Consider the following 56,946-nt stretch of genomic DNA (forward strand, 5'->3'; position numbering starts at 1 on the left):
GAGCCCTACACCGTGGACGCTGCCATGGCCAAGCTGTTTGCCGCTGAGACCGCCAGCGACGTGACCCGCCGCTGCGTGCAGCTGTTCGGCGGCTACGGCTACACCCGTGAGTACCCCGTGGAGCGCATGATGCGCGACGCCAAGATCACCGAGATCTACGAGGGCACCAGCGAGGTCCAGCGGATGGTCATTTCTGCCAACCTGGGCGTGAACTAAAGGAACTGGAGGGAAAATTACGATATGAAATGCATCGTTTGTGTCAAGCAGGTACCTGATACCTCCGGTGTGGTGGCGGTGAAGGAAGACGGCACCATGGACCGTGCCGCCATGGCCACCATCACCAACCACGACGACCTGGCTGCTGTTGAGGCCGCCCTGCGCATCAAGGACGCTACCGGCTGCAAGGTGGTTGTGGTCTCCATGGGCCCCCCGCCCGCCGAGGGTATGCTCCGCGAGCTGCTGGCCATGGGCTGCGACGAGGCCGTTCTGGTCTCCGCCCGTGAGTTTGGTGGCAGCGATACTTACGCCACTTCTCAGATCCTGGCCGCTGCCATCAAGAAGATCGGCGTGGAGGAAGGCGATATCGTGTTCTGCGGCCGTCAGGCCATCGACGGCGATACCGCCCAGGTTGGTCCCCAGATCGCTGAGAAGCTGAACCTGCCCCAGGTCTCCTATGTTGCTGAGATCGCTGTGGAGGGTAAGGACGTCACTGTCAAGCGTCTGCTGGAGGACGGCTACATGACCATCAAGGTCCAGACCCCCTGCCTGCTGACCTGCGTGAAGGAGCTCAACGACGCCCGCTACATGAGCGTGGGCGGCATCATGGAGTGCTACCAGAAGCCTCTGGAAGTCTACAACTATGAGACTCTGAAGGACGATCCCCTGATTGATGTTACTACCATCGGCCTGAAGGGCTCTCCCACGAATGTGTACAAGTCCTTCTCTCCCCCGGTGAAGGGCGCCGGTATGATGATGGAGGGCGCCGACAAGGCGACCGTTGACAAGCTGGTCTCCATCCTCAACGACAAGCACATTATCTGATTGAAAGGAGAGCAATAGAATGGCTTTCAATAGTAGCGATACCGCCGCCTTCAAGGGCGTATGGGTTTTCTGCGAGCAGCGCGAGGGCGTTATCATGTCCACCAGCTATCAGCTCCTCTCCGAGGGCCGTAAGCTGGCCAACGACCTGGGCGTTGAGCTGTGCGGCGTGGTCCTGGGCAAGGACATCAAGGAAGAGTACCTGAAGGCTCTGGGCGGCTATGGCGCCGACAAGGTGTACTACTGCAACCACGAGCTGCTGGACGTTTACACCACCGACGCCTACACCAAGGTCATCTGCGACCTGGTGGAGGACAAGAAGCCCGAGATCTTCCTCATCGGCGCCACCAACATCGGCCGTGACCTGGGCCCCCGCTGCGCTGCCCGGCTGCACACCGGTCTGACCGCCGACTGTACCCACCTGGATGTGGACGTGGCCAAGTACAAGGAGTTCCTGAAGACCACCTCCACCATCGACGTGGACAACACCGTGTTCGAGGAGAACACCAACCTGAAGATGACCCGTCCTGCTTTCGGCGGTCACCTGATGGCCACCATTATCTGCCCCCGCTTCCGTCCCCAGATGTCCACCGTCCGTCCCGGCGTGATGCAGACCCAGCCCTACGACGAGGCCGGTGCTGCCAAGACCGTCATCGAGAACGTGGACGTCAAGCTGGACAAGTCCGACATCCATGTTGAGGTGCTGGAGGTCAAGAAGGCCGCCAAGAAGCTGGTGGACCTGATCGGCGCTGACGTGGTGGTCTCCGTGGGCCGCGGCATCAGCAAGGACGTTGAGGGCGGCATCAAGCTGGCTGAGGAGCTGGCTTCCGTCCTGGGCGGCGTTGTGGGCTCCTCCCGTGCCTGCGTGGACGCTGGCTGGATCACCGCCGACCACCAGGTCGGTCAGACCGGCAAGACCGTTCATCCCCGCATCTATGTTGCTCTGGGTATCTCCGGCGCCATCCAGCACCTGGCTGGTATGCAGGACTCCGAGTGCATCATCGCTGTGAACAAGAACGATTCCGCTCCTATCTTCGACGTGGCTTCTTACGGCATCGTGGGCGACCTGTACAAGGTTACTCCCATGCTCATCGAGGCCATCCGGGCTGCCAAGGCTTCCAAGTAAGATTTCTTACATCCAAAATCACCGGCTGGATTCCAGCCGGTGATTTTTTATGCGGAGCATGATTGCGGAAGAAGGCAGAATGGGATATACTGATAAGCCGTGAGGAGGTGAGAAAAATGCTGGAACGCCATCCCAACAGTGTACTGCTGCTGGGCGTGCTGGGGATTTCTATCTCCGCTATCCTGGTGCGCTATTCCCTGGCCCCTTCGGTCATTACCGCGGTTTACCGCCTGGGCTGGACGGTGCTGCTGTTGCTGCCGGCGGTGCTTACCAAATTCCGGCAAGAACTAAAGCGAGTGCGGGGTAAGGATGTACTACTGTGTACGATCAGCGGGGTCTGTTTGGCCCTTCATTTCCTCACCTGGTTTGAGTCCCTGAAGTGGACCGGCGTGGCGGTGTCCACCGTGCTGGTAAGTACAGAGGTAATTTTTACGGCCCTGGGCTTTGCCCTGTTCCTGAAAGGGAAAATTCCACCCTTGGGGGTAGTCTCCATCCTGCTGGCTTTTGGCGGCAGCGCGGTACTGGCTCTGGCAGGAGGCGGCCAGGACAGCGTTTTATACGGCAATATCCTGGCGCTGACGGCTGCATTCTTTGTCGCTCTGTATACTTTGATTGGAAGAATACAAAGAGGATACCTTTCTACCACGATTTATACCTTTTTGACCTACCTGGCCTGCTTCCTTACCCTATTGGTCATGGCCATTGTCAGCGGTACGCCCTTGGTGGGTTATGGAGGCCGGGAGTGGCTCATTGGCCTGGGACTGGCTGTGCTGTGCACACTCATGGGCCACAGTCTGTTCAGCTGGTGTCTGAAATATTTGTCCCCCGCCTATGTATCGGCGGTCAAGCTGTGCGAGCCGGTGTTCTCCGGCGCCATGGCAGTTCCCCTGTTTGGAGAGATCCCCACCCCTGCGCAGCTGTTGGGTGCGGCCATTATTCTGGGTGCGGTGCTCCTTTATACTTGGGCAGAGCGAAAGCTGGCCTGACCACCATAAGGCGATTTCTGACGAAAAAATACGAACGGTAAAACTTTACAATTTATGGTAAAGTTGTATAATTGAGTCATAGAAACGCACAAAGGGGGAGCGCGCTATGCGAGAGCTGCTGCTGGAGAGCCCGCAGGGCTGTGGATACCGCTATGCTATTTTGGTGGATGAGATGGCGGTAGGAGGGCTGTGCTGCGAGAGCTACGGCATCAAGGTGACTGGACCGGATGGTGACAGTCAGACGGTACCCAACATCACGGTGAGCGCCGGGCGCATTGATGAATTGGCCGAGCTGGTCTGCCGCAATCAGGTGTCGCCGGTGACGCTGCGGGACGTAGTAGAGGATTGGCTGTAAGAAAAATGGATAATAATGCAGATCAATGTAGCGCTTTGCATTGACAGAGCTGATAAAATCGGCTATGATAATGTCTGCTGAATCAACTGCTTTACGCACCGTTTTCACAGGCGTTTAAAGGAAAAAGGACAAAATGTACTGTTTGAACGGAAAAGCAGCTTGTTTCCCGCGGTGAGGACCGCGGGAATTCTCTTTGTGGAGGGCGGTTCCTTCCGAGAGAACAGCGGGGCCGGCTCTCTGGCAGAACCGGCTCAGAAGGCCGCCGCCGGGTGGCCAAGCCAAGGAGGAAAAATTGTGAAAGAGAGAGAGACCTTTGCGTCCCGGCTGGGCTTCGTGCTTATTTCCGCCGGATGCGCCATCGGCCTGGGCAACGTCTGGCGTTTCCCCTACATCGTGGGACAGTATGGCGGCGCCGCCTTTGTGCTGATTTATCTGGTGTTTCTGGTGGCCATGGGCCTGCCCATCATGGCGATGGAGTTTGCCGTGGGCCGGGCCAGCCGGAAAAGCATTATTGTGTCCTTCCAGGAGTTGGAGCCCAAGGGCACCAAGTGGCATTGGTATGGCTGGTTCGGTATGGCGGGCAACTATCTGCTGATGATGTTCTACACCACCATTGCCGGCTGGCTGCTGATGTACTTCTTCAAAATCGCTGCCGGTCAGTTTGAGGGCCTGGATAAGGCGGGCGTGGAGCAGACCTTTGGCGGCATGGTGGCTGAGCCTGGGATGCAGCTGCTCTTTATGGCTATCGTAATCGTGCTGGGCATGGTGATCTGCAGCCGGGGTCTGCGCAACGGTGTGGAGAAGGCCAACAAATTTATGATGCTCTGCCTGCTCTGTCTGCTGGTGATCCTGGCGATCCGGGCCATCACTCTGCCAGGCGCCATCAAGGGCCTGGAGTTCTACCTGGTACCCAACTTTGACAACCTGATGTACGACGCCAACGGCAACTTCCGGTTGGCTGAGGCCATCTACGCCGCCATGGGACAGGCCTTCTTTACCCTGAGCCTGGGCATTGGCGCCATGGCTATCTTCGGCAGCTACATCGGCAAGGACCGCCGCCTCTTCGGCGAGACCATCAGCGTGGGCATCCTGGATACCTGCGTGGCTTTTGTGTCCGGCCTGATCATCTTCCCCTCTGCCTTTGCCTTCGGCGTTAATCCAGACGCCGGTTCCAAGCTGATTTTTGTGACCCTGCCCAACGTGTTTAACGCCATGCCCGGCGGACGGCTGTGGGGCGCTCTGTTCTTTGTGTTCCTGTTTTTTGCCGCCCTGTCCACCATCACCGCTGTGTTTGAGAACATTCTTGCCTGCTGGATGGACAAGTGGGGGGTGTCCCGTGGTAAGGCGGTGGCCATCAACCTGGTGCTCATCTTCCTGCTCAGCCTGCCCTGCCTGCTGGGCAACAACCTGTGGAGCTCCATTCAGATCCTGGGTATGGGAATCATGGACTTTGAGGATTTCCTGGTGAGCAACAACCTGCTGCCCATTGGTTCTGTGATCTATCTGCTCTTCTGCTGCCTGTCCAAAAAGGTTGCCTGGGGCTTCGACGGCTTCCTGGCCGAGGCCGATCAGGGCAGGGGCGTGCGATTTCCCGCCAGGCTGCGGCTGTATTTCACCGTGGTGGTGCCCATCATCGTTCTCATCATCTTTGTCATGGGCTATATTGAGAAATTCGCATAAAGCTGCAAAAAGGACCTGCCGTGAGGCAGGTCCTTTTCTGTTCAAGGATAGGCGCTCCGATATACCTGGCCGGGCTTCAGCGAGAATCCCCGGACGGCAAAGAGCTGGTCAATGGTGCAGAAGTAGTAGCCCTGAGCGTGGAGTTTATCCACAATTTGCAGCGCGGCGTCCACCGATTCTGGATAGATGTCGTGGAGCAGGATGATGCCGCCGTCACGGGCCTGGGACACAACTTCTTTTACCACCCGGTCGGTGTTTTTGTCGTCCCAGTCTTCCGGGTCAATGGACCACAGGATGATGGGACAGCCTGCCCGCTTTTTTACGCCCTCGTCCCATTTGCCGTAGGGCGGACGGAGGAGAAAATCGTTGTGACCTAACAGGTCCTTCAGCAGGGTGCGGGTGGACGCCACCTGGGCGTCAAAATCTGTCTGGTTCAGGTCTGTGAGCTGCACATGATCAAAAGTATGGATGCCGATCTGGTGGCCCTCCCGGTCCATCCGTTCCACCACGTCAGCATTATCAGTAATCTGGCGGCCAATGAGGAAAAAGGTGGCCTTTACGCCTCGCTCCGCCAGTCCGTCCAGCAGACGGGTGGTGGTGGAGCGGCGGGGCCCGTCATCAAAGGTAAGTGCGATGAGTTTTTGCTGAGGCAGCTGAGTGGGGGCGTCAACAGATAACGCGTTCTGACGGGCCTGCATGGAGAAGGTCAGACAGACCAGAGACACTGCCAGAAGGACTACCATCCACCGCTTTTGACGCTGACTCACGCCCCTCGCCCCCATTTCACCGTTGTGTGGTTAGTATGTGCGGGGCGATGGGGAAGTTTTCACACAAAATCTGTTAATCAGGCCTGGCGGGGATCGGGATCGCCGCTGAGGGAAAGGATATACTGGTAATAGGGCAGCAGGAATTCGTAGCTGTCCACCAGGACATCGGCCAGTTCATGACTCCACAGCAGCTCCTGATGAGGGGCGCTGTGGGAGAGAGCAAAGCTCTTTTTGCTGTACCAAGGCTGGAGCAGAGGGGAGGGAGCGGTCTTGGGGCGCTTGTAGTCCGTGCCTTCCAGAATAAACCGGTCCTGTTTATTGAGACGGCGGGCCAGCTGTTCCATGGGCTTGGGGTCCCGGTCCATCCGGGCCCGGAATTTGGCCATAGTCACCGCGGGAGCCATCCAGAAGCCCATGCCGCAGGACCAGCCCTCCGGTTCCAGTTCAAACCAGAACACCGGCTCGGAGCCGGGCTCCACATGGGGGCGGACCAGACTCATCCACAGGTGGTCCTTGTAGGGGCCCCGGCCAAAGAGCCGCCGGGCATCCCGGTAGATGCGGGAGACCTTGCACACCAGATCCAGGTCGGGGTGCTTGTCCAGAAAACGGGCGTAGACCTCATTGGCCAGTTCCTTCATGGGGCGCTGGAAGTGGGTGAGGTACTCCTCCTTGTGGGCCTCAAACCAGGACTTTTCATTGTTAAAGCGGATGCCCCACATAAAGTCCACGGTGGACCCAGAAAATCCTTCAAACATAGTGATTCCTTTCTCATTTCGTATTTGGGCAAGCAAGGCCCCCCGCCGGGCGGGGGGCCTTGCAGAAGGGTACGGTCAGGCCGCGGGGGACTCTGATACGGGCGGCACACTCTCTTCAGGCGGCATACCGGGGCCGGTGGTAGGTGTGGGCTCCGGTGTGGGAATGGCACTGGGCGCCGGGCTGGGCGTTGCCGACGGCGTAGCGGTAGGCGTGGCCGTGGGAGTAGCCGACGGGGTTGCACTGGGCGTTGCGGAGGGTGTGGCGCTGGGTGTGGCCGACGGCGTGGCGGTAGGCGTGGGTTCCACCGGAGTCAGCGTTTTCAGACCGGTGGAAGGATCAATGCCCCAGCGGGCCGCGTCGGCGGGGTTATAATAGTACACCGCGTCGGAGGACTTATAGCTGTTGCGGTAGAGGAAAATGGTATCTACCGTGTTGCCGTTCTTATCTACCAGCTTCTGATACACATCCACCGTCACGCCGTTGTAGCGGGAGTAATTGGGGTCGCGCTTGGGTTCGGCGCCAGCGGGGTGGTTGGGATCAGGTTTATAGGTGTTTTTATAGGGGATGGTGGAAACGGTGACAGAATAGGGCTCTCCATGGATGCCGGTGCTGTCGGTGCCGTAGATGGTGACGTGGAGCTTGTGGTTCCTATCCTGATAGGTCTCGATCTTAATGGGATAATCGGTGCTGTTTTTGAATTTGAAGTCGATCTGGTTGCTCCAGACGGTGGCGTCGGTGCCGATTACCGGCATATAGCCGCCGTTAAAGGCGTGCTTGGATCGCTCCACGGTCTCCAAATTGGCTTTCAGGGTGACCCAGTAAATGGTGGAGGAGAGCTGGCAGATGCCGCCGGCGGTGGCGTCGATGCTCTGGCCGTTCTGGTAGGTGCCCGCGTCCCTGTAGCCGCTGGATTTGGTATAGGGGCCGGCCAGGTCGTTGTAGGAGAATACCTCGCCGGGCAGCAGGATGGTGCCGTTGACCCGGCTGGCAGCCAGGTCGATGTTGTACCAGCGGTTGGAAGGACCGGCGCAGCTGGTGGTGCCGGTGCCCAGCACATCTTTAAAGAGGTTGGCCTCCAGGTTGGCGGTGGTCATTTTGGGCTCTGTCTTGGTCAGGGGCACGGAGACGTCGGAGCCCTCCGCCGCACTGTCCAAAGCGGACTTGGCAGCGGCACTATCCAGGCTGACGCCGGTGACAGAGGGCACGATCTGCTTGGTGCTCTTGTCTAAGTAGGCGTCGGCTGCCTCCACGGTGACCTCCTCCTGAATGGCATCAAAATCCGGGTCCAGGGGAGGGGCGGTAGTGACCTGGGTCTCCAGAGGAGCGTTTTCCGCATTGCTGTCGTTGAGCAGCTGGGTGAAGCGCTCCGCGGCGGCGTCGGTGAGCGCGTTTACATCAATGGTGCGGCCGGTGACGCCCTTGTGGAACACCAACTGATCACCCGATACCTCCCAGGTGGTCTGGGCCTCAGGATCAGCATATTTTTCCACCGCCTCAGTCACAACGGCGGGGGTGTCTCTCAGGATCACGGGAACAGAATATTGGGCCCCACCGGTGATGGACCCAAGATACTGGGCTCCCCGGGTGAAGAAGTTGCCCGACTGATGGTCCAGGGCCTCCTGGAGGGCGGATTCTACAGCCTGGTCATCCACTGCGGCGTCGCTGCCCGGGATGGTGAATTCCTGTCCCTCGCACACAAAGGGCACGGAAAGCTGAGAGAGCCGGTCAGGCAGTTGGGTCTTGAGGGTGTCCAGTGCCTGCTCATGGGTCTGACCGCCAACGGGGATTCCGGCGATGGTAGTATTGGGCAGGAAGGTACTGCTGCCAGCCACGGCGCACAGAATCAGGTAGCCGCCGATCAGAACGACGACCACCGCCAGCGCCACGATGAGGGCGATCTTACCGCCCTTGGGCTTTTCGGCCTGAGCGGTCCGCTTGCCCGCTGTTTGTGCCATATTCGATCACTCCAACTCGTATGATTGCCCGGCCCATGGCCTGGGCAGAACATCCGGCAGATGGTTACCAGAAAGACGGTAGAAACTGCCGGGCTGCATCAAAAATGATTCAGTAACCCATATTATAGGTGTTTCCTATGAGAAAAGCAATTACAGATTGGTTACATGGTCCGACGGCGGAAATCGCTTTACAGAAAAGACGATTCAGTGTATGATTATATGCACCTGGGCGGCGGATCATATCGGCGGTTGTCCGCCATTACAGCATGGCCCATCCATCAGATCATATCCAGCGAAACTTTGACACTTTTGTGATGGAATGACAATGTTTTTTGACTTTAGACTGCAAAAAAGGGGCGGTATCTATGGCATATAACCGATACGGCCGTCAGGACGGGAACGGAGATCTGGGTTCCTGGATCGTGACGCTGATCCTGCTGGTCAGTCCACTGTGGTTTGTGGGGCTGATCCTGCTCTTCCGCAAGCTGAATGCCTTGGGACGCAGACCGCAATTTCCTTATCTGGGGCCCAGCCCCGGAACCCAGGGATTTCGTACCCCACCCGCAGGGGCGGCGGGCAGAGGATTGGGCTTTGGCAGAGGCAAGGCCATGACCATCGGCGGCGCCGCTATGGCCATTATCTTTGGTATTGCCGCCGCGTCGGGACTGCCGGTGGTGAACAGTATCTGGGGATTCCCACTGTCGCTGGCTGTTTTGTCTCCGGTGCTCGGCCTGTGTACAGGCGGCCTGGCTCTCATGCTGGCGGGCACCCTCAATACCCGCAAGATCCGACGGTTCCGGAAATATCTAGCCCTCATCGGCCGGCGGGAGAGCGTGTCGGTGGTTCAGCTGGCCCACGCCATGCCGGTGCCTGTGCGTAAGGCGTGCAACGATTTGCAGGAGATGCTGGACCGAGGCATCCTGCCTGCGGGCTATCTGGATATGTCCTCCTATCAGCTGATCCTCAGCGATGAGGGCCTGAAGGATGAGCCGGAACCGGCGGAGGAGGCTCCGGAGCAGAGCGCGGATGAGGAGGAACCTCTGGATATTCGGGACGACGACGCGGTGCTCCGGGAGATCCGCCGCCTCAACGATGACATTGATGATGCCGAGATGAGCCGCAAGATCGACCGGATCGGCGAGATCACCAGCAAGATCTACGGCTATGTGAAACAGAACCCCAGCAAGGAGGGGCAACTGCGCTCCTTCCTCAACTACTATCTGCCCACCACCCTGAAGATCCTCAAGGCCTACGCCCGCATGGAGGACCAGGGCGTGGAAGGGGAGAATATCCGTACCGCCAAGGCCCGCATTGAGGGTATGATGGACAAGGTGGTGGACGGCTTCGAGAAGCAGCTGGACCGCCTCTTTGAGGTGGACACCATGGACATCACCGCCGACGTGGAGGTGCTGGAGCGGATGCTGGAGAAGGACGGACTGTCCGGCGGCATGGACTTCGGACAGAAGGGCACTTCATAAAACGTTTACATAAGGTCCAAAAATTATCCATCACTCGACAGGGCGGCTGTGGTATCTTATAAACACAGCCAAGCAAGACGGCAAGGGCGCCGCGCCGGGAGCGCGCGGAGGACAAATGCCATCCAGAGCGCGTTCAACAGACCGGCCCGCCCTTGTGACTGCCCCCCGGCTGTGGGGGCAGACCAAAGACAACACCTGGCTCTGCCGAGTGATGAGATACAGATGGAATCCTCCAAACAAAGGAAGCCCCGGACGGCTCTGCCGTCCGGGGCTTCCTTTGTTGGTTGAATCAGGTGCAGCGCACCGTGCAGGTCAGAGTCTTGCCGTCCACGGTGCAGGTCAGGGTGGTGGTGCCCTTGCCCACATAGGTCACGGTGCCGTTGGAGGCCACGGTGGCCACGGCGCTGTTGCCGATGCTCCACACGGGGGTGGAGGAGGTGCCGCTCACTTTCACCTGGAAGGAGGGGTAGGTCTTGCTCAGGGTGAAATCCGTCCGGTTCAGGGACAGAGTCGTAGTGGTAGTGCCAGAGCCGGAGCCGGTGGTAGTGGAGCCGCCGGTAGTCACCGAGTTGTGGACCAGGCAGGTGCGGGTCACGCCGCCGGGCATGGTGGCGGTGATGGTGGCGTTGCCCGTCTTGGAGCCGGGGCTTACCTTGCCGGTCTCATCCACGCTGACCACCTCGGGATTGCTGCTGGTCCAGGTGATGGTACCGGTGGAGCCCTCGGGGATGAAGGTCACCTTCAGGGTAATGGGATCGGGATAGCGGTTGCTGAGGGAGAACTCCGTCAGACTCAAGGTAAAGTCAGTGGCGGTCTGGTCGGCGGGAATGGTCTCCGAGGGCTCGGGGGAGTCGGTGGGTTCCACGCTGGGCTGGGCGGAGTCGGTGGGCATAACGCTTTCCACGCCGGGCGGATCGTCCACAGAGCCGCCCTTGGTGACCAGAGGAATGATCACTGAGATCACAATGATAACCGCCGCGATGATGATAGCCAGAGAGACAATGATCCCCACCAGACGGAGGGGGGAGGGGCCCCGGCCATAGCCGCCGCCTCTGGTGTTGGTCGCCAACCGCTTGCCGCCCCGGGCACGGTGGGAGAAATCCTCATCGCCGTCAAACTCCTCGTCGTCTAACGGGACCTCGTCACAGAAAGGGCAGTGCTTATAAGTAGAGGCGTAGTCTTCGCCGCAGTATTCGCAGTGGATCATTTTGGGACGGTCGTCCCTGCTTCGTCTGGATGCCATAGGAAATCCCTCCAATCGACATTCTTGTGTCTATTGTACAACGCCGACGCGCGGCCCGTCAACGGTACTTCAGGAAATATAAAAGTTTTTTAACAATTATGTCAACTGATGGGCGGGGTTGCACCGTCAAAACAAATTGGCTATAATAATGCGTATCCAAGACATTATCATAGCAGGCAAGAGAGCAGGGGAGGCGGAACGTATGAAAGGTTCCATCAGTGCTGCGGAAGCCCATAAACAGTACAGTGAAGCTGTGGCCGCGTTCCGGCGTCAGATCCCGGACCAGGTGCTGCGGGAGCGGTTTGGCCGGGAGGCCGATCCCTTCTTTCGTGCCTGCGCCCTGGGTCTGTGGCAGCGGGATGGAGCCTCTCTCACCCCCAGATATGTGGAATTCTACAACGCCATCTACACCAAAGGCAATCCGGTCCCATCAGTGCTGTTTTGGGAGCTGTCCTCGGCCGTGGCGGGTTATCCGGGATTCCGGCCGCCGGAATTTTTCAACCGGATGCGGGCCTGTGATAAGGTAGCGGGCAGCGGCCTGGCCCGCCGGTTTATCGATTTGACCACCCTGATGCTGCTGCTCTTTGCTGCGGTGGACGATCAGGTCAGCGAGGCCGAGGCCGGGTTTGTCAACCAGTGCGCCGATGCCCTCTCCGCCCTGTGTGATCAGGAGGGATTGAAGGGGGAGAAGGCGCCTCTGGACGTGGGGGACTTTGTGACCCGCAGGCCCGCCCCTCAAACGCCTCAGACCGCTCCGGCGGTGGAGCAAAAGGAGGAGGACAAGCCGGCGGAGCCGGAGCCTACTCTGGAGGAGCTGATGGCCCAGCTGGACGAGCTGTGCGGCCTGGAAAAGGTAAAGGCCGACGTGAAGAGCCTGGTCAACCTGGTGAAGGTGCGCAAGCTGCGGCAGGAGCACGATCTGCCGGTGCCGCCCCTGTCCCTTCATTTGGTGTTCATGGGCAATCCGGGCACCGGCAAGACCACGGTGGCCCGGCTGCTGGCCCAGCTGTACAAGGCCATCGGCGTGCTGTCCAAGGGGCAGCTGGTGGAGGTGGACCGATCCGGTCTGGTGGCCGGGTTCGTGGGACAGACCGCCATCAAGACCAGCGAGGTGATCCAGAAGGCCCTGGGGGGCGTGCTCTTCATCGATGAAGCCTACGCCCTGGCGGGTCAGGACAACCCCAACGACTTTGGCAGAGAGGCGATTGAGACTCTGTTGAAGGGAATGGAGGATCACCGGGCGGATCTGGTGGTCATCGTGGCGGGCTACACCCAGCTGATGGACCGCTTCCTCCACGCCAACCCCGGTTTGGAGAGCCGGTTCAACAAGTATTTCTATTTTGAGGATTATAATGGGGAACAGCTCATGGAGATCTTCTGCTCCATGTGTGGGAAAAATGGGTATACACTCAGTGATGAGAGTCAGAAGTATGCCGGGGAGTATTTTAAAACTCTGTATGAAGAGCGGGATGAGAACTTCGGCAACGCCCGGGATGTGCGCAACCTGTTCGAGCGGGCGGTGGCCCGCCAGTCCGACCGGGTGGCCGCCCTGGAGGCTCCCGGCAAGGAGGAACTGATGGCGCTGACGCTGGAGGATCTGAAGGAGGACCAGCCGAAGGCATAAAAAGAGCCCCTGCCATATGGCAGGGGCTTTGAGCCGTCTTACAGGTGATCGCTGTCTACCAGAATGTTATCGGTGCCGTGTTCCTCAAATTCAGCGATATAGGCGTCGATGCGGCTGGCCAGCTCGTCATAATTGCTCTCGTCGATGGGGGCATCGTCCATGTCCCGGCGGGCCAGGTCCTCCGCCAGAATATCGAAGAACACATTGTTTTCATATTCCATGATGGCCTCGTGGATGCCGCCCTCGGCAAAGGCGCGGGAGGGGACCACTTCGCCCTGCCAGTCCTCGGCCAGCGTGGGCATTCCCTCCGCCCGGGCCTTGGCGAAGAGCAGGCTCTCTACCTCGTCATAGTCCCTGAACCGGTCGTCGCCCCGGGTGGAATTCAAGATCCAGTTGCCGATATAGGCCATATCCAGCAGACGGCGAAACTGCTTGGTCGTCAGTTCCAGCTTCATACCAATGCGACCTCCTCGCTGTCATGACGTTGGGGCAGGAGGGACCATACCCCACTCTCATATTATAATCACCCCCGAAGAAATGTCAAACCAGGGAGGGAAAAATGTGAAAATAACCCCTTGTTTTCCTGCCCTGTTTCCCCTATCATTAAAAGAACCATAGTATTACAAGGAGGGAACGCCTTGGACAGTCGACCCATTGGCGTATTTGACTCCGGCCTGGGCGGCCTGACCACGGTGCGGGAGCTGTGCCGCCTGCTGCCGGGCGAGGATATCGTCTATTTCGGAGACACCGGACGGGTGCCCTACGGCAGCCGCTCCAAGGAGACCATCATCCGGTACGCCCGCCAGGACGTGGCCTTTCTGCGTACCTTTGATCTGAAACTCATCGTCATTGCCTGCGGCACTGTGTCCACCACGGCCCTGGACATCCTGGCCAATGAGAACCCCATCCCGGTGCTGGGTGTGGTGGCCCCTGCCGCCGCCGCCGCCGCGGAGGCCACGCAAAACGGCAGGATCGGACTCATCGGCACCCAGGCATCCATCCGCAGCGGCGCCTATGAGGCCCTCATCCGCAAGGGCGACCCGGCGGCCCAGGTGACCGCTCAGCCCTGTCCTCTCTTTGTGCCCCTGGTGGAAAACGGGCGCTTCCGGCCCGGCGATGTTGTCATCGAGACGGTGGCGGGGGAGTACCTGGCCCCCCTGAAGGAGGCGGGAGTGGACACCCTGGTGCTGGGCTGTACCCACTATCCGCTGCTCCAGGATGTGATCGCCGCCCAAATGGGGCCCCAGGTCCGGCTGGTCAACGCCGGAGCGGAGGGCGCCCGGGCCGCTGCCGCCCGGCTGGCAGCCGACGACGCTCTGTCCGGAAAGACGGAGGGAGGCAGCTGCCGGTACTTTGTCAGCGACCGGCAGGAGGATTTCTCCCGGCTGGCCTCCATTTTCCTGGGCTGGGACGTCACCGGCACCGTGGGCCAGGTGGATATCAGCTGCTATTGAAAACCAGCCCTTTACATTGGGATGGGAATTGGATATAATATGGTGCAATTTGCGGCCGGAAGGGCCGATAAAGAGGGAACGTAGAACCATGGAGAACAACGTTATCATATCCATTCAGGGCAAGCAGTCCTTTGAGGACCAGGAGCCGGAGGTCATCGAACTGGTGACCGAGGGCAGACTGTCCCCCGACGGGGAGGACGGCTACACCCTCAGCTATCAGGAGAGCGAGCTCACCGGGCTGGAGGGTACCCTTACCACCTTCCAGATCGAGCCCGAGCGGGTCACCCTGCTGCGGGTAGGGGAGGTCAACTCCCAGATGGTCTTTGAGGAGGGGCGGCGGCACCTGTCCATGTATAACACGCCCTACGGCGCTCTGGCGGTAGGCATCAACACCAAGAAGATGCGAGCCGAGCTGAGCCCTCTGGGCGGCAGCATCGAGATCAATTACGCCCTGGAGATCGACCATGCGGTGGCGGGGGAGAACCTCTTCCATATCCAGGTGCGGCAGAAGGGAAACAGCATCCGCCAGTAAAACCGCAGCATAGTTCCATCCCCAAACGGAGTAATAAAAATCCGTTTTTCCCGGGGACATGAGCCTCGGGAAAAACACATCTCAGCCCGCAAGTGTGGGCTCTGGCCGCTTTGGCGGACAGAGGATGCGCGCGGCGGGCTGCATTCTCTCTCAAAAATGCTTGCATTTTTGAGAAATAAAGAAAAGGTGATAGATATGTCCAATATGATCCAGGCGGCCCGGGAGCAGGTCGCCCAGCTGACCCAGACGGCCTATGAGAAGGCCGCGGCCCAGGGCCTGCTGCCCGCAGGGGCGGAGGTCAAGGCAACCATCGAGATCCCCAAGGACCCCACCCACGGCGACTACGCCTCCTCCTTCGCCATGGCGGGCGCCAAGGCTCTCCACAAGGCCCCCCGGCAGATCGCCCAGACCATTGTGGACAATCTGGACCTGGCGGGTACCTTCTTTGATAAGGTGGAGATCGCCGGCCCCGGCTTCCTCAACTTCACCCTGGGCAGCAAGTGGTACGGTGAGGTCCTCACCGACATCCAGGCTGAGGGGAGCACCTACGGCGCGGTGGACGAGGGCCACGGCGAGAAGGTAATGGTGGAGTTCGTCTCTGCCAACCCCACCGGCCCCATGCACATCGGCAACGCCCGCGGCGGCGTGCTGGGTGATGCTCTGGCCAGCGTTCTCACCCGGGCCGGGTACGACGTGTGGCGTGAGTTCTACGTCAACGACGCCGGCAACCAGATCCACAAGTTCGCCATGTCCATCGATGCCCGGTATCTCCAGATCGTGCTGGGTGAGGAGAACTATCCCTTCCCCGAGGATGGCTACCACGGCGACGACATCAAGGAACTGGCTCAGGCCTTCTATGACCAGCACGGCCCCGACTGGAAGGATAAACCGGAGGAGGAGCGCCAGGAGGCCATGGCCCAGTACGGCCTGTCCGTCAACATCCCCAAGATGAAGGCTGATCTGCGCCGCTACCAGATCGAGTACGATGAGTGGTTCCTGGAGTCCGGCCTCCACAGCTCCGGCTATGTGGCCGAGACGGTGGGGATGCTGGCCGACAAGGGCTGGACCTATGAGAAGGACGGCGCCCTGTGGCTCAACACCACCGCTCTGCTCAAGCAGAAGTTTATGGCCGAGGGCAAGACCCAGGAGCAGGTGGACAAGCTGGACCTGAAGGACGATGTGCTCCGCCGGGCCAACGGCTTCTACACCTACTTTGCCGCCGATATTGCTTACCACCGCAACAAGCTGGAGAAGCGGGGCTTCTCCAAGGCTATCAATATCTGGGGCGCTGACCACCACGGCCATGTGGCCCGTCTCCAGGCCGCTCTGGACGGCCTGGGCCTGGACGGTTCCCACCGGCTGGTGGTGGTGCTGATGCAGCTGGTCAACCTGCTGCAGGACGGTCAGCCCGTCCGGATGTCCAAGCGCTCCGGCAAGGCTATCGCCCTGCGGGATCTGCTGGACGAGGTCAGCGTGGATGCCGCCCGCTTCTTCTTCAACTCCCGGTCCTCCACCTCCGCTCTGGACTTCGATCTGGATCTGGCGGTGCGGCAGGACTCCGATAACCCGGTGTACTACGTCCAGTACGCCCACGCCCGCATCTGCTCTCTGGTGAGCCGCCTCACCGAGGAGGGCGCCCAGATGCCTGACGCGGCCGCTGTGAATGCCGCCCTCTTCACCACCGCCGAGGAGAAGGCCCTCATTAAGACCCTGTCCCAGCTGCCCGAGGTGATCCGCATCTCTGCCCGGGATTACGATCCCTCCCACGTCAACCGTTACCTCATTACCCTGGCCGGCGATTTCCACCGCTTCTACAACGCCTGCCGCATCAAGGGGGAGGAGGCCGACGTGCTCTCCGCCCGACTCAAGCTGGCAGATACCGTGCGTTCCGTCATTGCCAACTGCCTGGCCCTCATCGGCGTTACCGCTCCTGAAAAGATGTAAGGAAAAAGATCCCGCTTTTTTCAAAAAAGCGGGATCTTTTTTTGTAAATTTTCGTCCAAGAAAAAACCGCAATGATACAAGAGTATTATGTCTACCTGAAACTATGCTGAATGTTTCAAAAACAGGCGAATTAGAGTCATATGGAATCTGTTTACAGAGGAGAGGTCGGATTTCTTACATTTGTATAAAAGAAATAAAAACTTTCCCTTAATCTTCTGTTAATTGGTATGTAACACTCTTGTAATCTTTTTTGGGTGTGGTATGATATGCAATGCACGCGGCTGCTCTGCCGCGGGCGGGTTCCTTCAGCGATCAACAGACGGAGGATCATGGAATGACGATATTAGAATTGGTAAAAGACTTGAATTTTGCAGTGGTGCTGCTGTTCACCCTGCTCTACCTCTACCAGGGCTTCTATGTGGTGGTGGGGCTGGTGCGCCGCCGCTGGAAAGAGACCCATCAGCCTGAAAAGCTCCATCGCTTTGCCGTGGTGGTATCCGCACGCAATGAAGAAGGGGTGATCGGGGAACTGCTGGACAGCTTAAACAAGCAAAATTACCCCAAAGAGCTGCTGGACCTCTATGTGGTGGCTGACAACTGCACCGACGATACCGCCGGTGTGGCCCGTAAGGCCGGCGCCTTTGTGTATGAGCGCTTCGACCAGCAGAAGAAGGGCAAGGGTTACGCCATGGACTACCTCTTCCACCGCCTGGAGGAGGAGGGCAGGGACATCTACGACGGCTACTTCATCTTTGACGCCGACAATCTGGTGGACCCCAATTTTGTGGCCGAGATGAACCGTACCTTTGATAAGGGCTACGACGCCATCACCTGCTACCGCAACTCCAAGAACTTCGGAGATAACTGGATCTCCGCCGGATACTCCATCTGGTTCCTGCGGGAGGCCCGCTTCCTCAACTTCCCCCGCACCCTGCTGGGTACCAACTGCCATGTGTCCGGTACCGGCTTCCTGGTGTCCTCCAAGGTTATTCGGGAGAACGGCGGCTGGCCCTTCCACCTGCTCACTGAGGACATCCAGTTCTCTGTGGACTGTGCCATCCAGGGCCGCAAGATCGGCTACTGCGACACCGCCGTGGTGTATGACGAGCAGCCCACCACCTTCCGGCAGTCCTGGGACCAGCGGCTGCGGTGGTCCAAGGGCTTTTATGAGGTGGACCGGGATTACACTGTGCCCCTGCTGAAGGGCTGTTTCCGCCCCGGACGGCTGGGTACCTCCTGCTACGATATGTTCGTGACTGTGGCCCCCGGTATGCTGCTCACCCTGGTGATGATCCTGTTCAACGGTATCATCCTGGCCAGCTGTATGACTCAGCCGGCCTATATTGCCGCCAAGGTCATCGACGTGACCGTGGGATTTATGCTGTCCGCCCTGTGGAACTTCTATGTGGGATTGTTCTTCTACGGCCTGCTGACGGTACTTTCCGAGTGGAAGCACATCAGCGCATCTCCCCTGCGGAAGCTGGTCTATGTGTTTACCTTCCCCATTTTCATGTTTACCTACATCCCCATCTCCATTGCCGCTCTGGTGAAGAAGGTGGAGTGGAAGCCCATCTACCACACCGCCACCAAGCGGGTGGGGGCGGGCTGAGCCAAACCCGACGAGAAGAGACCTGCCGTTTTTTGCGGCAGGTCTCTTTTGCCTGGGAACCAGGCTTGCATTGGAGCGCAAAACTGTGATATAATACCACCCAAATGTGCAATACAGGAGGAACAAATCAATTATGGACACCATTCCCTTATCTATGCCCATTCTGATGGACGGCGCCACCGGAACCGAGCTGCGCCGTCTGGGTATGCCCGATGGAGCCTGCACCGAGCAGTGGGTACTGGAGCATCCCCAGGCTCTGCTGGAGGTGCAGCGGCGCTATGTGCAGGCGGGCAGCCGCATTCTGCTGGCCCCCACCTTTGGCGCCAACCGGGCCAGCCTGGAGCGCAGGGGCATCATGGGACAGGTAAGAGAATACAACCAGCGGCTGGTGGAGCTCACCCGGCAGGCCGCGGGCGACGGTGCGCTGGTGGCGGGCGACATGGCCCCCGCCGGGTTGATGCTGGTTCCTTTTGGTGAGAGCAGCTTTGAGGAATTGGTGGCGGTCTACACGGAGCAGGCCGCCGCGCTGGAAGCTGCCGGGGTGGACCTGTTTTTCCTGGAGACTATGACCGACATGGCTCAGGCCCGGGCGGCGGTGCTGGCCTGCAAGAGTGTGTCGGACAAGCCGGTGTGGGTATCCTTCACCTGCGACGATGAGGGCCGCACCCCCGGCGGTACCGACGTGTTGGCCGGACTCATTGTCATGCAGGGCATGGGGGTGTCCGCCTTCGGACTCAACTGCACCAGCCCCGCGGACACGGCGGAGCAGCTGGAGCGGCTGATGCCCTATGCCTCCGTACCCCTGATCGCAAAACCCTCTGCCGGGCTGCCCGGGGCCTGCTGTACCCCGGAGGAGCTGGCGGGCTTTGTACCCCAATATGCCGCCGCCGGAGCCCGTATATTCGGCGGATGCTGCGGGGCGGGACCGGAGCATCTGGAGGCAGTGGCACGGGCTATGGCTCAGGTGGACTTTACCGCCTTCCAGCCGGTGGAGCGGGACCCGGATGTGATCCCCTGCGCCAGCGAGAAGGAGGCCCGGTTCATCACCCCCGATGTGGATGTGGGTGAGACCATCGAGTGTACCCCTGACCTGATGGAGGACATTCTGGAGGCCGAGGAGGAGTCCCCCCAGGGCGCGCTGAAGATCGCCATCCTGGAGGAGGACGATCTGGATATCTTTGCCGAAAATCAGTATGTGGTGAAGGACGCATTGTGCCTGTGGTCCGATGTGCCTGAACTGCTGGAGCAGGCTCTGCGGCTCTACCAGGGCCGGGCTTTCTGGGATGGCACCGGGGATCTGGAGGAGGATTTCCTCCGGGAGATGGCGGGCCGGTACGGCCTGGTGCTGCTGTAAGAAGCCCTGTCAAGGGACCTTCGGGCCCAAAAATAAAATCAGCGAAACAGACAAAAAGCACGTCCCCTTTTTGGGACGGGCTTTTTGTTTTGTGCCTTGACGGCATATATCAAGATACTGTATTATGGGTGTTGTGTAAAGAAGCAAAGCACAAGATATTGTGTCAGAATATAACGGGCGGTAATCGCCTGCAACAGTGGAGCGGGAAAGGAACGGATCGCAATGACACTCACCAAAATCAGAAAACGGGACGGCCGGCTGGCAGAGTTCAACGAAGGGAAGATCGCCGACGCCATTGACAAGGCCTTCCGAGCCACTTACAAGCCGGGCAAGGAGGCCGAGGCCAAACGGCTGGCTGACGAGGTCCTCTCCATCCTGGAGGTGGAGGGGGAGAAGCAGCCCGGCGTGGAGCACATTCAGGACCTGGTGGAGCGGGTACTGATGGACAACGGCTACATTCAGACTGCCCGGGCCTACATCCTGTACCGGGAGGAGCGCAGCCGTGCCCGGGAGATGAATACCCGGCTGATGAAGACCTATGAGGACATCACCTTCTCCGCCGCCAAGGACTCCGACATCAAGCGGGAGAATGCCAACATTGACGGAGACACCGCCATGGGATCCATGCTCAAGTTCGGCTCCGAGGGCGCCAAGCAGTTCTACGATATGTTCGTCCTCAACCCCGATCATGCCCGGGCTCACCGGGAGGGGGATATCCACATTCACGACCTGGACTTCCTGACCCTCACCACCACCTGCTGTCAGATCGATGTCAAGAAGCTCTTTGAAGGGGGCTTCTCCACCGGCCACGGTACTCTGCGGGAGCCCAACGACATCGCTTCCTACGCCGCCCTGTGCTGCATCGCCATCCAGTCCAACCAGAACGACCAGCACGGCGGCCAGAGCGTGGTGAACTTCGACTACGGCATGGCTGACGGCGTCCGCAAGACCTTCAAGCGGCTGTACCGCCAGAACCTGGCCCGGGCCCTCATGCTGCTGGAGGATGAGAGCGACCCCGAGCAGGAGCTGAAGGCCGTCATGGCCGACTTGGAGAAGGAGACCGGCCTGTGCCCCATTCTGGCGGGCAGCGAGGAATACTTTGAAGCCGAGCGGGCCGCTCTGGTGCCCAAGTTCGGGGACGAGGCCACCGTGGAGAAGGCCCAGAAGTTTGCCCAGCAGCGGGCGGTGAAGGAGACCGACCGGGCCACCTATCAGGCCATGGAGGCCCTGATCCACAACCTGAATACCATGCATTCCCGTGCCGGCGCCCAGACTCCCTTCTCCTCCATCAACTACGGTATGGACACCTCTCCCGAGGGCCGTATGGTGATGAAGAATGTGATGCTGGCCACCGAGGCCGGCCTGGGCGGCGGCGAGACTCCCATTTTCCCCATCCAGATCTTCCGGGTGAAGGAGGGGGTCAACTACAACCCCGGCGAGCCCAACTACGATCTGTTCCAGCTGGCTATGCGGTGCTCCGCCAAGCGGCTGTTCCCCAATTTCTCCTTCATCGATGCCCCCTTTAACCTGCAGTACTACAAGCCCGGCCATCCCGAGACCGAGATCGCCTATATGGGCTGTCGCACCCGGGTCATCGGCAACGTATACGACCCTGAGCGGGAGATCTGCAATGGCCGGGGCAACCTGTCCTTTACCACCATCAACCTGCCCCGGCTGGCCATCAAGGCCCGGGGGGACCTCAACACCTTCTTCGAGTCTCTGGACCGGATGATGGACCTGTGCGTGGACCAGCTGCTGGAGCGGTTTGAGATCCAGTGCCGCAAGCACGTCTACAACTTCCCCTTCCTCATGGGCCAGGGGGTGTGGCTGGACAGCGAGAAGCTGGACTGGAACGATGAGGTGCGGGAGGTGCTGAAGCACGGCACCCTGTCCGTAGGCTTCATTGGTCTGGCCGAGACCCTGAAGGCCCTCATCGGGGTTCACCACGGCGAGAGCGAGAAGGCCCGGGTGCTGGGTATGGAGATCATCTCCCATATGCGGGCCCGGATGGACGCTGAGAGCGAAAAGCGGGGCCTCAACTTCTCCCTGCTGGCTACCCCCGCCGAGGGATTGTCCGGCCGCTTTGTCCGGATGGACAAGGCCCGCTTCGGGGTCATGGAGGGCATCACCGACCGGGATTACTACACCAACTCCTTCCATGTACCGGTGTACTACCCCATCTCCGCCTACGACAAGATCAAGATCGAGGCGCCCTACCACGCCCTCACCAACGCTGGACACATCAGCTACATTGAGATGGACGGCGATCCCACCGACAACCTGGAGGCCTTTGAGAAGGTCATCCGCTGCATGAAGGAGAGCGGCATCGGCTACGGCTCCGTCAATCACCCGGTTGACCGGGACCCGGTGTGCGGTTTCTCCGGCATCATCGGGGACCGCTGCCCGGGCTGCGGCCGTACCGAGGCAGACGGCGTGCCCTTTGAACGCATCCGCCGCATCACCGGCTACCTGGTGGGTACCCTGGACCGCTTCAACAACGCCAAGCGGGCCGAGGAGCACGACCGGGTGAAGCACGGCGTATAAGAAAGCCGGGCCACGGCCCGGAACGAAACCCATAGGGGCGGGGCTCTGCCCCGCCCCATTTTAAATAGAGAGGATTTTGTGTATGGCTGATATGCCTGCTATCCGCCTGAAGCGGGGAGAGGGCCGCTCATTCAAGGCTGGCGGCCCCTGGATCTATGACAACGAAATTGGTGAGATCGTGGGGCAGCCCGCCGACGGCGACGTGATCCGCATTGAGGACTACAACGGCTACCCTCTGGGGGTAGGCTTCCTCAACCGGGCCTCCACCATCACGGTGCGGGTGCTGTCCCGGAAGGCGGACACCGTGATTGACGAGGCTTTTCTGGAAAAGCGGGTGCGGGCCGCCTGGCAGTACCGCAAGGACACGGTGGACACCTCCTCCTGCCGCATCATCTTCGGCGAGGCTGACTTCCTGCCCGGCCTGGTGGTGGATAAGTTCGACCATGTGCTGGTGGTGGAATCCCTGGCCCTGGGCATTGACCGGATGAAATCCACCATTTTGAAGCTGCTTGTGGATATTTTGGCGGAAGACGGCATCGCTATCCGGGGTATCTATGAGCGCAGTGACGCCAAGGTGCGCCTGAAGGAGGGCATGGAGCGGGTGAAGGGCTTCCTGTCCGAGCCCTTTGACCCGGTGGTGGAAATTGTGGAAAACGGGGTCCGGTACCAGGTGGATGTGGCCGAGGGCCAGAAGACCGGTTTCTTCCTGGACCAGAAGTACAATCGGCTGGCCATCCAGCCTCTGGCCAAAGGAGGCCGGGTGCTGGACTGCTTCACCCACACCGGCGCCTTTGCCCTCAACGCCGCCAAGGGCGGTGCCCGGGAGGTGCTGGGGGTGGACGCCTCTCAGCTGGGCGTGGATCAGGCTACCCGCAACGCGGAGCTCAACGGCATGAGCGATCGGGTGCGCTTTGAGTGCCACGACGTCTTTGAACTGCTGCCTGAGCTCGAGAGAAAAGGCGAAAAGTTTGATCTGGTGATCCTGGACCCGCCGGCCTTTACCAAATCCCGGGCCTCCGTCAAGAAGGCGGTGACCGGCTACCGGGAGATCAACCTGCGGGGCATCAAACTGGTGAAAAACGGCGGCTATTTGGCCACCTGCTCCTGCTCCCACTTCATGACCCCCGAGCTGCTGGCCAAGACCATTGGAGAGGCCGCCCGGGACGCTCACCGCCGCCTGCGGCAGGTGGAGTACCGTACTCAGGCCCCCGACCATCCGGTGCTGTGGGGAGCGGACCAGTCTCTCTATCTGAAATTCCACATCTTCCAGGTTATGGATGAACAATAAAAAACACAGGGGCCGCTGCCATTGGCAGCGGCCCCTGTATGTTTTAAAGCAAACAGCGCTCGTTCCGGTCCATATAGTGGGCGTCAGCCCGAAGCGTGAGGGGCCGGTCGGTCCCTTCGGGCAGGTAGAAGCGCAGGCCGGTGAGCCTGAGATCGGCGGCGGCAGGTTCATGATGGGGCGGGATGGTGAACAGCCGGGCCCCCAGACAGGTATCCCCGTCCATCAGCTCCGCTGCCAGGGCCACCCGCCGCTCCGGCAGCACCTGGGTCAGGGTCAGGGTACAGTCAATGATCTGACCGGCCTCCGGGCACAGGGTGCCCAGGTCGCAGTATACCACGCCGCCCTCCGGCTTGATCTGGCGTTCCAGCATGGAAGCACCCCCTACAAATTCATACGGCGGGCATTGCTGCCCGCCGTATGTAACAAGAATTCCGTATGGGGCCGCTCCATTCTATGCTCAGCGGATCTGGCCGGTGCCGTAGATGACAAACTTGCTGGAGGTCAGCTCCTCCAGGCCCATGGGGCCACGGGCGTGCATCTTCTGGGTGGAGATGCCGATCTCGGCGCCCAGGCCGAACTCGTTGCCGTCGGTGAAGCGGGTGGAGGCATTGACGTACACTGCCGCCGCATCCACCTGATCCAGGAACTGCTGGGCGGCAAAGTAGTTGTTGGTGACGATGGCCTCGGAGTGGCCGGTGCCGTGGGCGTGGATGAACTCCACCGCCTCGTCAAAGCCGCCCACCACCTTGACGGCCAGAATGTAGTCGCCGAACTCGGTATCCCAGTCCTCCTCGGTGGCGGGAACCACAAAGTCGCCCAGGATGGCCAGGGTCTCGGGGCAGCCCCGCAGCTCCAGGTTTTTGGTCTGGAGCAGCTGCCAGGCCATGGGCAGGAAGTCCCGGGCCACCGCCCGGTCCACCAGCAGGCACTCGGCGGCATTGCACACCGAGGGCCGGGAGGTCTTGGCGTTGTGGATGATGCGGGCGGCCATATCCAGATCGGCCTCCCCGTGGACGTACACGTGGCACACGCCGACCCCGGTCTGGATCACCGGCACCTTGGCGTTCTCTACCACATTTTTAATGAGGCCGGCGCCGCCCCGGGGGATGAGCACGTCCAGATACTCGGTCAGGTTCATCAGCTCCGTGGCGCTCTGGCGGGTGGTGTCAGTGACCAGAGCCACGCAGTCCCGGGGCAGACCGGCGGACTCCAGGGCGTCCCGCATGATGGAGACAAAGGCCTGGTTGGAGTGGAAGGCCTCCTTGCCGCCCCGGAGAATAACGGCGTTGCCCGACTTGAGGCAGAGGGCGGCGGCGTCCACGGTAACGTTGGGCCGGGCCTCGTAGATGATGCCGATGACCCCCAGGGGCACCCGGCGCTTGCCGATGACCAGGCCGTTGGGGCGGGTGGACATCTTGGTGGTCTCACCGATGGGGTCGGGGAGGGCGGCTACCTGCCGCACGCCGTCCACGATGCCCGCAATGCGGGAGCCGTCCAGCGCCAGCCGGTCCTGGAGGGAGGGGCGCATTCCGGCGGCTTTGGCGGCGGTCATATCTTCCTGGTTGGCGGCCAGAATCTCTTCCTGACGGGCCTCCAGCGCGGAGGCGATGGCTTCCAGCGCGGCATTCTTCTTGGCGGTACCCGCAATGGAGAGCACCCGGCTGGCGTTTTTGGCGGCCAGACCCTGCATTTCCAGCTGCGTCATAATTTGTCACTCCTTTTATAATGAGGTGGAAGCGGGCCGATGTGGGCATCGGCCCCTACGGGATGAGTCATGTAATTCAGGGGGCGGCGAAGCGGGTGCCAATGTCGGCGCCGTTTACAATATCATAAAGAGATTCGATATTGCTGCCATTGGCAATGACCATCTCGATACCGGCGTCCAGGGCAATCTGGGCGGCGTTGAGCTTGGTGGCCATGCCGCCGGTGCCCCGCCAGGTGCCGGCGCCGCCGGCCATGGCTCGCAGCTCCGGGGTGACAGCTTCCACATGGTGGATCAGCTGGGCCGACTGATGGGTTCGGGGGTCGGCATCGTACAGTCCGTCAATGTCGCTGAGAAGCACCAGCAGGTCGGCCTCGCACAGCCGGGCCACAATGGCGGACAGGGTGTCGTTGTCGCCCAGCACCTTGCACTGGCCGGTCTCGATCTCCGCCGAGGACACCGAGTCGTTCTCGTTGACCACCGGGATGACCCCCAGCTCCAGCAGTGCCTCAAAGGTATTGTGCAGATGCTCCGACCGGACGGGGGCGTCCACATCTTCGCCGGTGAGCAGGATCTGGGCCACGGTGCGGTTATATTCCGCGAAGAGTTTGTCGTAGATGTGCATCATCATGCACTGACCCACGGCGGCGGTGGCCTGCTTCATCCGCAGTTCGGTGGGGCGGGCGTCCAGCCGCAGCTTCTTGGTGCCGATGCCGATGGCGCCGGATGAAACCAACACCACCTGATATCCCATCCCCTCCAGATCGGAGAGCACCCTGGCCAGTCGTTCCATATTCTGAAGATTGAGGCTGCCGGTGTCCCGGGTGAGGGTGGAAGTACCCACCTTGACCACCAATCGACGTACCTGTTTCTTGCGCTGCAAAGCGTTCATCCTCCTTGCCTGATCTTGCGTCTGTGAGCATCATACCACAGTTCCGCAATGCAGTAAAGGAAAGAAGTCATAGTTTGCGCAAAGAAAACTATACGTTTTACCACTTTTTCATGCTTTTACGGTTGAAATCCACGGAATTTTGGAGTACAATAGCCTGCGCTGAACAGTGATAGAGGTGTAAAGAGGGAATAAAATGCTGAATATCGTGCTCTACGAACCGGAAATACCTCAAAACACCGGCAACATCGCCCGTACCTGCGCTGTTACCGGGATTCGACTCCACCTGATCAAGCCTTTGGGCTTTGATATCAGTGACAAAGCCGTAAAAAGGGCCGGCTTAGACTACTGGCATCTGGTGGATCTGCGGGTATATGAAAATCTGGAGGACTTCTTTCAGAAAACCGGCGCGGAGGATATCTGGCTGGCTACCTCCAAAGCTCCCAGGCCCTATACAGAGGCCACGTTCCGGGATGGGTGCTATCTCATCTTCGGTAAGGAGACCGCCGGACTGCCGGAGGAATTCCGGGAGAAATACCGCCAGCGATGTATTCGTATTCCGATCCGGGCACAGGCCCGGTGCCTCAATCTTTCCAACTCAGCGGCGATCCTGGCGTACGAAGCCCTGCGACAACTGGATTTTCCCGGATTGGCCGGGGAAGGCGAGATGAAAGGAGCTAGTATAGTATGAACTACAACAAGAAGACCGTAAAAGACATCGACGTGGCCGGCAAGAAGGTACTGCTGCGCTGCGACTTTAATGTGCCCATGGCCAAGGATGGCAGCGGCGTCATTACCGACGACAAGCGCATCCGCGCGGCCCTGCCCACCATCCAGTACCTGCTGGATCAGAATGCCGCCGTGATCGCCTGCTCTCACATGGGTAAGCCCGTGGCCACCTTTGATTCCTATGTGAAGAAGCAGGCCGAGAAGGGAAAGGACCCCGCCTCCATCACCGAGGAGGAGTGGAAGAAGTCCCTGGCCAAGCTGTCTCTGGCTCCTGTTGCCAAGCGCCTGAGCGAGCTGCTGGGCCGTGAGGTCATCATGGCCTCCGATGTGGTGGGCTCCGACGCCCAGGCCAAGGCCGCCGCTCTCCAGCCCGGCCAGATCCTGCTGCTGGAGAACACCCGCTTTGAGAAGGGGGAGACCAAGAACGATCCCGCTCTGGCCAAGGCCATGGCTGATATGGCTGAGGTATACGTGTCCGACGCCTTCGGCGCCGTTCACCGCGCCCACGCCTCCACCGCCGGTGTGGCTGCCTACCTGCCCGCCGTGTCCGGCTTCCTGATCCAGAAGGAGCTGGAGATCATCGGCGGCGCTCTGGCCAATCCCAAGCGTCCCCTGGTGGCCATCCTGGGCGGCTCCAAGGTGTCCTCCAAGATCGGCGTCATCAACAACCTGCTGGAGATCGCCGACACCATCATCATCGGCGGCGGCATGACCTACACCTTCCTCAAGGCCCAGGGCGGCTCCATCGGCAAGTCCCTGCTGGAAGAGGATTGGCTGGACTACTGCAACGACATGATGAAGAAGGCCAAGGAGAAGGGCGTGAAGCTGCTCCTGCCCGAGGATACCATCTGCGCCAAGGAGTTCTCCGCCGATGCCGAGCCCGTCCTGGTGGACAGCATGAACATCCCCGACGATTGCCTGGGCATGGACATCGGACCCAAGGCCATCGCCGCCTACGCTGACGCCGTGAAGGATGCGGGCACTGTGATCTGGAACGGCCCCATGGGCGTGTTTGAGTTCCCCACCTTTGCCAAGGGCACCCAGGCTGTGGCCGAGGCTCTGAGCAACAGCAACGCCATCACCATCATCGGCGGCGGCGACTCCGCTGCCGCTGTACAGCAGCTGGGCTATGCTGATAAGATGACCCACATCTCCACCGGCGGCGGCGCTTCCCTGGAGTTCATGGAGGGCAAGGAACTGCCCGGCGTGGCTTGCCTGCTGGACGCTTAATTGTGCTCCGGGCAGCTCCCGGGGCCCCCGCGAAAGCCCAGCGAAGCGGGTTTCGTGGGGAGAGGAGGCGCAGCGAAATGAGCGAGCTTTTCCGCCTGCGGGGAAGCGAGAGATATGGAGCTTGCGTCGACGAGCCCGGCGTGGCCTGCCTGCTGGATGCTTAATAGACAGGCGCCGCCTCAGCGTCAAAACTGAGCCTGCGGAAGATATGCCGCAGATCCAACCGGATCAAAACCCAAGAGAGAAAATGGAAGAAAGGGGCCCATTTACCCATGAACAGAAGATATCGTAAGACCATCATTGCTGGCAACTGGAAGATGAACAAGACCCTCTCCGAGACCCGCGCCTTTGCTGAGGAGCTCAAGCCCCTCATCGGCAAGCCCAAGTGGTGTGAGGTTGTGCTGTGCGTACCTGCTGTGAACCTCCAGGCCGCTGTGCGCCTCTTCAAGGAGAGCCGCGTGGCCATTGGCGCCGAGACCTGCCACTATGAGTCCCACGGCGCCTTCACCGGCGAGGTTTCCCCTGAGATGCTCAAGGAGATCGGTGTGAAGTACGTTATCATCGGCCACTCCGAGCGCCGTCAGTACTACAATGAGACCGACTTTACCGTCAACAAGAAGGTCCACGCCGCCCTGGAGGCTGGCCTGTACCCCATCGTGTGCGTGGGCGAGAGCCTGGAGCAGCGTGAGCTGGGCGTTACCATGGACCTGATCTCCTATCAGGTGAAGGCCGCTCTGGCTGGTGTGCCCGCCGACAAGATGCGTCATGTGGTCATCGCCTATGAGCCCATCTGGGCCATCGGCACCGGCAAGACCGCTACCGCCGAGCAGGCCAACGAGGTGTGCGAGGCCATCCGCGCTGTGATCCGCAAGCTGTACGGCGCCCGCGTGGCCCGCTCCGTCACCATCCAGTACGGCGGCTCCATGAATGCAAAGAATGCCCAGGAGCTGCTCTCTCAGCCCGACGTGGACGGCGGCCTCATCGGCGGCGCTTCCCTGAAGGCCCCCGACTTCGTGGAGATCATCAACGCCGCCAACCAGGAGTAATTGCTTCTTGCGGAGTGCCACCCTGCCGGCATAGCCGGCAGGGCCTGCGCTAAAAATTTGCCGCCGGCAAATTTTCTTGACGCTGCGGTCAACGCTGCCAATCAGGAGTAAGAAGCGCGGAGCGCCCGGACGCATCATGTCGATCTTTTAGAACAGAGGTAAACTATGAGTAAAACACCGACTACCCTCATTATCATGGACGGCTTCGGCCTGCGCGGCGATCAGTCGGGCAATGCCATTGCCGCCGCCCACACCCCCAATCTGGACAGGATCTTTGCCGAGAACCCCGGCTGCAAGCTGGCGGCCTCCGGCATGGATGTGGGCCTGCCTGAGGGACAGATGGGTAACTCCGAGGTGGGTCACACCAACATCGGCGCAGGCCGGGTGGTGTTTCAGGATCTGCCCCGGATCACCAAGTCCATTCAGGACGGCACCTTCTTTGAGAATGAGGCCTATATCGAGGCTATGGACGACTGTAAGGAGCGGGACGGCGCGCTGCATGTGTTCGGCCTGCTGTCCGACGGCGGCGTCCACAGCCATATCACCCACATCTTCGCCCTGCTGGAGATGGCCAGGAAGCGCGGCCTGCACAAGGTGTTCGTCCACTGTTTCCTGGACGGCCGCGATGTGCCCCCCGCCTCCGGCAAGGAGTATGTGGAGCAGATGGTAAACAAGTGCAAGGAACTGGGCGTGGGCCAGGTGGCCACAGTTATGGGCCGCTTCTATGCCATGGACCGCGATAAGCGCTGGGACCGCCTGCAGCGGGCCTATGACGCCATCGTGCTGGGCGTGGGCACTGAGAACGCCGATCCTGTGGATGCCGTTCAGAAGTCCTATGATGCCAATATCACTGATGAGTTTGTGGAGCCTGTGGTGTGCACCAAGGAGGGTAAGGTGAAGGAGGGCGACTCCATCATCTTCATGAACTTCCGCCCTGACCGTGCCCGGGAGATCACCCGCTGCTTTGTGGACCCCGCCTTCACCGACGTGGAGCGGAAGAAGGGTTACTTCCCCGTCACCTACGTCTGCACCACCGAGTACGACGCTACCATGCCCAATGTGCTCATTGCCTTCCCCCACCGGGAGCTGGAGAACATCTTTGGCGAGTACATTGCCCGCCAGGGCTACACCCAGCTGCGCATCGCCGAGACTGAGAAGTACGCCCATGTGACCTTCTTCTTCAACGGCGGCGCCGAGCAGGTCTTCCCCGGCGAGGACCGGTGCCTGATCCCCTCTCCCAAGGTGGCGACCTACGACCTGCAGCCCGAGATGAGCGCCCCCGAGGTCACCGAGGAGGCCGTCAAGCGCATCGAGAGCGGCAAGTACGACGTCATCATCCTCAACTTCGCCAACTGCGATATGGTGGGTCACACCGGCGTGTTTGACGCCGCTGTGAAGGCCGTGGAGGCTGTGGACGAGGGCGTGGGCAAGGTGGTGGAGGCCACCACCAAGATGGGCGGCGTGACCCTCATTACCGCCGACCATGGCAACGCCGACCGGATGCTGGACGAGGATGGGGTCACCCCCTACACCGCCCACACCACCAATCTGGTGCCCTTTTACATCGTGGGCGCCGACGTGAAGCTGCGGGACGGCCGCCTGGCCGACATCGCCCCCACCATGCTGGATCTGATGGGCCTGGAGAAGCCCGCAGAGATGGATGGCGAAACCTTGATCCTGAATTAAGGGCTTTTCAAGGTTCATCCTCGCCGCAGGCGGGCGGCGCTTGCGCCGTCCAAGCGTTTTGGCCGAAGGCTAAAACCTTGATGCCGGGGCAATTTACTGCACAGCCGTTGGCGTCTTTGACGCCTTACGGATGTGGCGTACCCCTTGCGGGTGCTTGCCCCGAGCAGATGAAAAGAACTGGGGTCCCCCCGCGGCCTGCCGCGTGGGGCGCCTTGAAAAGCCCGCGGAGATGGGCGGGGAGACGCTGATCCTGAATGAAGCGGTATCCGGCGGAAGTTCCGCCGTACCAAATATTGACCCGGCGGGCCGGAGGCCCGCCCCCCACAATCCGATACCCCTGTATGGCGGGGATCATCCCCCGCCGCCAATACGAAAGGAGTTTTTTACCATGAAGCAGATCATTGAGATCGTTGACGTTCTGGGCCGTGAGATCCTGGACAGCCGCGGCAACCCCACCGTTGAGGTCGAGGTCTATCTGGAAGACGGCACCATGGGCCGCGCTGCTGTGCCCTCCGGTGCTTCCACCGGTGTGCACGAGGCCTGTGAGCTGCGTGACGGCGACAAGAGCCGTTACCTGGGCAAGGGCGTTCTGACCGCCGTGAAGAACGTCAACACTGAGATTGCCGAGTGCCTGGTGGGCATGAACGTTCTGGATCAGACCGCCATCGACAAGGCCCTGATCGCTCTGGACGGCACCCCCAACAAGAGCCGCCTGGGCGCCAACGCCATTCTGGGCGCCTCTCTGGCCTGCGCCAAGGCTGCCGCTGAGAGCCTGGGCACCAGCCTGTACAACTACATTGGCGGCGTCAACGCCAAGGTTCTGCCCGTGCCCATGATGAACATCCTGAACGGCGGCGCTCACGCCACCAACAACGTGGACATCCAGGAGTTCATGATCATGCCTGTGGGCGCCTGCTGCTGGCGTGAGGCCCTGCGTATGTGCGCCGAGGTGTTCCACACCCTGAAGAGCGTGCTGAAGGAGAACGGCACCCCCGCCGCCGGCGTGGGCGACGAGGGCGGCTACGCTCCCAACCTGAAGAAGGACGAGGACGCCTTCAAGTGCATCGTGGCTGCCATCGAGAAGGCCGGCTACAAGCCCGGCGAGGACTTCAAGATCGCTATCGACGCCGCTGTGTCCGACTGGTACAATGCTGAGACTGGCTGCTATGACCTGCCCAAGGCCAAGAAGTCCATGACCAAGCAGCAGATGGTCAATATGTGGAAGAAGTTTGCCGACAACTACCCCATCGTCTCCATGGAGGACTGCATGGGCGAGGACGACATCGAGGGCTGGGCCATGCTGACCAAGGCTCTGGGCGACCGTGTCCAGCTGGTGGGCGATGACCTGTTCGTCACCAACACCGAGCGCCTGAAGATGGGCCTGGAGAATAAGATCGCCAACTCCATCCTCATCAAGGTCAACCAGATCGGCACTTTGACCGAGACTCTGGATGCCATCCAGATGGCCAACCGTGCCGGCTACACCGCCGTCGTGTCTCACCGCTCCGGTGAGACCGAGGATGCCACCATTGCCGACATCGTGGTGGCCACCAACGCCGGCCAGATCAAGACCGGCGCTCCCAGCCGTACCGACCGTGTGGCCAAGTACAACCAGCTGCTCCGCATCGAGGAGGAGCTGGGCGATGTGGCTGAGTACCTGGGTATGGACGCTTTCTTCAACCTGAAGTAAGTTTCGACAAGCACAAGGGGCCGCTGCCAAAGGCAGCGGCCCCGTTTTAATGAAAAAAGCGGCTGCCGCAGACGCGGCAGCCGCTTTCATCGTTTGTATCAGACCTCCATGATAACGGGAAGGATCATGGGGTTGCGCTTGGTTTTCTTATAAAGGAAGCTGGAGATGGAGTTCTTGATCTCAGACTTGATGGCAGCCCAATCGGTGAGGCTGTCCCGCTGGCAGTTCTCCAGCGCAGTAATGGACACCTTCCGCAATTCCTCCATCAGACCCTCAGATTCCTTCACGTAGACAAAGCCGCGGGTAATGATGTCCGGGCCGGATACCACAGAGCCGTCCTCACCGGACATGGACACGACAACCACGATCATGCCATCCTCGGCCAGATGCTTGCGGTCCCGCAGCACCACGCTGCCCACATCGCCCACGCCATAGCCGTCCACGAACACACGGCCGGCGGGTACGGTGCCGTTGATCTTGGCGGAGTTGGGGGTCAGCTCAATGACCTTGCCGATGTCGCTGATAATGATGTTCTTGGGATTCATGCCCATCTGCTGGGCCAGCTTGGCGTGGATCTTCAGCATCCGCTGCTCACCATGGACGGGGATGAAGAATTTGGGCTTCACCAGAGCGTGGATGATCTTCAGCTCCTCCTGACAGGCGTGGCCGGACACATGGAGGGCCCGCTCCCGCTCGTTCACCACCTCGGCGTCCTTGCGGTAGAGCTCATTGATCACGCTGCCGATGGCATTTTCATTACCGGGAATGGCGGAGGCGGAGAGGATCACCCGATCGCCGGCCTGGATGTCCACCTGGCGGTGGGTATTGAAAGCCATGCGGGTGAGGGCCGACATGGTCTCGCCCTGGCTGCCGGTGGTGATGATGCAGATCTTGTTCTTGGGCAGGCTCTTGATATGAGCCAGATCCACCAGGACCCCGTCGGGGATCTTCATATAGCCCAGCTCGGTGGACACCTTCATGGCGTTTTCCATGGAGCGGCCGGTTACCGCCACCTTGCGGCCATACCGGGCGGCCACGTCGATGATCTGCTGGATGCGGTCCACATTGGAGGCGAAGGTGGTGATGATGATGCGCTGCTCACAGCCCCGGAACAGGGCGTCAAAGGAGTCGCCCACGCTGCGCTCACTCTTGGTGAAGCCGGGGCGCTCCACATTGGTGGAGTCGGCCAGCAGGGCCAAAACGCCCTCCTTGCCTAGCTGCCCCAGACGGCCCAGGTCGATCATGCCGCCCTGGATGGGGGTGGGGTCGATCTTGAAGTCGCCGGTATGAATGACGGTACCCACGGCGCACTTGATGGCAAAGCCGCAGGCATCGGCGATGGAATGGTTTACATGGATAAACTCCACGCTGAACTTGCCCGCCTTTACGGTCTCGCCGGCTTCACAGGTGATGAGCTTGGTCTTGTTCGCCAGACGGTGCTCCTCCAGCTTCAGCTTCACCAGGCCGGCGGTCATCCGGGTGGCGTAGATGGGCACATTCACATCCCGCAGAAGATAGGGGATGGAGCCGATGTGGTCCTCGTGACCGTGAGTCAGGAAGATGCCCCGGATGCGGTCCTTATTCTTGATCAGGTAGGAAAAGTCGGGGATGACCACGTCAATGCCGTACATATCGTCATCCGGGAAGCCCATACCTACGTCCACGATGATCATGTCCCCGCCGTATTCATATACGGTCAGGTTTTTGCCGATCTCGTTCAGACCGCCCAGAGAAATGATTTTCAGTTTTTCAGCCATAAAAGTAATGCTACACTCCTTTACAATCAATCCGTTTTCCGTATTTATCAGTGGACACGGTCCGGATTTGAGCGCGCAAAAGAAAAGCGGTGGACTCCCGCTCTTTCCGGCCCTGCCTCGCCGGAAAAAGGGAACGGCCATGCACCGCCTGGCGCCTCTATCCATACTGTGTCCTTGCCTTATTCAAAGCGCGATGACGCGCATAAAGCCACAATTAGCATTGATATTATACCACGGAAGTGGGGAAAAGTATACCATTATTTTGCGACACGGTTCCCCTCAGTTGTTCTGTAGGAGCGGATGTGGTACAATACCGAAGAAAAATGCAAAGGAGTGTGGATCGGATGGAAGAAAGACAGCTGCGCCCCGGCCGTTACCGGCACTTCAAGGGAAACGAGTATCAGCTGCTCTATGTGGCCCGCCACTCGGAGACCCTGGAGCCTATGGTGGTCTATCAGGCCCTCTACGGGGAGCGGGGGATATGGGTGCGGCCGGCGGCCATGTGGAATGAGATTGTGGAGCGGGACGGCTATCAGGGCCCCCGGTTTCTGTATATAGGAGAGTAAGCCATGAACATTCAGATTTTTGGAAAGAGTAAATGCTTTGATACAAAGAAAGCGGAGCGCTGGTTTAAGGAGCGGCGCATCAAGTTCCAGGCGGTGGACCTGGGTAAGTACGGCATGAGCGCCGGGGAGCTGAAAAGTGTGGTCAATGCGGTGGGACTGAATCACCTCATTGATCAGAAACACCCGGACGCCGCCCTGCTCAACTACCTTGCCTATGATGCCGACAAGTTGGACAAGCTGCTGGACAACCCAAAACTGCTTAAGACTCCCATCGTCCGCAACGGCAAGCAGGCCACCGTGGGCTACTGCCCGGAGGTATGGGAGAGCTGGAACTGATAAAGCCCGGACACTGCCGACAGCTGCGCCTGAAAGGTCTCCACCGCCCACTGGGGTCGGAGCAGCTGCACCCCGTCTCCCAGACCGAAGAGCCAGCCTAAAAACTGGGGGCTGACCACGGCGGAAACAGTGACGGTGAAATGGCTCTTCCCGTCGGGCACCAAAATGGCATCCAGACCGAAGCGGTCCAGCACCACCCCCACCAGGCTGCTGCGGCAGCGCAGGGTGACCTGTCCCTCCCGGCCGGAGAACATACCGAAGTGTTTTCCCGCATAGGCTGCCATATCAAAGTGTTCCGGTACCCCGGTGAGGGGCAGGCAGGTGACGGCCAGATCGGCCATCTTGTCCACCCGATAGTGGCGCAGCTCCTTGGAGCGGTGATCATAACCGGCCAGGTAGTAGTTCTCGTTATCCCAGATCAGGCCGGCGGGGGAGACGGTGTACCGGCGGCCCTCATGGCGAAAGACCTTTTCCTTGCGGACGTTATACTCAAAGTAGAGAAAGGTCACCGTTTTCCGGTTTGCAATGGCGGTGTGGAGCTTATCAATGGTGTAATAGATGCTCTCATTCATGGTTTTTACCCGCCGGTCCACATAGACCTGGCGCTGGAGCTGACGGGCCTGGTGGATGCTGGCCTGAGACTCCAGCTTGTGGATCAGCTGGCTGCTCTTGCGCTGGGTGATGAAGCGGGAGGACTGGACCGCGTCCACCAGCAGCTTCAGCTCCGCCAGCTGGAAGGGCCGGTCCCCCAGAAACCAGCCTGGTGAGCGGCCCTTCCGGCACTGCACATCCAGTCCAAACTGGCGCAGGGCTTCCATATCGGAGTAGATGCTCTTCCGCTCGGCCTTGATGTCCCACTCCTCCAGGCGGGAGATGATCTCAGGGACGGTGAGAGTGTGCTCCTCATCGGTGAATTCCCACAGCAGTTTGCACAGACAGAGCAGTTTCAACTTTTGATTGGCGCTTTTCGGCATGGAAGCGACCCCCTTTGTTGCCGTATTACCTGTTAGACTATCACATTTATTGTCCTATAAACCGTACATTCAGCATACCACAAATGTGTGGAGATTGCGAGGGCCTATGATATATGTTGCAGCAGTTCCCCTCTGCCCCCTCTATGCCGGGCCGGGCGGGGAGAAAGAGCGGGTGGATGAGATCCTGATGGGCTGGCCGGTCTATGGACCGGAGGAGGCTCAGGGGGATTGGTGGCGGGTCCGAACCCATTACGGCTATTCCGGCTGGGTACGGCGGGAGCAGTTGGCTCCGGCAGGGGAATGGCCCCTTCAGGGGAAGATGGTGGTGACCGCTCCCTTTGCCGATGTGCTGGCCGGGCCGGAGGTGGAGCGGCCGGTGCTGACTACCCTGCCCCGGGGCAGTCTGACCGCTGTTCTGGAGGAAGCTGTCCCGGAGGGCTGGCGGCGGATTCAATTGCCTGACGGACGAAATGGCTATACAAAATGTAGTTTTCTGGAGGAATATTGCGCCCAGTCCTGTGATCTGCCGGAGGAACAGCTCCGGGTCAGGGTGGTGGAGCGGGCCAGAAGCTATCTGGGGACCCAGTACCGCTGGGGCGGTAAGTCCCCCGTGGGGATCGACTGCTCGGGGCTTACCTTTATGTCCTGGTTTTTCAGCGGGGTGCTCCTCTACCGGGATGCCCGCATTGTACCCGGATATCCGGTCCGTCCCATTCCGCTGGAGGCCTGCCTGCCTGCCGATCTGCTCTATTTTCCCGGACACATCGCCCTTTATCTGGGGGAAGGAAGGTATATCCACTCCACCGCCAGAGTGGGCAGCGACGGAGTGGTGATCAACAGCCTGGACCCGGCGCAGCCTGACTACCGGGCGGATCTGCGGGAAAAGCTGCTGACGGCGGGCACCGTCTTTCCCCTGGGCGGGGAGAATCTGACAACTTGATAAAAATTTGCGGCAACCTCTTGCCAGATGGGCCATTCTCCTCTATACTGTATCTGTTTGTTGACATAACATGATTGAAGAAAGGGGCGCGCCTCAGTGGCCCAGACACACCGGAAGAAACGCCGCCGGATCTCCCCGGCACGGCGGGCGGCGAAGATTTTTTATGGCATCCTTGTGGTCATCTCGGCGTTGATCGTGACGCTGTTCTGCGTCTACAAGCTGCTGGCCAAGGAGCCGGAAATGGCAGCGGAACCCACACCTACCCCCGCTCCGCCGGGTACCAGCGCTGAGCCTACCACGGGGCGGCAGCGGAAACCTTATACATACACCTTCCTGTTGGTGGCCAAGGATCAGGTGGGCAGCAACGCTGATACCATGATCGTCTGCACCTACGATACGGTGGCGCAGACAGTGGGCATGGTATCCATCCCCAGAGACACTCTGGTGAAGAGCGGTAAGCTGAACGCGGTCTACCAGCAGGGGATCGAGGCTTTGCGGGACACCATATCCGATATGCTGGGTATCCCCATTGATTTCTATGTGGGCATCAACATGGACGGCTTTAAGGTACTGGTGGATGAGTTGGGCGGCATTGAGTTCAATGTGCCCGTCCACATGGCCTACGATGATCCGGCCCAGGACCTGCACATCCACTATGAGCCTGGCCTCCAGCACCTGGACGGGCAGGATGTATTGAACGTGGCCCGGTGCCGGAAAAACTCCGATGGCCCTGGTACCTATCCCAACAACATCTACTCCGCCTATCCGGACAATGACATCGGACGTACCAGGACCCAGCAGCAGCTCATTGGCACCATTGTGAAAAAGGCTCTGTCCAACCCCCAGAAGATCAACCGCTACATTGAGATCTTCCTGGAGTATGTGAACACCAACCTGGAGTTTGGCGAGATGCTGTGGTTTGCCCAGCCTGCCCTGGGCTTTGATTTCGAGACCGGCATGACCAGCGCCACCCTCACCGGAGACGGAAACACCTACTATCCCGGCTGGGGCAAATACTGCTATCAGCTCTACCCTGAGGAGACTCTGGAGACCGTCAATCAGCTCATCAATCCCTACGATCAGGATCTGGGCCTGGGGGATATGAACATCTTCCAATACAAGTAATCAAAAAGGACGTGCCTCAAAGGCACGTCCTTTTAGTTTACTCCAGCAGGTCGGGGCCGGGCAGGTCCATCTGCCGCTTGCGGGCGGCGGAGAAGGCCAGCTTATCCGCCAGAGCCCTTCGGTCGCCGGTGGCCAGCACCTCCCGGTAGGACTGAAGGTTACCGATGAGGCGATCCAGCACATCCAGCAGAGCGGGCTGGTTGAGGGAGAAAAGCTGAGTCCACAGTCCCACGTCCAGAGCGGCCACCCGGGTACAGCCACGGAAGGAGGAGCCTTCATAGCCCTTGCAGTCAAAGAGGGTGGGGTCATCGCATACCGCCACGGCGATGATGTGCATCACCTGACTGGTGTAGGCAATGAGGGCGTCATGGGCCTGGGCGGTGGTGCGGTGGACATCCTTGCAGCCCATATAGGCGGCCAGCCGTTCCAACAGGGCCAGGTGTTCCGGCTTACTGGTCTGGCGGGGGACGAGAAGGAAGTGTGAGCCCTGGAACAGCTCGGCAAAGGCGTGTTCCACGCCGGAGAACTCAGTACCTGCCATGGGGTGGCAGCCGATAAAGTCCACCGTATCGGGCAGACAGTCCGCCCCATCCAAAATGGCGGACTTAACGCCGCACACGTCCCATACCAGTGCGCCGGGCTTGAACTGGTCCTTGTAGGTGTGCAGAAAGTCCAGAATGCCCTGGGGATGGAGGGCCAGGGCCACCACGTCGGCCTGGGGGATCACATCGGCGGCGCACTCAGTGACCCGGTCGCCCACGCCGTGCTCGCTGGCGTAGCGCAGGGTGGGCTGAGACACGTCCACGCCTAGGATCTCATAATCCTCAAAACCCTTCAGAGCCAGAGCCATGGAGCCGCCGATCAGGCCAAGGCCCACAATGACAAGTGTTTTTTTCATAGTTTTAACCTCCTGATAACCGCAAGATTGGGGGCGGCTCTTTCGCGCGGATGCGCGTCCAAGTGTTTTGCCGACAGGCAAAACCTTGATGCCGCGGCAATTCATTTGCCGCGAGCAAATCAAATTCTATGGGGTCCCCGCCGGACTTCAGGCCGGTGGGGTGCCGCCGATTAAACCGAGTCCCACGATGACAAGGGTCTTTTTCATACCGCAGCCTCCGTTTACAGAGTGCGGCCCACGCAGGGGGCCAGGATACGCAGCTTGTCCATCAGATCGTCAAACTGGGCGGGGGTGATGGACTGGGCCCCGTCGCAAAGGGCATGGGGCGGATCGTTATGGACTTCCACGATGAGACCGTCAGCCCCGGCGGCCAGAGCCGCCATGCTCATCCGTTCCACCATCCAGGCCTTGCCACAGGCGTGGGAGGGGTCCACCACCACCGGCAGGTGGGACAGCTGCTTTACCGCCAGCACTGCCGACAGATCCAGAGTATTGCGTGTAAAGGTCTCAAAGGTGCGGATGCCGCGCTCACACAGAATGACCTTCTCATTGCCGCCAGCCATAATGTACTCGGCGGACATGAGCCACTCCTCGATGGTGGAGGAGAGACCGCGCTTGAGCAGAATGGGCTTGGTGGTCTTGCCCAGCTGCTTCAGAAGGTCAAAGTTCTGCATATTCCGTGCTCCCACCTGAATCACGTCCACGCACATCTCGAACATCTCCACGTTGTCGGTGGACATAATCTCGGTGACGATGGGCAGGCCGGTGACCGCCCGGGCCTCCTGAAGCAGCCGGATGCCGTCATTGCCCATGCCCTGGAAGGCGTAGGGGGAGGTGCGGGGTTTGAAGGCGCCTCCACGCAGGGCGGCGGCTCCGGCGGCCTGGACTGCCCGGGCTACGCCTACGATCTGCTCCTCACTCTCCACTGAGCAGGGACCGGCGATGACGGCCAGCTTCTCGCCGCCCACCACAGCACTGCCTCCCAGATCAATGACCGTGTCCTCCGGGTGGTACTTCCGGTTGGCCTTCTTATAGGGCTCGGTGACCCGCATTACCCGGTCCACGCCGGGCAGAAGGGACAGCTTCTCCTGGTCGATGCCTTCGGCATTGCCCTCCGCGCCCAGAATAGTGGTCTCGGCGCCCTTGGACACCATCACCTTGACTCCGCCTTCCTCCATGGTACGGATGGCTTTTTCCAACTCCTCGGGGGTAAAATCCCGCTTCATAATAACGACCATATGTGAACTCCTTTCCAAATACAAAAGATCCGCAGCCGCCCAGAGGCAGCTGCGGATCCTTTCCGTCCGTTGTGAGAACGAAACCCGGTCAGCCGGTTATGGGCAGGCAGAAACACCGCTGAAATAATAGCAGCGGTAATAGCCGTATCCATAACCGGTACGCTTCAGCATGACGGGCACGCTCCTTCCTTTGAATGAGACTTTAGCACTTTTTGGTGTGAAAGTCAAGGGGAAATTTTTCTTGAAATCCTACCTGTATTATGGTATTATATTAAAAAAGTCAGGAGGGATCATATGAAGATTTCGACCAAGGGGCGGTATGCTCTGCGGCTGATGCTGGATGTGGCCCTGAACAGCCACGGTACGGCAGTGCCGCTGCGGGATGTGGCCCAGCGGCAGGATATTTCCGATAAATACTTGGAGCAGATCGTGACTCAGCTCTCCCGGGCCGGGCTGGTGCGCTCGGTGCGGGGCGCCGGCGGCGGTTACCTGCTGACCCGGGCGCCGGAGGAATACACGGTAGGCGAGATTCTGCGGGTGTTGGAGGGCAATCTGGCGCCGGTGAGCTGTGCCGACGCCGATGATGTGTGCCGGTGCGGACGGGCGGACAGATGCGTCACTGTAGAGGTGTGGCGGGAGATCCAGGCCGCGGTCTCCGGGGTGGTGGATCACCTAACTTTGGCCGATCTGATACGCCGGCATCAGGAGAAATGCCCGGAGAATGGGGAAAACCCTGTCTGAATCCCTGTATCGACGGTTCAGCGTACTCCGCCCCTGGGGGGTAGGGGACCCTGCCGGGATTGGAGGAGGTCAAGCATAGGGAAAAATATCTGCAAGCAGTGCTCTGCGTAGAATGCCCCCGGCGTGAACTACTGTCAGCGGTGGGGTGGAGCGCTGATGCAGAAGGGACCCTTGTTTTCCCCGTCCAACCTCCGGTGGCTGATAGGCGTGGGCGGAAGGACGCTCATTCTGCGCCCCTGATCGCGCCGGAGGGGAGAGAGTAGGCCGGAATCTGGCTCCAGGCATCCCCTCTTTCCAACGACAGCTGGTATTGCCCGGACTGTGGTACCAAAAATGCCCTGCGCAGCACCTTTTCTTCCGGATGTGGCAGGGACCAATAAAGTGATAAGAAAGCAACGAAGGCCCCGGGGGTTACCCGGGGCCTTTTGACTGGTGGGCGGTTATAAAGGCCGCCCCTATATGAGAGTGGAGTTGGTTGTGTGGTAGGGGCGATCCTTTTGGCCGCCCGTTGCTTCAGCACAGTCCCAGGATGTACCGGCAAAGCAGCCGCTTGTACCAGGGCAGGGACTTGTCCACCTGAGTGGAGACGGTATGGGCGGCCTGTACGGCGGTCTGCCGCTCCTTTTCCGTCAGGGTGTGGGGGCTGAACCTGGCCTTTTTGGCCAGCTCAAAAACCTCCGCCGGGGTCTGACCGCCCCACTTCTCCAGCCTTTGCAGGTAGAGATACGCAGCAATGACGGCCTGATTGGTGTTGGCCTGTCCAAACCGCTTCTCGCGCCGGCTTCGACCGATGGCCCGCCGGACGGGGAGGGCCAGGATCACCAGCACGACCGCCAGGGGGATCAGGATGAAGCGCAGATCCAGAGGAGCGGCCTCCGGCTGGTCCTCTTTGCCGTCATCGGGGGCGGCGGAGGGCCGTGCGGAGGGTTGAGCGGTCTGGGTAGGCGTGGGGGTAGGCGTTGCGGTGGGCGTCGGCGTAGGTGTGGCCGTACCGCTCTGGCCGGGATTGCTGCCGGCGTAGGCGGGGGTGACCTCCACCGGCTCCCAGCCGTAGCCGGGGATATAGACCTCCACCCAGGCGTGGGCGGCGGAGTCCGGAACATTCACATGTCCGGAGGGGGGTACGTCGGCCACATAGCCGGTGACATACCGGGCGGGAATGCCCATGGCCCGCAGCATGAGGGTGGCGGTGCTGGCATAGTGCATACAGTAGCCCCGGTGGCTTTCGGTGAGGAAATAGGTGACGAAATCCTCTCCTTCCGGGGTGGCGGGGGTGTTGGGGTCGTACTGGGTGATGGAGGCCAGATAGCCGGCGATGGCCTGGGCGCTCTCCATGGTCCAAAGATGGATGAGGTTGATATCCGATTTGGTGAGGTCAGGAATACCGTTCTCCGAGGTAATGCCGTAGGAGAAATCCGGGGTACTGGTTATTTCCCTGCTGTCGCAGGCCTCCATGACCTGGGGCCAGAACTGGTCGGTGGCCTCTACCATGGCATCCCACAGCTCTGGAGAGTCGGGAATGGTGAGATAGTTCTCGTAGACAAATGCCTGATAGCGCTCCTCCGCCTGTCGCGCCTCCACCGGCAGCGCTGCTCCGGAATCAGGGGAGCAGCCGGGCTGGACATACAGGGTGTGGGTCCATACATCTTCTCCCCGGGCCAGATAGGAGTCGTACATAAACTTGGTGCCGCTGAGTTCGTTGGGTTGGGACAGAATGTGATAGGGAACGTACACATAACCTGGATCGGCGCCCACATTATGAACGGTGACCTTGGCATATTGATGGTTGGGGAAGGCGTTTCGGTCGGCCAGGGCGGGGAAGTTCATGGGATGGTAGCCATCCAATGCGTTTTCCAGGTCGGAGAGAGAAAACTGGCCGGAGTACTCGTCAATGGGATAATAGAAAGGGCCCAGGTCCTGGTAGTCCGATTCCTTCAGAGGCGCCCAGCCGCTGCTGTCATACACCGCGCTGGAGAATCCCCGCAGGTAGATCCGGCCCCGCAGGTCGGTGTCCACTTCCAGAACCGTCCGGCCGGAGAAGGACAGAGGCCCGGCGTCGTCCAGGGATACCTTGCCGTCGGCGTTGGTAAAGGAGCCGCCGCTGCCGAAGCCGAAGGGACCCTTGCCATGAAAGAGCGTTATATTCAGATGCGTTGCCCAGTTGTTGATGGAGTCCAGCGCGTCGTCCGCCCATCGCGGTCGCTGGTAGTTCTCCTGAGGTATGGCGGTATTGAGCAGCAACAGCAGCAGAGCTGCCGCCGGAAAGGAGACCAGGGTGAGCCGTGCGGCTCCCTTTCGGTCCCACCGCCGGGCCAAAGCGCCCAGACCCATCACACACCAGGCGAGAATGAGCACCATAAGGGGCAGCCAGGCCGGTGTGACCGAGATGCACAGGGGAGCCAGAATGAAGGGACTGGTGAGCAGGAAGGTGGCGGAAAAAGAGGGGAACCGCACCACTGTGAGAGCCAGCAGTACACCCAGAACAGCGGCCACTACCAGGAGAAAAATGGTTGCGGATTTGATCCAGACAATGGAGGGCAGCTGGATGATGGGTTCGATGAAGCCGTCCAGTTCCAGACTGGTACACACCGTATTTACCACAGAGCAGCGGAAGGTGATCTCTCCCAGCCGCATGGGGGTGAACATGCGCCAGACCACCAGACCGTCAATACAGAGTACCGCGGCCATACCAACCAGCATCCAGCGGGTGGGGAGCGCGCACAGCACGGTGAGCAGGACGGTCAGCAGCACACAGCCAATCAGGAAAACAGAGAGCTGAAAGGGCTGCCGAACCGCAGAGGAGAAGGACCAGAGGGTGCTGGACAACAGCAGGAAGAGCAGAAACCCGCCGGTCAGCAGCTCCAGCCAGCCCGGCCGGGGCCGGGGCTGTCGTTTGGGATGCCGTTTCATCGTCCCCCTCCTTCCACGCCGTCCGGCGTCACATGGAGATGGCGCACCTTACCGCCGCCGGTCAGCCGGAGAGCGCCGTCCAGAATAGAGCGGCCTTCCAGAGGCGCAGGGGTGGAGAAGGACAGCTCCAGACAGGCCAGCAGAGCGTTGGGACTGTCCACAGTCCGGTCCTCCATCACGCCGGTGACGGGAGCAGCCCACTGGATATGGTGGGGCCGATCCTGCTGCAGCAGCCAGCGGGAGAGGGCCCACAGCTGGGCAAAGGTGCGGTCCAGCTCCTCGGGCGGGCCGAAGTGGTCATAGGTCACTACAATAGTGGCTTGCTGGGGCTCCAGGGTCTCCCGTACCACCAGCTCGTCCTTTTTGGAGGACAGCTTCCAGTGAACTGACCGCAGGGGGTCCCCCACCCGGTACTCCCGCAAGTCGTAATCCTCGCCGGGACCGCCGCCCGGGCGGGGGCGGAGCACCGTGCCCTCGTTCTGACCGGCAGCCAGCTCCTCCTTCCCCTCCAGCTCCAGCTGGGCCGGGAGGATGAGGACGGCCCGCTCCGGACCCCTCCGCACCGGCAGGGGGAACAGACCCAGCAGATCGCAGCAAACCGCTTTTTCCACCTGGCAGACCAGGCGGCCGCAATGGGCGGCGGCCACCGTCAGTTCCGCCGGCTCCCGGGTGGTCACTGTGATCTTGCTCACCCCAGACTCTCCTGTGAGCTGATTGGTCCAGCGCAGCTTGACCCGGGGGTGGATGAGGGGCAGAAAGGAAGAATGGTGCAGGAATACGCCGAACCGGGCGCTGCCGTCCATTGTAATCAAAGTGACTTCGGGTACCGCCGACGCCATGCTCCCCATCCATCCCGGCAGTGCCAACAGCAGGGAGAGGATAGGGAGCACCAAAATAAGCACCAGAACAAAGGTGGACAGATAAAAGCGGAAGAAAATTTGAAAGAGTACCGCCGCGCCCACCCAAACGGCGTATAAGATCCGACGGCTTGCCATGGCCTTACCCGATCCTGGGAGGCGGGACCTGCCGGAGGATCTCGGCCGCCGGCTGGAAGTTGCCGTTGGCCTCCGCCCGGGGGGAGAGGATAAGCCGGTGCGTCACCACGTCGGCAAAGACCATGGATACGTCCTCCGGGTTCACAAAGTCACGGCCAAAGACCAGGGCGGCCGCCTTGGCCATGGCGGTAAGAGCCAGAGAGGCCCGGGGACTGGCGCCCTGGACGATCATGGGGTGGCTGCGGGTGGCATTGACCAGACGGATGATATAGTCCAGCACCGGGTCGGACACGAACACCCGGTCAGCCTGCTCCCGCAGGGCGGCCAGACCATTCAGGTCCAGCACCCGGCGCACCTGCTCCAGCGGGTTGTTTCCCTGCTTGCGGCGCACCATGGCAAACTCGTCCGCCGGGGCGGGGTAGCCCATGGACAGCCGGATCATAAAGCGGTCCATCTGGGAGTCGGGGAGCGGCTGAGTGCCCGAGGCCCCCGCCGGGTTCTGAGTGGCGATGACCAGGAAGGGCTGGGGGACCGGATGGGACACGCCGTCCACGGTGACCTGGCCCTCCTCCATGGCCTCCAGAAGAGCTGACTGGGTACGGCTGGTGGCACGGTTCAGCTCGTCCGCCAGGAACAGGTTGCACAGCACAGCGCCGGGCTGATACTCCATGGCGCCGGTGGCCTTGTTGTAGATGGAAAAACCGGTGATGTCCGAGGGCATCACGTCGGGGGTGAACTGCACCCGGTTATATTGCAGGCTCAGGGCCTTGGAAAAGGCCAGCGCCATAGTGGTTTTACCGACCCCGGGGATGTCCTCCAGCAAGATGTGGCCCCGGGCCAGAATGGCGAGCAGCACCTTGGCCAGCACGTTATCTTTGCCCACCACTGCTTTCTTTACCTCGCCCAAAATTTCCAGGGCCTGCTTGTTGCCTTCCATGCTCCGACCTCCTTAAACAATGAATCTGATTTCTATTGTACCAGAGGGTTCCCTTATGTCAACTCAAATGAATAAAAAAGCCCGGAATGGAAAAAATCACGGCAGACCCTTGCACAAATAGCAGGTTTGTGGTATAGTACATACGTTAGTAGTAGAAGTGTGGTGAGAGTGGGGTCGCGGCTCCGCTCTTTCTTATTGAAAAAACGGGGTATGTAAATTTTTTACACCCCCTTGCCGGAGGTGGATTATGGCCAAGGTAACTGAGCTGGTGTCCGCTCTGGCGGCCCCCCTGGTGGAGGCTGCCGGCTGCTCCCTGTGGGACGTAGAATATGTGCGGGAGGCGGGACAGTGGTTCCTGCGGATCTATATTGATAAGGAAGGCGGCGTCTCCATCAACGACTGCGAGGCGGTGAGCCGTCCTCTGTCCGATGCCCTGGACGAGGCCGATCCCATCGAGGGCAGCTATGTGCTGGAGGTATCCTCCGCCGGCGCCGACCGGCCCCTGAAAAAGCCGGAGCACTTTGCCGCGTTTATGGGAACTGAGGTGGAAGTGCGCCTCTACCGGGCGGTGGACGGCCGGAAGGACCATGTGGGCGTGCTGACCGGCTATGAAAACGGCGACGTGACCATTGAGACGGCGGACGGACCCAGGACCTTCGTCAAGAAGGACGTGGCCCAGACCCGACTGTACGTGCGGTTTTAAGATGTAGGGGCGGACAGGAACCGCCCGTGTTGAGGATAAGGAGACAGAGCTATGCCGAAGAAGAATGCCAAAGCGCAGAAGACCAATGAGCTGGACGGCAAGGAATTTTTTGCCGCCATTAACCTGATTGAGAAAGAGAAGGGCATCCCCAAGTCCTATATGCTGGATAAGATTACCCAGGCCCTGGTGTCCGCCTATAAGCGGGACCATGAGTCCGCCGGTGACAACATCGTGGTGGAGGCCGACGAGGAGGCCGGTACCGTCCGGATGTTCGTCAAGAAGGACGTGGTGGAGGAGGTGGATAACCCCTGCACCGAGATGAGCCTGGAGATGGCCCGTTCCAAGCTGCCCCAGGCCCAGCTGGGCGACGTGATCCGGATCGAGATCAAGACCCGGGACTTTGGCCGCATTGCCGCTCAGACTGCCCGTCAGGTCATCATCCAGGGTATGCGCGAGGCCGAGCGGGGCATGGTGTACGACGAGTTCTCCTCCAAGGAGCACGAGATCCTCACCGGCGTGGTCACCCGCATCGATCCCCGCTCCGGCGCTGCCAGCCTGCGGATCGGCTCCGGCAGCGAAGCCACTGAGGCCTTCCTGGCTGCCGGCGAGCAGGTCAAGGGCGAGGAGTATGTGGAAGGAATGCGCCTGCGGGTGTATGTGGTGGAGGTCCGCCGTTCCACCAAGGGTCCCCAGGTCCTGATCTCCCGCACCCATCCCGGCCTGGTGAAGCGCCTGTTCGAGATGGAAGTGCCCGAGATCTACGACGGTACTGTGGAGGTCAAGTCCATTGCCCGTGAGGCCGGTTCCCGCACCAAGCTGGCCGTCTGGTCCGCCGACCCCAACGTGGACCCCATCGGCGCCTGCGTGGGTCCCCGCGGCCAGCGTGTCAACAACATCGTGGAGGAGCTCCGCGGCGAGAAGGTGGACATCGTCAAGTGGTCTGAGGACCCCGCCGTGTACATCGCAGCCGCTCTGTCCCCCGCCGATGTCATCAGCGTGGATATCCACGAGGAGGGTAAGACCTGCCGCGTGGTGGTGCCCGACGATCAGCTGTCCCTGGCCATCGGCAAGGAGGGCCAGAACGCCCGGCTGGCCGCCAAGCTGACCGGCTGGAAGATCGACATCAAGCCCGCCTCCGCCCCCTCCGATGAAGAGGCGGAGGACGAGGAGGAGATCCTCATCGAGGATGAGGCCGGGACCGAGGAATAAACTCTGTGGGGGCGGTCTCCAAGGCTGAAACTGGCCCTCCTTGGGACCCGCCGCAGGCGGGACGGCGCTTGCGCCGCACAAGCGTTTTGTCGGCGGCAAAACCTTGGTTTGGGGCAATTCAGTTGTCCCAAACAGGATAAAATCAGGGGTCCCCGCAAAAGGCTCCGCCTTTTGTGGGGCGGGCCAGAACACCCGCCTGGCCGCCAAGCTGACGGGCTGGAAGATCGACATCAAGCCCGCCTCCGCCCCTTCCGATGAAGAGGTGGAGGACGAGGAGGATGTAATCCTGGAGGACGAGGCCGAGACCGGGGAGTAAGCCCTGAGTTATCAAATGAAATGGAAGGGGGGCAGAAGGATGCCCAAGAAGATCCCCATGCGCCAGTGCGTGGGCTGCCGGGAGATGAAGCCCAAAAAGGAGCTGATCCGGGTGGTGAAGAGCCCGGAGGGAGAGGTCTCCCTGGATTTCAAGGGAAAGAAGCCGGGGCGGGGGGCCTATGTGTGTCCTGACGAGGCCTGCCTGAAGCGGGCCCGGAAGGCCAGGGCGTTGGAGCGGGCCTTCTCCGCCCCCATGCCCGACGAGGTGTATGAGGCACTGGAACAGCAGATGCGGGAGGGCGATCAGGATGGATAGCGTACTGCATCTGCTGGGCATCGCCCGTAAGGCAGGCCGTGTGGAGGTGGGCGAGGAGCCGGTGGGCGCCGCCGCCCGGGCCCATCAGGCCAAGCTGATCCTTACCGCCTGTGACGGTGCCGACAACAGTCTGCGCCGGGCGGCCCACTTTGCCGAGATCGGCAAAGTGCCCCACCTGCCCACGCCTTACACCAAGGGTGGTCTGGGCGGTGCGGTGGGCCGCTCCGCCTGCACTATGCTGGCCCTCACCGATGTGGGGCTGGCCGCCGCCATCGCTGCCAAGCTGGCCGCCGCCGATCCTGAGGGCTGCTCCGCCGCGGCGGAACAGCTGAAGGTCCAGGCGGGCAAGGCGCTTCAGCGGCAGAAGGAACAGCGGGCCCATGAGAAGAACCTGCAAAAGAAGAATAAGAAGCCGTGGGCTCCGCCCCCCAAGGCGGCCAAAGAGCCTGAGCATCCGCCCGCGGCTAAAAAGCAGGCAAGACCGTTTGCCCTCAAGGGTAAACTGACCATCAAGAAGCAGCAGCCATGAATAAGAAGTGGCTGAGGACAGATTGGAACAAGCAGGCTTGTTCCAATAAGAAAGCGCAGCGGCCCCGCCGCGTTTTCCTATTGGCGCAAGCTGACCAGTTGGAGGTGGCTTTATTTGCTGAACAACAAATATCGTGTGCATGAGGTGGCCAAGGATTTCAACAAGAACTCCAAGGATATCACCGACATTCTGACCAAATACGCGACGACTCCGAAAAACCATATGCAGCCTCTGGACGACCGGGAGCTGTCTCTGATTTTCGAGTATCTCACCCAGCACAACCAGGTGGAGAGCATTGAGAGCATCTACGCCGACGTGTACCGGGAACCCAAGGCCGCGGCCAAGGAAACACCTGAGGCCGGGAAGGAGGAGCGGCGCTCCGCCCCCGCCCAGCAGTCCAACCAGAAGGGTGGAAAGCCTGTGAAGGAACATACCGCGCCTGTCAATAAGCCCGCCGCTCAGGCGGAGCAGCCCAGGGCCCAGCAGCCCCAGCAGCAGAATCGTCCCGCTACCCGGGTGCCTGAGAAGAAGGTTGTGGACACCCGCAAGAGCGGCAACGTGAACCTGGAAAAGTACGACCAGCGTCTGGAAGACCTGGCTGCCGGCAAGACCAAGCAGATGCAGGCCGGAAAGCAGAAGTTCCAGGGCCGCAACCAGCGCAAGGGCGGTTTCCAGGGCGGCAACAAGCGCCGCCAGGAGGAGCAGGAGAAGATGCGCCGGCTCCAGATGGAGATCGCCAAAAAGACCCCCCTCACCGTCAAGATCCCCGATGAGATCGGCGTGGGTGAACTGGCCTCCCGCATGAAGAAGACCGGCGCCGAGGTGGTCAAGACCCTGATGAAGAACGGCGTCATGGCCTCCCTGTCCGACGTGATCGACTTCGACACCGCCGCCATCATCGCCGAGGAGCTGGGCTGCAAGGTGGAGAAGGAGATCATTGTCACTATCGAGGAGCGCCTCATCGACACAGCCGAGGACAAGGAGGAGGATCTGCTGCCCCGTGCCCCCGTGGTGGTGGTCATGGGCCACGTGGACCACGGCAAGACCTCTCTGCTGGACTATATCCGCAACGCCCACGTGGCGGCGGGCGAGGCCGGCGGCATCACCCAGCACATCGGCGCCTATCAGGTGGAGGTGGGCGGCAAGCCCATCACCTTCCTGGATACCCCCGGCCATGAGGCTTTTACTGCTATGCGTGCCCGCGGCGCTATGATCACCGACGTGGCCATCCTGGTGGTGGCCGCCGACGACGGCATCATGCCTCAGACCGTGGAGTCCATCAACCACGCCAAGGCGGCCCAGATCCCCGTGATCGTGGCTATCAACAAGATGGATAAGCCGGAGGCCAACCCCGAGCGCATCAAGGAGCAGCTCACCAAGTACGAGCTGGTGCCCGAGGAGTGGGGCGGCGAGACCATCATCTGCCCCATCTCCGCCAAGACCGGCGAGGGCATTGACAACCTGCTGGAGATGGTCAACCTGACCGCCGAGATGCAGGAGCTGAAGGCCAACCCCAACCGCTCCGCCCATGGCGCCGTCATCGAGGCTCGTCTGGACAAGGGCCGCGGCCCTGTGGCTACTCTGCTGGTGCAGAACGGTACTCTCCATCAGGGCGACATCATCATTGCCGGTACCGCCGTGGGTCGTGTCCGCGCCATGACCAACGCCCGTGGTGAGAAGCTCACCGAGGCCGGTCCTTCCGTGCCTGTTGAGATCATCGGTATGGGCGAGGTGCCCGGCGCCGGCGACGATTTCCATGCTGTGGCCGACGAGCGTATGGCCCGCGAGCTGGTGGAGCAGCGCAAGCATGATCAGAAGATGGCTGCCTCCAGCCCGGTGGGTAAGGTGAGCTTGGAGGATCTGTTCAGCCAGATCAAGCAGGGCGAGATGAAGGACCTGAACATCATCGTCAAGGCCGACGTTCAGGGTTCCGCCGAGGCTGTCAAGGCCTCCCTGGAGAAGATCTCCAACGACGAGGTCCGGGTGCGGGTCATCCACTGCGCGGTGGGCGCCATCAACGAGAGCGACGTTATGCTGGCTACCACCTCCAACGCCATCATCGTGGGCTTCAATGTCCGTCCTGACTCCAACGCCAAGGACACCGCCGCCCGCAACAAGGTGGATATGCGGATGTACCGCGTGATTTACGACTGCATCAACGAGATCGAGACCGCCATGAAGGGCATGCTGGCTCCCAAGTTCAAGGAAGTGGAGCTGGGCCAGGCCGAGGTGCGCAACGTGTTCCGCATCACCGGCGTGGGCATGGTAGCCGGCTGTTACGTTACCAACGGCAAGATGCAGCGCGGCGCCAATATGCGCTTGCTGCGTGACAATGTGGTGATTTACGACGGCTCTATCGCCTCCCTCCAGCGCTTCAAGGACAGCGTGAAGGAAGTGGCTCAGGGCTACGAGTGCGGCATCACCTTTGAGAAGTTCCAGGACATCAAGGAGGGCGACGTGATCGAGGCCTTCCTGATGGAGCAGATTGAGGTATAATGAACTAGTCCATGAGCAGAGAAGGCTTTCTCGGTCGCCCTTCTTGGGGCCCCGCCGCAGGTGGGACGGCGCTTGCGCCGTACAAGTGTTTTACCGCAGGTAAAACCTTGGCGCAGGGCGAATTCATTTCGCCCGAGCAGGTAAAATGACAGGGCTCCCAAACAATGCGCTGCATTGTTTGGGATTAGGCGACGTGATCGAGGCCTTCCTGATGGAGCAGATTGAGGTATAATTCTGCTTTTTACGGAGTGCCCCCGGCCCGGCATAGCCGTGCCGGCCTGCGCTAAAGATTTGCCACTGGCAAATCTTCTTAACGCTGCGGTGGAGCAGATTGAGGCATAACTCTGCTTCTTGCGGAGTGCCTCCGGCCCGGCATAGCCGTGCCGGCCTGCGCTAAAGATTTGCCACCGGCAAATCTTCTTAACGCTGCGGTGGAGCAGACCGAAGTGTAATAATAAAAAATCAAATCAGACCCGTTCCGTCCCCAATTCATTTGAGGAGGGGGCGGGTCTGTATTGCGTAATAGGAGAAAAATATGGCAAGTAATCGTATTGGACGTATCAACGAGGAGATTCAGCGGGAGCTGGCCACCCTCATCCGCACGGTCAAGGACCCCCGGGTCCATGGACTGGTGTCCATCACCGGCGTGGATACCACCTCTGACCTGCGCTATTCCAAGATCTATGTCAGCGTGCTGGACAAGAGCGACGTGAGCGAGGTGGTCAAGGGACTTAAATCCGCCGGGGGCTATCTGCGGCGGGAGCTGGGTGCGGCCCTAAAGCTGCGCTATACCCCCGAGCTGCAATTTGTGGAGGATGACTCCATCGGTCAGGGCGCCCACATTCTGAGTATGCTGCGGAATCCGGAGGTAGTGAAGCCTGCCAATCCGGCCAACGCCCACATCGATCTGGACAGCGAGGAGTGAGCTCCATGACCTATACCGAAGCTGCGGCCTGGCTGCGTGTCCACGACCGCTATCTGATCCTGACCCACAAGCGGCCCGATGGAGATACCATCGGCTGTGCCGCCGCACTGTGCCGTGGCCTGCGCGGTCTGGGCAAGACAGCCCATATCTGCCCCGGCACCGGGGAGACCCATCTGTTCACCCCCTATCTGGAGGGGCTTCTGGCCCCCGAGGGCTATGAGCCGGAGACGGTGGTCAGTGTGGATATCGCCGCCCGGAGCCTTTTTACCAAATCTGGTCAGCCCTGGCTGGAGCGGGGCATTGATCTGGCCATCGACCACCATCCCTCTCAGGAGTTTTTTGCCAAGGAGACCTGCCTGGACGCCGGGCGGGCGGCCTGCGGTGAGATCATCTATGACATTCTGAAAGAACTGGGACAGGTCAACCAGGAGACGGCGGTTCCCCTGTATGTGGCGGTATCCACCGACACAGGCTGTTTCCAGTACGGCAACACCACGGCGGACAGCCACCGGGTGGCTGCCGCTCTGATGGCCACCGGTATGGACGTATTCCCCCTGAACAAACGCCACTTCCGTACCAAGAGCTGGGCCCGGCTCCAGGTGGAACGACTCATTGTGGAGCGGATGCACCGCTATGAGGATGGCAAGATTGCCGTGGCTCCTGTGTCCCTGTCTCTGATGGACGAGGCCGGGGCTACTGAGGAGGATATGGAGGACATTGCCGCCTTCCTGGGCCAGATCGAAGGGGTGGAGACCTCCGTCACCATCCGGGAACTGGAGGATGGGGCCTGCAAGCTGTCCGTCCGCACCAGCGGCGGACTGAACGCTACCCGTGTGTGCGCTCTGCTGGGAGGCGGCGGGCACGCCGCTGCCGCAGGCTGCACGGTCAACGGCACGCTGGAGCAGGCGGAGGCCGCTATCCTGGATGCCATCCAGAAGGTGGAAAACGATGCCTAACGGAGTGATTATTATTGATAAGCCCCAAGACTGGACCAGCATGGATATCTGCGCCCCACAGATGCAGGCATCTGCGGGGACCCCTGAGTTTTTATCATCCTCGGCGGAAGTGAATTCCGCCTGCGGCAAGGTTTTGCCGTTGGCAAAACGCTTGTACGGCGCAAAAGCGCCGAGGCTTGGCGCAGGGGAGGCGTGGCATGGCTAACGGAGTTATCATTATCGATAAGCCCCAGGATTGGACCAGCATGGATATCTGCGCCAAGGTGCGGGGCATCCTTCATGAGCGGCGGGTGGGCCACGGCGGTACCCTGGACCCCATGGCTACCGGCGTGCTGCCCGTCTTTGTTGGCCGGGCGACCCGGGCGGTGGAGTTTGCCACCGAGGGGAAAAAGGAATATATCGCCGGATTAAAACTAGGCGTTATCACAAATACCCAGGATACCACCGGTGAGGTGCTGGAACAGCGGCCGGTCCAGGTGGACCGGAAGTCCCTGGAGGGGGCCCTGGAGCCCTTCCGTGGGGATATCCTCCAGATCCCGCCCATGTACTCCGCCATCAAGCGGGACGGCAAAAAACTCTACGAGCTGGCCCGGGCGGGCCAAGAGGTGGAGCGGCCGCCCAGGCCGGTGACCATCTATGAGCTGGAGGTGCTGGAGGAGGCCCCGGCTGGGTTTCCTCAAGAGGAGGATACCTGGTATCTGCGGGTGCGCTGCTCCAAGGGCACCTATATCCGTACCCTGTGCCACGACATCGGGCAGGCTCTGGGCTGCGGCGGCTGTATGTCCGCCCTGCGGCGCACTGAGGCGGCGGGATATACGCTGAACCAGGCTGTGACGCTGGAGGAACTTCAGGCGGTTTCCGACCCGGCGGCCCTGCTGATCCCGGTGGACGGCTGTTTCGGAGAATACCCGGCGGTGACCATTGGAACCGAGGTGCTGAAGAAGGCCAAAAACGGCAGCCCTTTTTCCTGTGCTGCGGCTGACGGTACATGGAGGGTGTACGGCCCTGATGGAGCATTCCTGCTGCTGGGCAGGTGCGCCGGCGGTGTAATGACCACCATCAAAAGTTTTTTCGAGGTGTGAGACAGTGAATGGGACAGAGACAAGACGTGTGATCGCCCTGGGCTTTTTTGACGGCGTTCACCTGGGCCACGGCGCCCTGCTGCGCCGGGTGGGGGAGAAGGCGGCCGAACTGGGAGCCGTCCCGGCGGCGGTCACCTTTGATACCCATCCAGAGAACCTGATCCTCAAGACCCCGGCGGTTCCTCTGCTCAGCTCGCCCCTGGACCGGGCGGAGCTGATGCGGCGGTACTATGGGATCCGGGACGTGATCGTAGCCCACTTTGACGAGCGGATGATGCATCTGCCTTGGCGGGAGTTTGTCACCGACTATCTGGTAGGGGAACATGGGGCGGTCCATCTGGTGGCCGGTCATGATTTCCACTTCGGCTATAAAGGCGAGGGCAACCCGGAGCGGCTCCAGGCGCTGTGTCAGGAGTTGGGCATTGGCTGCGATATCATTCCCAAGGTGTGCCGGGACGATATCACAGTGTCATCCACCTATATCCGCACCCTGGTGGCGCAGGGGGAGATGGAGCGGGCCAACGAATTTTTAGGCCATCCCCACACCCTTACTGATACGGTGGCCCACGGTAAGAAGCTGGGGTCCACCCTTGGTTTCCCCACGGTGAACCTGCGTTTCCAGCCCGGCGTACTGGTGCCCGCTTACGGAGTATACGCTACCCGTGTGTGGTTTGAAAACGGCGACAGCCGCCCAGCAGTGACCAATGTGGGGGTGCGCCCCACGGTGGACGACGGAGACCGGGTGACTGTGGAAGGATTTATTCTGGATTTCAACGGCAATTTGTACGGACAGAGCGTCCGAATGGAGTTTTATAAGCGTCTGCGGGGCGAGCGGAAGTTCGATAGCCTGGAGGCGCTCAAGCAAGAAGTCATGCGTAACGCGGAACAGACCCGAGCCTATTTTGACGGCCTGTAAGACGGCTGCCCAACCGAAAGGGGACACCATATGCGCTACCACAAGATCTATCCTGCTGCCATCTGTTTTTCTGCATACCTGATCGCCATTGGTCTGATCCTGGGCGATCCCAGCCAGATCCTGCCTGGATTATGGAAGATCATTCAGACGGAGGATGCCCTCATCACCGATTATGTGAAGATCGCGGGCATCGGAGCGGCTTTTGTCAATGCCGCCCTGGTTACTCTCATCAGCCTGGGCATTCTCCACCTGAGTAAAGATCCGCTCAACGGCTATACTCTGGTGGAGATCGGCCTGATGGCGGGCTTTGCCCTCTTTGGCAAGAACGTGGCCAACATCTGGCCCATTATCTTCGGAACCTTCCTGTATGCCAAGGTCCGACGGGAGGAGTTTGGCAAATATGCCTCGGTGTCCCTGCTGGCCACCTCCCTGTCGCCAGTGGTCAGCTATGTGGCCCTGGATAACGGATGGGGCAATATATGGTGGGCTATCTTTATTGGCGCCATCATTGGTTTTGTGCTGCCCCCTCTGTCCGCCTATACATACAAGATCCAGAACGGTATGAATCTGTACAACATGGGCTTTGCCTGCGGCCTGCTGGCTACCATCCTGGTGCCAGTGATGACCTCTCTGGGGGCCAGACCTACCGTAGCGCACCATTGGGCCACCGGATATAACCTGCAGCTGGGGATCTGCCTGGGCGGTTTGTGCCTGATCCTGATCGTGATGGGTCTGTTTTTCAGTGGGCGGCCTATCTGGGCGGCCTGGGCGGGCTATCGTCGGCTGCTGCTTACCACCGGCCGTGCCCCCAGCGACTATCTGCGTATGTTTGGCGCGGCTCCAACCCTTATGAATGTGGGCGTTAATGGCCTGATCGGCATGACATTTATCCTGGCTACCGGCGGCGACCTGAACGGCCCCACCCTGGGCGGCATCTTCACCATCATGGGCTTTTCCGCATTCGGAAAGCACGCCCGCAACATCATCCCCATTATGCTGGGCGTGGTGTTGGGCAGTTTCTGTATGCATTGGAGCATCAATGACAGCGCGGTGCAGCTGGCCCTGCTCTTTGGTACGACCCTGGCACCTATTTCAGGTTATTTCGGCTGGCCTTTCGGTGTTGTGGCCGGGTTTCTCCACTCCTCGGTGGTACTGCGGGCCGGTACGCCGGTAGAGGGCTTCAACCTCTACAACAACGGATTTTCCGGCGGCCTGCTGGCCATCGTACTCTATCCCATCATCACCGAGGCGGTGCGGCACCGCAAGCCGGAACTGCAGGACGAGGACTACTTCGATGCCTTCGAACACGACTCGCCGGTGATTCCACCTCCCACCAGACGAAAATAGAATCTATAACAGGACAGGACGGGGCACCCA

52 protein-coding genes (1 of these 52 running past the window's edge) are annotated in these 56,946 nt (G+C 60.4%); 37 read left to right on the forward strand and 15 right to left on the reverse strand.

Annotated features, from left to right (window positions below):
• From WHJ28_RS03290 to WHJ28_RS03315, 6 genes are all read left to right on the forward strand, one after another.
• Nucleotides 1-216, forward strand: partial view of an acyl-CoA dehydrogenase gene (locus WHJ28_RS03290; protein WP_340039713.1) — the final stretch only. It extends 945 nt beyond the left edge of the window; the window shows 216 of its 1,161 coding nt (coding positions 946-1,161); the start codon falls outside the window, past its left edge; its stop codon occupies nt 214-216.
• A 24-nt stretch (nt 217-240) separates the two neighbouring features.
• Nucleotides 241-1,041, forward strand: coding sequence for an acryloyl-CoA reductase electron transfer subunit gamma (gene acrB / locus WHJ28_RS03295; protein ID WP_340039714.1), 801 nt, complete (start codon nt 241-243; stop codon nt 1,039-1,041).
• Nucleotides 1,042-1,060: 19 nt separating this feature from the next.
• Nucleotides 1,061-2,164, forward strand: a complete 1,104-nt coding sequence (gene acrA, locus WHJ28_RS03300; RefSeq protein ID WP_340039715.1) for an acryloyl-CoA reductase electron transfer subunit beta — start codon at nt 1,061-1,063, stop codon at nt 2,162-2,164.
• 116 nt (nt 2,165-2,280) lie between these two features.
• Nucleotides 2,281-3,150: a DMT family transporter gene (locus tag WHJ28_RS03305; protein WP_340039717.1), complete on the forward strand. Its 870-nt coding sequence runs from the start codon at nt 2,281-2,283 to the stop codon at nt 3,148-3,150.
• Between the two features lie 106 nt (nt 3,151-3,256).
• Complete coding sequence (locus tag WHJ28_RS03310; protein WP_340039718.1) at nt 3,257-3,505, forward strand: DUF6514 family protein; 249 nt, start codon at nt 3,257-3,259, stop codon at nt 3,503-3,505.
• A gap of 294 nt (nt 3,506-3,799) precedes the next feature.
• Entirely contained in the window at nt 3,800-5,185 is a 1,386-nt protein-coding gene (locus WHJ28_RS03315; protein ID WP_340039719.1) for a sodium-dependent transporter, read from the forward strand.
• A gap of 41 nt (nt 5,186-5,226) precedes the next feature.
• On the opposite strand, the gene WHJ28_RS03320 is transcribed toward WHJ28_RS03315, so the two are convergent.
• The 3 genes from WHJ28_RS03320 to WHJ28_RS03330 all read right to left on the reverse strand — a co-directional run bounded on the left by WHJ28_RS03320 (nt 5,227) and on the right by WHJ28_RS03330 (nt 8,663).
• On the reverse strand, nt 5,227-5,952 hold the full coding sequence (locus WHJ28_RS03320) for a polysaccharide deacetylase family protein (protein WP_340039721.1): 726 nt from the start codon (nt 5,950-5,952) through the stop codon (nt 5,227-5,229).
• 77 nt (nt 5,953-6,029) lie between these two features.
• Nucleotides 6,030-6,707 (reverse strand): DUF2461 domain-containing protein, encoded by a 678-nt coding sequence (locus WHJ28_RS03325; RefSeq protein ID WP_340039722.1) that lies wholly within the window; start codon nt 6,705-6,707, stop codon nt 6,030-6,032.
• Nucleotides 6,708-6,782: 75 nt separating this feature from the next.
• Nucleotides 6,783-8,663: a VanW family protein gene (locus WHJ28_RS03330; protein ID WP_340039723.1), complete on the reverse strand. Its 1,881-nt coding sequence runs from the start codon at nt 8,661-8,663 to the stop codon at nt 6,783-6,785.
• Between the two features lie 365 nt (nt 8,664-9,028).
• Here WHJ28_RS03330 and WHJ28_RS03335 point away from each other — a divergent pair, with 365 nt between their 5' ends.
• Nucleotides 9,029-10,141, forward strand: coding sequence for a 5-bromo-4-chloroindolyl phosphate hydrolysis family protein (locus tag WHJ28_RS03335; RefSeq protein ID WP_340039725.1), 1,113 nt, complete (start codon nt 9,029-9,031; stop codon nt 10,139-10,141).
• 289 nt (nt 10,142-10,430) lie between these two features.
• Here WHJ28_RS03335 and WHJ28_RS03340 read toward each other — a convergent pair whose 3' ends face one another.
• Nucleotides 10,431-11,384 (reverse strand): Ig-like domain-containing protein, encoded by a 954-nt coding sequence (locus WHJ28_RS03340; RefSeq protein ID WP_340039726.1) that lies wholly within the window; start codon nt 11,382-11,384, stop codon nt 10,431-10,433.
• A gap of 202 nt (nt 11,385-11,586) precedes the next feature.
• On the opposite strand from WHJ28_RS03340, the gene WHJ28_RS03345 reads away from it, so the two are divergent.
• On the forward strand, nt 11,587-13,008 hold the full coding sequence (locus tag WHJ28_RS03345; RefSeq protein WP_340039727.1) for an AAA family ATPase: 1,422 nt from the start codon (nt 11,587-11,589) through the stop codon (nt 13,006-13,008).
• 38 nt (nt 13,009-13,046) lie between these two features.
• Here WHJ28_RS03345 and WHJ28_RS03350 read toward each other — a convergent pair whose 3' ends face one another.
• Entirely contained in the window at nt 13,047-13,463 is a 417-nt protein-coding gene (locus tag WHJ28_RS03350; RefSeq protein ID WP_087187848.1) for a hypothetical protein, read from the reverse strand.
• A gap of 183 nt (nt 13,464-13,646) precedes the next feature.
• On the opposite strand from WHJ28_RS03350, the gene murI reads away from it, so the two are divergent.
• The 7 genes from murI to WHJ28_RS03385 all read left to right on the forward strand — a co-directional run bounded on the left by murI (nt 13,647) and on the right by WHJ28_RS03385 (nt 23,733).
• Nucleotides 13,647-14,462 (forward strand): glutamate racemase, encoded by an 816-nt coding sequence (gene murI, locus WHJ28_RS03355; protein WP_340039730.1) that lies wholly within the window; start codon nt 13,647-13,649, stop codon nt 14,460-14,462.
• A gap of 88 nt (nt 14,463-14,550) precedes the next feature.
• Nucleotides 14,551-14,994: a YwiB family protein gene (locus WHJ28_RS03360; RefSeq protein ID WP_340039731.1), complete on the forward strand. Its 444-nt coding sequence runs from the start codon at nt 14,551-14,553 to the stop codon at nt 14,992-14,994.
• 195 nt (nt 14,995-15,189) lie between these two features.
• A complete protein-coding gene (gene argS, locus WHJ28_RS03365; RefSeq protein WP_340039733.1) occupies nt 15,190-16,938 on the forward strand; it encodes an arginine--tRNA ligase in 1,749 nt (582 codons plus the stop codon).
• A 334-nt stretch (nt 16,939-17,272) separates the two neighbouring features.
• Nucleotides 17,273-18,547, forward strand: coding sequence for a glycosyltransferase family 2 protein (locus WHJ28_RS03370; RefSeq protein ID WP_340039734.1), 1,275 nt, complete (start codon nt 17,273-17,275; stop codon nt 18,545-18,547).
• A gap of 133 nt (nt 18,548-18,680) precedes the next feature.
• The gene (locus WHJ28_RS03375) at nt 18,681-19,901 is read left to right on the forward strand and encodes a homocysteine S-methyltransferase family protein (protein WP_340039736.1); all 1,221 of its coding nucleotides are present in this window, start codon (nt 18,681-18,683) and stop codon (nt 19,899-19,901) included.
• 222 nt (nt 19,902-20,123) lie between these two features.
• The gene (locus tag WHJ28_RS03380; protein WP_340039738.1) at nt 20,124-22,445 is read left to right on the forward strand and encodes an anaerobic ribonucleoside triphosphate reductase; all 2,322 of its coding nucleotides are present in this window, start codon (nt 20,124-20,126) and stop codon (nt 22,443-22,445) included.
• A gap of 82 nt (nt 22,446-22,527) precedes the next feature.
• Nucleotides 22,528-23,733, forward strand: a complete 1,206-nt coding sequence (locus WHJ28_RS03385) for a class I SAM-dependent rRNA methyltransferase (protein ID WP_340039739.1) — start codon at nt 22,528-22,530, stop codon at nt 23,731-23,733.
• 43 nt (nt 23,734-23,776) lie between these two features.
• Here WHJ28_RS03385 and WHJ28_RS03390 read toward each other — a convergent pair whose 3' ends face one another.
• From WHJ28_RS03390 to proB, 3 genes are all read right to left on the reverse strand, one after another.
• On the reverse strand, nt 23,777-24,103 hold the full coding sequence (locus WHJ28_RS03390) for a hypothetical protein (protein WP_340039740.1): 327 nt from the start codon (nt 24,101-24,103) through the stop codon (nt 23,777-23,779).
• 87 nt (nt 24,104-24,190) lie between these two features.
• On the reverse strand, nt 24,191-25,438 hold the full coding sequence (locus tag WHJ28_RS03395) for a glutamate-5-semialdehyde dehydrogenase (RefSeq protein ID WP_340039741.1): 1,248 nt from the start codon (nt 25,436-25,438) through the stop codon (nt 24,191-24,193).
• Between the two features lie 76 nt (nt 25,439-25,514).
• A complete protein-coding gene (proB, locus tag WHJ28_RS03400; protein WP_340039742.1) occupies nt 25,515-26,327 on the reverse strand; it encodes a glutamate 5-kinase in 813 nt (270 codons plus the stop codon).
• 193 nt (nt 26,328-26,520) lie between these two features.
• Between proB and WHJ28_RS03405 the strand changes: the two genes are divergently transcribed.
• The 5 genes from WHJ28_RS03405 to eno all read left to right on the forward strand — a co-directional run bounded on the left by WHJ28_RS03405 (nt 26,521) and on the right by eno (nt 32,705).
• A complete protein-coding gene (locus tag WHJ28_RS03405) occupies nt 26,521-27,015 on the forward strand; it encodes a tRNA (cytidine(34)-2'-O)-methyltransferase (RefSeq protein ID WP_340039744.1) in 495 nt (164 codons plus the stop codon).
• On the forward strand, nt 27,012-28,283 hold the full coding sequence (locus tag WHJ28_RS03410; RefSeq protein WP_340039745.1) for a phosphoglycerate kinase: 1,272 nt from the start codon (nt 27,012-27,014) through the stop codon (nt 28,281-28,283). Before WHJ28_RS03405 ends, WHJ28_RS03410 begins: the two co-directional genes overlap by 4 nt.
• A 272-nt stretch (nt 28,284-28,555) precedes the next feature.
• Nucleotides 28,556-29,329 (forward strand): triose-phosphate isomerase, encoded by a 774-nt coding sequence (tpiA, locus tag WHJ28_RS03415; RefSeq protein ID WP_340039746.1) that lies wholly within the window; start codon nt 28,556-28,558, stop codon nt 29,327-29,329.
• Between the two features lie 165 nt (nt 29,330-29,494).
• Nucleotides 29,495-31,015, forward strand: coding sequence for a 2,3-bisphosphoglycerate-independent phosphoglycerate mutase (gpmI, locus tag WHJ28_RS03420; RefSeq protein ID WP_340039747.1), 1,521 nt, complete (start codon nt 29,495-29,497; stop codon nt 31,013-31,015).
• Between the two features lie 388 nt (nt 31,016-31,403).
• On the forward strand, nt 31,404-32,705 hold the full coding sequence (gene eno / locus WHJ28_RS03425; protein ID WP_340039748.1) for a phosphopyruvate hydratase: 1,302 nt from the start codon (nt 31,404-31,406) through the stop codon (nt 32,703-32,705).
• A 98-nt stretch (nt 32,706-32,803) separates the two neighbouring features.
• On the opposite strand, the gene WHJ28_RS03430 is transcribed toward eno, so the two are convergent.
• Complete coding sequence (locus tag WHJ28_RS03430; protein WP_340039749.1) at nt 32,804-34,462, reverse strand: ribonuclease J; 1,659 nt, start codon at nt 34,460-34,462, stop codon at nt 32,804-32,806.
• A gap of 344 nt (nt 34,463-34,806) precedes the next feature.
• On the opposite strand from WHJ28_RS03430, the gene WHJ28_RS03435 reads away from it, so the two are divergent.
• A complete protein-coding gene (locus WHJ28_RS03435; RefSeq protein WP_340039750.1) occupies nt 34,807-35,028 on the forward strand; it encodes a DUF1653 domain-containing protein in 222 nt (73 codons plus the stop codon).
• A 3-nt stretch (nt 35,029-35,031) separates the two neighbouring features.
• Entirely contained in the window at nt 35,032-35,364 is a 333-nt protein-coding gene (locus WHJ28_RS03440; RefSeq protein ID WP_340039752.1) for an arsenate reductase family protein, read from the forward strand.
• Here the strand turns inward: WHJ28_RS03440 and WHJ28_RS03445 are convergent.
• Complete coding sequence (locus tag WHJ28_RS03445; protein ID WP_340039753.1) at nt 35,331-36,338, reverse strand: helix-turn-helix transcriptional regulator; 1,008 nt, start codon at nt 36,336-36,338, stop codon at nt 35,331-35,333. The genes WHJ28_RS03440 and WHJ28_RS03445 overlap by 34 nt on opposite strands.
• A 106-nt stretch (nt 36,339-36,444) precedes the next feature.
• Between WHJ28_RS03445 and WHJ28_RS03450 the strand changes: the two genes are divergently transcribed.
• Both WHJ28_RS03450 and WHJ28_RS03455 read left to right on the forward strand, forming a co-directional pair.
• Nucleotides 36,445-37,278, forward strand: a complete 834-nt coding sequence (locus WHJ28_RS03450) for an NlpC/P60 family protein (protein WP_340039754.1) — start codon at nt 36,445-36,447, stop codon at nt 37,276-37,278.
• 96 nt (nt 37,279-37,374) lie between these two features.
• Nucleotides 37,375-38,403, forward strand: a complete 1,029-nt coding sequence (locus tag WHJ28_RS03455) for an LCP family protein (protein WP_340039755.1) — start codon at nt 37,375-37,377, stop codon at nt 38,401-38,403.
• 37 nt (nt 38,404-38,440) lie between these two features.
• Here the strand turns inward: WHJ28_RS03455 and WHJ28_RS03460 are convergent, their stop codons facing one another.
• Complete coding sequence (locus tag WHJ28_RS03460; protein WP_340039758.1) at nt 38,441-39,301, reverse strand: prephenate dehydrogenase; 861 nt, start codon at nt 39,299-39,301, stop codon at nt 38,441-38,443.
• 221 nt (nt 39,302-39,522) lie between these two features.
• Nucleotides 39,523-40,539, reverse strand: a complete 1,017-nt coding sequence (aroF, locus tag WHJ28_RS03465) for a 3-deoxy-7-phosphoheptulonate synthase (protein ID WP_340039759.1) — start codon at nt 40,537-40,539, stop codon at nt 39,523-39,525.
• 294 nt (nt 40,540-40,833) lie between these two features.
• On the opposite strand from aroF, the gene WHJ28_RS03470 reads away from it, so the two are divergent.
• A complete protein-coding gene (locus tag WHJ28_RS03470) occupies nt 40,834-41,280 on the forward strand; it encodes an RrF2 family transcriptional regulator (protein ID WP_340039760.1) in 447 nt (148 codons plus the stop codon).
• Nucleotides 41,281-41,793: 513 nt separating this feature from the next.
• Here the strand turns inward: WHJ28_RS03470 and WHJ28_RS03475 are convergent.
• Genes WHJ28_RS03475 through WHJ28_RS03485 form a run of 3 tightly spaced genes read right to left on the reverse strand, consistent with a single transcriptional unit; the run spans nt 41,794 to nt 46,122 of the window.
• Nucleotides 41,794-44,190, reverse strand: coding sequence for a transglutaminase-like domain-containing protein (locus WHJ28_RS03475; protein WP_340039761.1), 2,397 nt, complete (start codon nt 44,188-44,190; stop codon nt 41,794-41,796).
• Nucleotides 44,187-45,185, reverse strand: a complete 999-nt coding sequence (locus WHJ28_RS03480) for a DUF58 domain-containing protein (protein ID WP_340039762.1) — start codon at nt 45,183-45,185, stop codon at nt 44,187-44,189. Before WHJ28_RS03480 ends, WHJ28_RS03475 begins: the two co-directional genes overlap by 4 nt.
• Nucleotides 45,186-45,189: 4 nt before the next feature.
• The gene (locus WHJ28_RS03485; RefSeq protein ID WP_340039763.1) at nt 45,190-46,122 is read right to left on the reverse strand and encodes an AAA family ATPase; all 933 of its coding nucleotides are present in this window, start codon (nt 46,120-46,122) and stop codon (nt 45,190-45,192) included.
• Between the two features lie 247 nt (nt 46,123-46,369).
• On the opposite strand from WHJ28_RS03485, the gene rimP reads away from it, so the two are divergent.
• The 12 genes from rimP (at nt 46,370) to WHJ28_RS03545 (ending at nt 56,916) form a co-directional block, all read left to right on the forward strand.
• A complete protein-coding gene (rimP, locus tag WHJ28_RS03490; RefSeq protein WP_340039764.1) occupies nt 46,370-46,825 on the forward strand; it encodes a ribosome maturation factor RimP in 456 nt (151 codons plus the stop codon).
• A 51-nt stretch (nt 46,826-46,876) separates the two neighbouring features.
• On the forward strand, nt 46,877-48,034 hold the full coding sequence (gene nusA, locus WHJ28_RS03495; RefSeq protein WP_340039766.1) for a transcription termination factor NusA: 1,158 nt from the start codon (nt 46,877-46,879) through the stop codon (nt 48,032-48,034).
• 103 nt (nt 48,035-48,137) lie between these two features.
• A complete protein-coding gene (locus WHJ28_RS03500) occupies nt 48,138-48,350 on the forward strand; it encodes a hypothetical protein (protein WP_340039767.1) in 213 nt (70 codons plus the stop codon).
• Nucleotides 48,351-48,389: 39 nt separating this feature from the next.
• Nucleotides 48,390-48,665, forward strand: a complete 276-nt coding sequence (gene rnpM / locus WHJ28_RS03505; protein WP_209341739.1) for an RNase P modulator RnpM — start codon at nt 48,390-48,392, stop codon at nt 48,663-48,665.
• Complete coding sequence (locus WHJ28_RS03510; protein WP_340039768.1) at nt 48,658-49,194, forward strand: 50S ribosomal protein L7; 537 nt, start codon at nt 48,658-48,660, stop codon at nt 49,192-49,194. The genes rnpM and WHJ28_RS03510 overlap by 8 nt, the downstream gene beginning before the upstream one ends.
• A 117-nt stretch (nt 49,195-49,311) precedes the next feature.
• Entirely contained in the window at nt 49,312-51,690 is a 2,379-nt protein-coding gene (gene infB, locus WHJ28_RS03515; protein ID WP_340039805.1) for a translation initiation factor IF-2, read from the forward strand.
• A gap of 535 nt (nt 51,691-52,225) precedes the next feature.
• On the forward strand, nt 52,226-52,615 hold the full coding sequence (rbfA, locus tag WHJ28_RS03520) for a 30S ribosome-binding factor RbfA (protein ID WP_087188579.1): 390 nt from the start codon (nt 52,226-52,228) through the stop codon (nt 52,613-52,615).
• A gap of 5 nt (nt 52,616-52,620) precedes the next feature.
• Entirely contained in the window at nt 52,621-53,571 is a 951-nt protein-coding gene (locus tag WHJ28_RS03525; RefSeq protein WP_340039769.1) for a DHH family phosphoesterase, read from the forward strand.
• Nucleotides 53,564-53,776, forward strand: a complete 213-nt coding sequence (locus WHJ28_RS03530) for a hypothetical protein (RefSeq protein WP_340039770.1) — start codon at nt 53,564-53,566, stop codon at nt 53,774-53,776. The genes WHJ28_RS03525 and WHJ28_RS03530 overlap by 8 nt, the downstream gene beginning before the upstream one ends.
• Nucleotides 53,769-54,653, forward strand: coding sequence for a tRNA pseudouridine(55) synthase TruB (gene truB / locus WHJ28_RS03535; protein WP_340039772.1), 885 nt, complete (start codon nt 53,769-53,771; stop codon nt 54,651-54,653). Before WHJ28_RS03530 ends, truB begins: the two co-directional genes overlap by 8 nt.
• A 4-nt stretch (nt 54,654-54,657) precedes the next feature.
• Nucleotides 54,658-55,569: a riboflavin biosynthesis protein RibF gene (gene ribF / locus WHJ28_RS03540; protein ID WP_340039773.1), complete on the forward strand. Its 912-nt coding sequence runs from the start codon at nt 54,658-54,660 to the stop codon at nt 55,567-55,569.
• A gap of 30 nt (nt 55,570-55,599) precedes the next feature.
• Nucleotides 55,600-56,916: a DUF1576 domain-containing protein gene (locus WHJ28_RS03545; protein WP_340039774.1), complete on the forward strand. Its 1,317-nt coding sequence runs from the start codon at nt 55,600-55,602 to the stop codon at nt 56,914-56,916.
• Nucleotides 56,917-56,946 lie beyond the last annotated feature (30 nt).

This window comes from Flavonifractor porci (genome assembly GCF_037572415.1).
Lineage (GTDB): Bacteria > Bacillota > Clostridia > Oscillospirales > Oscillospiraceae > Flavonifractor > Flavonifractor porci.

What these genes read in the sequence shown, in the direction of transcription:
- acrB (WP_340039714.1), top strand. Translation starts at nt 241, where the DNA reads ATGAAATGCATCGTTTGTGTCAAGCAGGTACCTGATACCTCCGGTGTG.
- acrA (WP_340039715.1), top strand. Translation starts at nt 1,061, where the DNA reads ATGGCTTTCAATAGTAGCGATACCGCCGCCTTCAAGGGCGTATGGGTT.
- WHJ28_RS03305 (WP_340039717.1), top strand. Translation starts at nt 2,281, where the DNA reads ATGCTGGAACGCCATCCCAACAGTGTACTGCTGCTGGGCGTGCTGGGG.
- WHJ28_RS03310 (WP_340039718.1), top strand. Translation starts at nt 3,257, where the DNA reads ATGCGAGAGCTGCTGCTGGAGAGCCCGCAGGGCTGTGGATACCGCTAT.
- WHJ28_RS03325 (WP_340039722.1), bottom strand. Translation starts at nt 6,707, where the DNA reads ATGTTTGAAGGATTTTCTGGGTCCACCGTGGACTTTATGTGGGGCATC.
- WHJ28_RS03330 (WP_340039723.1), bottom strand. Translation starts at nt 8,663, where the DNA reads ATGGCACAAACAGCGGGCAAGCGGACCGCTCAGGCCGAAAAGCCCAAG.
- WHJ28_RS03335 (WP_340039725.1), top strand. Translation starts at nt 9,029, where the DNA reads ATGGCATATAACCGATACGGCCGTCAGGACGGGAACGGAGATCTGGGT.
- WHJ28_RS03340 (WP_340039726.1), bottom strand. Translation starts at nt 11,384, where the DNA reads ATGGCATCCAGACGAAGCAGGGACGACCGTCCCAAAATGATCCACTGC.
- WHJ28_RS03345 (WP_340039727.1), top strand. Translation starts at nt 11,587, where the DNA reads ATGAAAGGTTCCATCAGTGCTGCGGAAGCCCATAAACAGTACAGTGAA.
- WHJ28_RS03350 (WP_087187848.1), bottom strand. Translation starts at nt 13,463, where the DNA reads ATGAAGCTGGAACTGACGACCAAGCAGTTTCGCCGTCTGCTGGATATG.
- WHJ28_RS03360 (WP_340039731.1), top strand. Translation starts at nt 14,551, where the DNA reads ATGGAGAACAACGTTATCATATCCATTCAGGGCAAGCAGTCCTTTGAG.
- argS (WP_340039733.1), top strand. Translation starts at nt 15,190, where the DNA reads ATGTCCAATATGATCCAGGCGGCCCGGGAGCAGGTCGCCCAGCTGACC.
- WHJ28_RS03370 (WP_340039734.1), top strand. Translation starts at nt 17,273, where the DNA reads ATGACGATATTAGAATTGGTAAAAGACTTGAATTTTGCAGTGGTGCTG.
- WHJ28_RS03375 (WP_340039736.1), top strand. Translation starts at nt 18,681, where the DNA reads ATGGACACCATTCCCTTATCTATGCCCATTCTGATGGACGGCGCCACC.
- WHJ28_RS03380 (WP_340039738.1), top strand. Translation starts at nt 20,124, where the DNA reads ATGACACTCACCAAAATCAGAAAACGGGACGGCCGGCTGGCAGAGTTC.
- WHJ28_RS03385 (WP_340039739.1), top strand. Translation starts at nt 22,528, where the DNA reads ATGGCTGATATGCCTGCTATCCGCCTGAAGCGGGGAGAGGGCCGCTCA.
- WHJ28_RS03390 (WP_340039740.1), bottom strand. Translation starts at nt 24,103, where the DNA reads ATGCTGGAACGCCAGATCAAGCCGGAGGGCGGCGTGGTATACTGCGAC.
- WHJ28_RS03395 (WP_340039741.1), bottom strand. Translation starts at nt 25,438, where the DNA reads ATGACGCAGCTGGAAATGCAGGGTCTGGCCGCCAAAAACGCCAGCCGG.
- proB (WP_340039742.1), bottom strand. Translation starts at nt 26,327, where the DNA reads ATGAACGCTTTGCAGCGCAAGAAACAGGTACGTCGATTGGTGGTCAAG.
- WHJ28_RS03405 (WP_340039744.1), top strand. Translation starts at nt 26,521, where the DNA reads ATGCTGAATATCGTGCTCTACGAACCGGAAATACCTCAAAACACCGGC.
- WHJ28_RS03410 (WP_340039745.1), top strand. Translation starts at nt 27,012, where the DNA reads ATGAACTACAACAAGAAGACCGTAAAAGACATCGACGTGGCCGGCAAG.
- tpiA (WP_340039746.1), top strand. Translation starts at nt 28,556, where the DNA reads ATGAACAGAAGATATCGTAAGACCATCATTGCTGGCAACTGGAAGATG.
- gpmI (WP_340039747.1), top strand. Translation starts at nt 29,495, where the DNA reads ATGAGTAAAACACCGACTACCCTCATTATCATGGACGGCTTCGGCCTG.
- eno (WP_340039748.1), top strand. Translation starts at nt 31,404, where the DNA reads ATGAAGCAGATCATTGAGATCGTTGACGTTCTGGGCCGTGAGATCCTG.
- WHJ28_RS03430 (WP_340039749.1), bottom strand. Translation starts at nt 34,462, where the DNA reads ATGGCTGAAAAACTGAAAATCATTTCTCTGGGCGGTCTGAACGAGATC.
- WHJ28_RS03435 (WP_340039750.1), top strand. Translation starts at nt 34,807, where the DNA reads ATGGAAGAAAGACAGCTGCGCCCCGGCCGTTACCGGCACTTCAAGGGA.
- WHJ28_RS03440 (WP_340039752.1), top strand. Translation starts at nt 35,032, where the DNA reads ATGAACATTCAGATTTTTGGAAAGAGTAAATGCTTTGATACAAAGAAA.
- WHJ28_RS03445 (WP_340039753.1), bottom strand. Translation starts at nt 36,338, where the DNA reads ATGCCGAAAAGCGCCAATCAAAAGTTGAAACTGCTCTGTCTGTGCAAA.
- WHJ28_RS03450 (WP_340039754.1), top strand. Translation starts at nt 36,445, where the DNA reads ATGATATATGTTGCAGCAGTTCCCCTCTGCCCCCTCTATGCCGGGCCG.
- WHJ28_RS03460 (WP_340039758.1), bottom strand. Translation starts at nt 39,301, where the DNA reads ATGAAAAAAACACTTGTCATTGTGGGCCTTGGCCTGATCGGCGGCTCC.
- aroF (WP_340039759.1), bottom strand. Translation starts at nt 40,539, where the DNA reads ATGGTCGTTATTATGAAGCGGGATTTTACCCCCGAGGAGTTGGAAAAA.
- WHJ28_RS03470 (WP_340039760.1), top strand. Translation starts at nt 40,834, where the DNA reads ATGAAGATTTCGACCAAGGGGCGGTATGCTCTGCGGCTGATGCTGGAT.
- WHJ28_RS03475 (WP_340039761.1), bottom strand. Translation starts at nt 44,190, where the DNA reads ATGAAACGGCATCCCAAACGACAGCCCCGGCCCCGGCCGGGCTGGCTG.
- WHJ28_RS03480 (WP_340039762.1), bottom strand. Translation starts at nt 45,185, where the DNA reads ATGGCAAGCCGTCGGATCTTATACGCCGTTTGGGTGGGCGCGGCGGTA.
- WHJ28_RS03485 (WP_340039763.1), bottom strand. Translation starts at nt 46,122, where the DNA reads ATGGAAGGCAACAAGCAGGCCCTGGAAATTTTGGGCGAGGTAAAGAAA.
- rimP (WP_340039764.1), top strand. Translation starts at nt 46,370, where the DNA reads ATGGCCAAGGTAACTGAGCTGGTGTCCGCTCTGGCGGCCCCCCTGGTG.
- nusA (WP_340039766.1), top strand. Translation starts at nt 46,877, where the DNA reads ATGCCGAAGAAGAATGCCAAAGCGCAGAAGACCAATGAGCTGGACGGC.
- rnpM (WP_209341739.1), top strand. Translation starts at nt 48,390, where the DNA reads ATGCCCAAGAAGATCCCCATGCGCCAGTGCGTGGGCTGCCGGGAGATG.
- WHJ28_RS03510 (WP_340039768.1), top strand. Translation starts at nt 48,658, where the DNA reads ATGGATAGCGTACTGCATCTGCTGGGCATCGCCCGTAAGGCAGGCCGT.
- rbfA (WP_087188579.1), top strand. Translation starts at nt 52,226, where the DNA reads ATGGCAAGTAATCGTATTGGACGTATCAACGAGGAGATTCAGCGGGAG.
- WHJ28_RS03525 (WP_340039769.1), top strand. Translation starts at nt 52,621, where the DNA reads ATGACCTATACCGAAGCTGCGGCCTGGCTGCGTGTCCACGACCGCTAT.
- WHJ28_RS03530 (WP_340039770.1), top strand. Translation starts at nt 53,564, where the DNA reads ATGCCTAACGGAGTGATTATTATTGATAAGCCCCAAGACTGGACCAGC.
- truB (WP_340039772.1), top strand. Translation starts at nt 53,769, where the DNA reads ATGGCTAACGGAGTTATCATTATCGATAAGCCCCAGGATTGGACCAGC.
- WHJ28_RS03545 (WP_340039774.1), top strand. Translation starts at nt 55,600, where the DNA reads ATGCGCTACCACAAGATCTATCCTGCTGCCATCTGTTTTTCTGCATAC.